The sequence below is a fragment of the Kitasatospora sp. NPDC051984 genome, from assembly GCF_044593455.1.
Classification (GTDB): Bacteria; Actinomycetota; Actinomycetes; order Streptomycetales; family Streptomycetaceae; genus Kitasatospora.
Window position 1 is genome coordinate 606,835 of the sequence record NZ_JBIUCB010000001.1, and the last position, 56,593, is coordinate 663,427.

Sequence of the window (56,593 nt, forward strand, 5' to 3'; positions counted from 1 at the left end):
CTCGCTGGGCTCATAACCCAGAGGTCGCAGGTTCAAATCCTGTCCCCGCTACTCAGTAGCGAAAGGCCCGGAGGCATCAGCCTCCGGGCCTTTGCCGTTCCCCGGGTCCTTGGGGCCTTGGGGCCTCGGAACGTGGTCATTGACGCCCCCATGATCGTGCTAGAGTGATCTCACCGACGCGGGGTGGAGCAGCTCGGTAGCTCGCTGGGCTCATAACCCAGAGGTCGCAGGTTCAAATCCTGTCCCCGCTACTCAGTAGCGAAAGGCCCGGAGGCATCAGCCTCCGGGCCTTTGCCATTCCTTGGTGCAGACCCGATTGACACCCCCAGTGGTCCAGTCCAATCTGGGTCGTGCCCATGACGGGCGGCCCCCACCGCCCGCCTCGTGGTGCTGCAACGCGTGCCCGCCACGGGCATCGATCGTGTTCTGCTCCCGTCTGCCGCTCCCCGACCGGGTGTCCGACGGTGTGTTCCTGCATCCCCACGTGACAGGAGAGGCACATCCGCATGCACCGCAACAACCGAAGGGTCTGGGCCGTCACCGCCGCGGCCGCCACCCTGCTCGCCGGGGCGATGTCGCTGCTGGGAGCCCCCGACGCGACCGCCGGACCGGCCAACACCACCGGCGCCCCCGCCACCAGCGGCGGGATGAAGGTCGCCTACTTCGACCAGTGGTCGATCTACCAGAACGCCTACTACCTGAAGAACGTCGACACCAACGGCATGGCCGGGAAGCTCGACTACCTGCTGTACGACTTCGCCAACATCGACCCCACCAACCTGACCTGCTTCGAGGCCAACTCGGCGGCCTCCCAGGACGAGAACAACCCGAACGCCGGCGACGGCGCGGGCGACTACTACGCCGACTACGCGAAGACCTTCGCCAACGGCAACAGCGTCGACAACTCCACCGACACCTGGAACCAGCCGCTGGCCGGCAACTTCCACCAGCTCCAGGAGCTGAAGGCCAAGTACCCGAAGCTCAAGGTGCTGATGTCGATCGGCGGCTGGACCTACTCCAAGTACTTCTCGGACGCGGCCGCCACCGACGCCTCCCGCAAGAAGCTCGTCTCCTCCTGCGTCGACATGTTCATCAAGGGCAACCTGCCCGCCCAGGGCGGCTACGGCGGCCCCGGCACCGGCAAGGGCATCTTCGACGGCTTCGACATCGACTGGGAGTACCCGGGCGGCGGCGGCCACCTCGGCAACCACTCCTCGCCGAACGACAAGCAGAACTTCACCGCGCTGCTCGCCGAGTTCCGCAACCAGCTCAACGCCCAGGGCTCCGCCGACGGCAAGACCTACGCGCTGAGCGCCGCGCTGCCGGCCGGCCAGGACAAGATCCAGAACGTCGAGACCGACAAGATCGCCCAGTACCTGACCTTCGCCGACCCGATGACGTACGACATGCACGGCGGCTGGGAGGCGCAGGGCCCGACCAACCACCAGACGCCGATCTACCAGAACCCCGGTGACCCCTCGAACAACATCCCGCCCGGCAACGCCAAGTACTCCATCGACGAGGCGATCAAGGCGTACACCGTCGGCGACCCCTCGTACAACATCCCCGGCGGCTTCCCGGCCAACAAGCTGAACATGGGCGTCCCGCTGTACTACCGCGGCTGGACGGGCGTGGCGGCCGGCGCCAACCACGGGCTGTTCCAGCCGGCCGGCGGGCCCGCGCAGGGAGCGCCGAACTCCGGCAACGTGGCCGGGGTGCGGATGTACAAGGAACTGCTGGGCGTCGTCGACAACGCCAACGACACCTACTGGGACCCGGCCTCGCAGGCCTCCTACTTCTACGACGGCACCAACTTCTGGTCCGGGGAGAACGCCAGGTCCATCCAGGCCAAGATGGACTACGCGCACTGCAACGGGCTCGGCGGCTCCTTCGTGTTCTCGCTGTACGACGACCCGAACGCGGTGCTGCTGAACCCGCTGATGACGGCGACCTCCGGCTCGGCCGCCAACTGCCCGGCGCCGCCGACCTCGCCGTCGCCGAGCGCGAGCAGCAGCACCAGCGGCAGTCCCTCGCCGTCCAACTCGCCGAGCGGCTCCCCGTCCTCGTCGCCGAGCGGCTCGCCGTCCGGCAGCCCGTCCTCCTCGCCGAGCGGCCCCGGCGGCGGCGGGATCGTCGCCAACCCCGGCCTGGAGTCCGGCGCGCTCAGCCCGTGGACCTGCGCGGGCAGCGGCGGCAGCGTGGTCAGCGGCGGCCACACCGGCTCGTACGCGCTGCAGGGCAACGCCAGTGCGGGTGACACCGCGCAGTGCCAACAGACCGTCACGGTCAAGCCGAACACCACGTACACGCTGTCCGCGTGGGTGAAGGGCAACTACACCTACCTGGGCGTCACCGGCTCCGGGGCGGACAGCTCGACCTGGACCCCCGGTGGGAGCGCGTGGACGCAACTGTCCACCAAGTTCACCACCGGCGCCTCGGTCACCTCGGTGACCATCTGGGTGCACGGCTGGTACGGCCAGGGCGCCTACCAGGCAGACGACTTCAGCGTCAGCTGACACAGCGTCATCGGCTCCGCCGCGAAGGCCCGGAGGGGATCGCCCCTCCGGGCCTTCGCCCTTGTGTGCATCGAGTGTTGATCGACTCCGGTACGATGCGTGGCCGGGGTTTGTGGGGCTCAGTGTCGGGAAATCGACAAAGCGCTGAAGCAATCTCGCCGGGCTTCGGCCCCGCTTCGCCAAAACGGACGGAGCAGGTGTACGAGGGTTGCGGGTGATGCGACGATGGACCACGAGGGGGACGCGGCACGGCCGTTGACAGGCCGTCCGATCCGGCGTGACCCCTGGGGGACCAGTCCCGGGCCGACGGCCGGGGGCGAATGCCGCGACACTCGGGGGGAGCTGGAGTCGGCATGAAACTCATCGGCAGGAACGGAACAGGAGAACGACTGGCGGCCAGCAGCACCACGGACAGTGACACCGGTGCCCGACGCGCTTGCCAGCCCGGCGGCAGCCTGCCCGGACAGCGCAGCACCGCCGGCCGCCTCGCCGCGTCCGGCTACGGCCCCGACAGTCTCGTCCACCTGACCGCAGACCAGGTCGTCGCCACCGCCTCCGCACGCGACCTGCTGGAGAGCGACGACGGCACCGACAGCTTCGAAACCGCCCTCGCCGCCCGCGAACAGGCCGCTCTCGAAGCCCGGCACCGCGGCTCCGCCGACGCCGGCGACCCCGGCGCCGCCAGCCAGCTCGGCGCACTCCTGCTGCGCCGCGGCGACCTCCAGGACGCCGAACCCTACCTGCGCACCGCCGCCGCCGCAGGTCTGCGCGCCGCCGCCAACAACCTCGGCGTCCTGCTCCACCAGCAGGGCCAACGCGCCGAAGCCGGCCAGTGGTGGCGACAGGCCGCCGTCGCCGGCTCGGCACCCGCCGCGCACGCCCTCGGCCTGCAACTGCGCGACCAGGGCGAAGAAGAAGCCGCCGAATACTGGCTGCACTTCGCCGCCGAACAGGGCCACCCGCTCGGCGCCTACGCCCTCGGCGACCTGATGGAACACCGCCGCGACGTCCGCGCCGAACGCTGGTTCAAGGCCGCCGCCGACTCCGGCCACCGCGAAGCCGCCTACCGCCTCGCCCGGATGCGCGAAGCCGCCGGAGACAAGGACACCGCCGAAACCTGGTACCGCACCGCCGCCGCCCGCAGCCACGCCCGCGCCGCGCTGCGCCTCGGCGTGCTGCTCGAAGCCCGCGGCGACCTCGACGAAGCCGCCCGCTGGTACCGGCAGTCCGCGCAGAACGGCGAAGCCCGCGCCGCCTGCGCGCTCGGCTTCCTGCTCCGCGACGCCGGCGACCCCACCGCCGCCGCCGAATGGTGGCAGGAGGCCGCCGAAGCCGGCGACGGCACCGCCGCCAACGCGCTCGGCGCCCTGCACGCCGGCCGCGGCGAGAACGCCGTCGCCGAACGCTGGTACCGCGCCGCGCTCGACGCCGGCGACCACAACGGCGCCTTCAACCTCGGCCTGCTGTGCGCCGGCGCCGGCCGCGACACCCAGGCCGAACAGTGGTACCGCCGCGCCGCGTACGCCGGCCACCGCGAAGCCTGCAACGCGCTCGCCGTCATGCTGCTCCAGCGCGGCGACGAATCCGGCGCCGAACCCTGGTTCTCCAAGGCCGCCGAAGCAGGTTCCGTCGACGGCGCGTTCAACCTCGGCGTGCTGCACGCCGGCCGAGGCGAGACCCGGCAGGCCCAGGAGTGGTACGCCCGCGCCGCCGCCGAGGGGCACGGCGGAGCCGCGCTCCAACTCGCCGTCGTCCAGGAACAGCGCGGCAACCTCACCGGCGCGCTCGACCGCTACCGGCAGGCCGCAGAAGGCGGCTCCGCGGAGGGCGCGTTCCGGCTCGCCTCCCTGCTCGACCGGCGCGGGGACGCCGACGCGGACGCCGAACACTGGTACGCGGTCGCGGCGGACGCCGGACACCTGCGGGCCCAGGTCCGGATGGGCGTCCGGGCGGCGGAACGCGGCGCGCTGGAGATCGCCGAGAGCTGGTACCGCCGCGCCGCGGAGGGCGGCAGCCGCAGCGCGGCCTTCAACCTCGGCCTGCTGCTGGCCCGCCAGGACTCCGAGGCCGAGGCGATGCTCTGGTACACCCGCGCCGCGGACGCCGGCCACGGCCGGGCCGCGCTCAGGCTCGCGCTGCTCGCGCTGCGGCGGGGGGAGACGGTGCAGGCCGAGAACTGGTGCAAGCGGGCGATGGAGTACGGGCCTGCGGAGGTCGCGGAGCGGGCGGGGCGATTGCTGGGGGCCCTGAACGCGGAGCTCAGCGCGTAATCGGGTGCGAACGCAGGTGGGCGCGAAACCGGGGGCGCGGGGAACTGCGCGACAAGCGCAGGCCACGTCCGCAAGGTCGCGATCAAGTGCAGGTCATTGTCCTGCGTTGCGATCTTGCGGTTGGGTGCGTTCCCCTTCGCGCAGTTCCGCCCCCTCGGCTTCGCCTGGGGGTACCCCCAGCGCCCCTGGTTGCTCGCTCTCTAAATGCTCAGCGAGCGCAGAGTCGCTTCGTGGAGGATGCCGTTGGTGGCGACTGCGTCCGCGCCGGAGGGGCCGTCGATGCCGTCGAGGCCGGTGAAGCGGCCGCCGGCCTCCTGGACGACGATGCAGGGGGCGGCCATGTCCCAGAGGGAGAGTTCGGGTTCGGCGGCGATGTCGACGGCGCCCTCGGCCACCATCATGTAGGACCAGAAGTCGCCGTAGGCGCGGGTGCGCCAGCACATGCGGGTGAGGTCGAGGAAGGCGTCGAGGCGGGCGCGTTCCTCCCAGCCGCTGAGGGAGGAGAAGGAGAGCGAGGCGTCGGCGAGGCGGGAGACCTTGGAGACGTGGATGCGCTGGGCCTTGGAGAGGCTGCGGCCGGCGTACGCGCCGAGTCCCTTGGCGGCCCACCAGCGGCGGCTGAGGGCGGGGGCGGAGACGATGCCGACCACGGGGGCGTACTCGCCGTCGGGCTGTTCCTCGAGCAGGGCGACCAGGGTGGCCCAGACGGGGACGCCGCGGACGTAGTTCTTGGTGCCGTCGATGGGGTCGATCACCCAGCGGCGGGGGCCGGAGCCCTGCAGGCCGTACTCCTCGCCCATGACCGCGTCGCGGGGACGGGCTCGTTGCAGGACGGAGCGGACGAGTTCCTCGGCGGCCTTGTCGGCGTCGCTGACCGGCGTCAGGTCGGGCTTGGTCTCGACCTTGAGGTCGAGCGCCTTGAAGCGCTCCATGGTGACCGAGTCGGCCGAGTCGGCGAGGACGTGGGCGAGTCGGAGATCGTCGTGGTAGTCGGCCATGCCCCGAACCCTAGCGGACTCAGTGTCCCGAGCCGCTGAGCTGAAGTCCGATCACACCTGCGATGACCAGGCTCACCGAGACCAGCTTGAGGGTGGAGGAGGACTCCCCGAGGTAGATGATTCCGTACAGCGCGGTGCCGGCGGCGCCGATGCCGGTCCAGACCGCGTAGGCGCTGCCCACCGGGAGGGTTTTCAGGGAGAGGGTGAGCAGGCCGAAGGAGCCGAGGGCGAAGAGGCAGAAGCTGACGGTGGGCCAGAGCTTGGTGAAGCCGTGGCTGAGCTTGAGGTTGACCGCGAATCCCGTTTCCAGCAGACCGGCGAGGATCACCATGGCCCATGCCATCGGGTTGACTCCCTGTCGGATAGGAGGGTGTGACCTTCCTATCGTTACCCAGTGGACAGGGCCGGGCGACTCGTCGGCTGCGGGACTCTCAGTCCCCCTCGTGGGCCTCCTTGGTGGCGAGCAGGCGGCGCAGCGAGTAGAGCCGGGCCGGGTCGGCGTGGCCGTCGGCGACCCAGGCGTCCAGTGCGCAGTCCGGTTCGTCGTGCGAGCAGGCGCGCGGGCAGTCCTCGGTGCCGGGCTCCAGGTCGGGGAAGGCGTGGATGACCCGGGACGGGTCGATGTGGGACAGGCCGAAGGACCGGAAGCCGGGGGTGTCGATCACCCAGCCCGGGTCGAGGGCCTTGCGGGAGCCGGGCTTCACGCCGGGCGGCGGGGGCAGCCGCAGGGCGAGCGCGGAGACGGTGGTGTGCCGGCCGCGGCCGGTGACGGCGTTGACGTGGCCGGTGCTCCGCTGCTGCTCCGGGACGAGCGCGTTGACCAGGGTGGTCTTGCCGACGCCGGAGTGCCCGATGAACACGGTGGTCTTCCCGCGCAGGTACTCCCGGACGGCCTCCGCGCCGGCGGTGGCCAGCTCGTCGTGCCGGGTCACCACGTAGTCGATGCCGAGCGACGCGTACGACTCCAGCAGTTCCTCGGCGGGCGCCAGGTCGGACTTGGTGAGCACCAGCAGCGGCTCCATCCCGGCGTCGTACGCGGCGACCAGGCAGCGGTCGATCAGCCGGGGGCGGGGCTCCGGGTTGGCGAGCGCGGTGACGATGGCCAGCTGCTCGGCGTTGGCGACCACGATCCGCTCGTACGGGTCGTCGTCGTCCGCGGTGCGGCGCAGCACCGAGGTGCGTTCCTCGACCCGGACGATCCGGGCCAGCGTGTCGGGGGCCCCGGAGAGGTCGCCGACCAGGTTGACGACGTCGCCGACGACCACGCCCTTGCGGCCGAGTTCGCGGGCCTTCATGGCGGTGACCAGGCGTTCTTCCTTGGTTCCGCTGTCGACCAGGCAGGTCATCCGGCCCCGGTCCACGGTGAGGATCATCGCCTCGGCGGCGTCCTCGTGCTTGGGCCGGATGCGGGTGCGGGGGCGGGAGCCCCGGCGGCCCGGGCGGCTGCGGATGTCGTCCTCGTCGGCGTTCTTGTCGTAGCGGCGCATGCTCGTGATCCCCCGTCAGCCCTGGCCGAGGAGGTCGGCCCACATCTGCGGGAAGTCCGGCAGGGTCTTCGCCGTGGTCGCCACGTTCTCCACCAGGACGCCGTTCACCACCAGGCCGAAGACGGCGGCGGCGGTGGCCAGCCGGTGGTCCTCGTAGGTGTGGAAGACGCCGCCGTGCAGCGGGCGGGGGCGGATCCGCAGGCCGTCCTCGGTCTCCGAGACGTCGCCGCCCAGGTCGTTGATCTCCTTGGCGAGCGCGGCGAGCCGGTCGGTCTCGTGCAGCCGCAGGTGGGAGATGCCGTACAGGTGGGACTCGGAGTCGGCGAGGGCCGCGACGGCGGCGATCACCGGGGTCAGCTCGCCGACGTCGTGCAGGTCCACCTCGATGCCGTGGATCTTGCCGGTGCCGGTGAACTCCAGCCCTTCGTCAGTGAATTGGCAGGATCCGCCCATCGCGGTGTAGATCTCGCGGAGCTGGTCGCCGGGCTGGTACGTGTGCTTGGGCCAGTCCCGGACGACGACCCGGCCGCCGGTGGCGAGCGCCGCGGCGAAGAACGGGGCCGCGTTGGACAGGTCCGGCTCGACCACCAGGTCGCGGCCGAGCAGTGCGCCCGGGGTGACCCGCCAGATGTCCTTCTCGCCGCCGTCCTCGGGGGCGTCGACCTGGCCGCCGGCCTTGCGGATCATGTCGACCGTCATCCGGATGTGCGGCAGCGAGGGCACCGTGGCGCCCACGTTGCGGATCTCCACGCCGTTGTTGAACCGGGCGCCGGACAGCAGCAGCGCCGAGATGAACTGCGAGGAGGACGAGGCGTCCACCTCCACCGGGCCGCCGTCCAGCGCGCCCGTGCCGTGCACGGTCAGCGGGAAGCCGCCGCGCCCGCCGTCGTCGATCCGGGCGCCGAGGGTGCGCAGCGCGTCGATCACGCCGTGCTGCGGGCGCTCGTGGCTGCGCGGGTCGCCGTCGAAGTGCACCGGGCCGTCCGCGAGGGTGGCCAGCGGCGGAAGGAAGCGCATCACGGTGCCGGCGTTGCCGACGTCCACCTGCGCCGGGCCGCGCAGGCGCTCGGCCGGGATGACCCGCCAGGCCTCGCCGCCGCCGGTGCCGCCGGACGCCGCGTTCACCGTCTCCTCGACCGTCACGCCCAGCGCCCGCAGGCCGTCCGCCATCAGCTGCGAGTCGCGGCTGCGCAGCGGGCGGCGCACCCAGCCCGGGCCGTCGGCGAGGGCGGCCAGCACCAGCGCGCGGTTGGTCGCGGACTTCGAGCCGGGGATCGTCACAGTCGCGTCCACGGCGGCGGTGGCGACGGGAGCGGGCCACAGGGAGTCGGTCATACCGCCCAGTCTATGAGGCCGCGCCCGGCTACCGGGGCAGCAGCCAGGCCGCCCCGAGCCCCAGGCAGGCCAGCGCCACCACCAGGAACAGCGCCACCCAGGCCGTCGCCGGCACGCCCGTCAGCCGGGCCAGCTGGTCGGCGTCCGAGCCGGCCGCCTCGCCGCGGCGCCGGGTGGAGAACAGCTCGACCAGCGGACGCGCCCCCGCCAGCAGGAGGAACCACACGCCCAGGTGGGCGAACGCGCCCTGCCACTCGGCGTCCCCGTACCAGGACACCGCGACGAACGCGCCGCCGGTGGCCAGCACCGCCAGCACCCCGAACAGGTTGCGCAGGGTGAGCAGCATCGCCGCCAGCAGCGCGATGCCGATCCACAGCAGCGCGGTGATCCGGCCTGTCTCCAGCAGCGCCGCCCCGCCCAGGCCGAGCAGCGACGGCGCCGGGTAGCCGGCCGCGGCGGTCAGCACCATGCCCGGCCCGGTCGGCCGGCCCGAGGAGACCGTCAGCCCGGAGGTGTCCGAGTGCAGCCGGATCCCGGAGAGCCGGCGGCGGGTCAGCAGCGCCATCACCCCGTGCCCGCCCTCGTGCGCGATGGTCACCACGGTGCGGCTCAGCCGCCACACCGGGCGCACCGCCACCGCCAGCAGCGCCGCCGCCGCGGCGGCCCACGCCAGCCAGTGCGGCGGGTCGGGCTGCACGGCCGTCATCCGGTCCCACAGTTGTGCGAAGTCCATTCCGGTGGGCCTCCGATCACCGTCGTTCGGGCGGGCAGCGTTTCACGGAAGGACGGGTGGCCGGTAGCCGCCGGTTCTGCCGGGCTGGCAAGCTGAACGGCATGTGCGGCCGCTTCGCCTCCTCCACCGACCCCGCCGAACTGGTCCGGCACTTCGGGGTCCGGCAGTGGGATCCCACCGAGACACTGGCCCCCAGCTGGAACGTCGCGCCCACCGCGTCCGCCTTCGTCGTACTGGACCGGGCGCCGCGCGGCGGGGGCCGGCCGGTCCGTCAACTGCGGGTGCTGCGCTGGGGGTTGGTGCCGGCCTGGGCGAGCAGCCCGGACACCGCGGTGAAGATGATCAACGCCCGGGCGGAGACCGTCCACGAGAAGCCGGCCTACCGGCAGGCGTTCGCCTCGCGGCGCTGCCTGATCCCCGTCGACGGATACTTCGAGTGGCAGACCGCGCCGACCGACGACGTCTCCCGGCCGCCCCGCCGCCCCTACTTCGTCTCCCGCGCCGACGGCGCCCCGCTGGCACTGGCCGGCCTGTACGAGTTCTGGCGCAACCGTGGCGTCCCCGCCGACCACCCGGACGCCTGGCTGGTCACCTGCACCGTCGTCACCACCGCCGCCGAGCCGCTGCTCGCCCCCGTCCACGAGCGGATGCCGCTGTACCTCGGCCCCGACCGCTGGGACGCCTGGCTCGACCCCCACGCCGAGAGCGCCGACCTCACCCCGCCCCCGCCCGGCGACCTGCGCATCCACCCGGTGCCCGACGGGGTCGGCTCGATCCGCAACAACCACCCCGGCCTGACCAGGCGACTCACCGAGGACGACCTCACCACCCTGTTCTGAGACGTTCTCCTCTATACGCTCGGCGCCATGCCGCAGATCATCGAGACCCCCACCGGCGACGCCCGGCTCCACTGGTTCCGGGCCGACGCCCCGCGCGCCGTCCTGCTGCTCGGCCACGGCGCCGGTGGCGGCATCGAGGCGCCCGACCTGCAGGCGCTCGCCGCGGCCCTCCCCGCCGCGGGGATCACCGTGGTGCTCGCCGAGCAGCCCTGGCGGGTGGCCGGCCGCAAGCTCGCGCCCGCCCCCAAGACGCTCGACACCGGCTGGCCCGCGCAGTACGCCGCCGCGGCCGGGGCGGGCCTGCCGGTGTTCGCGGGCGGCCGCAGCGCCGGCGCCCGGGTCGCCTGCCGCACCGCCGCCGGCCTCGGCGCGGCGGGTGTGCTGGCCCTCGCCTTCCCGCTGCACCCGCCGGGCAAGCCGGAGAAGAGCCGCGCCGAGGAACTGCTCGACACCGGCCTGCCGACCCTGGTGGTGCAGGGCGGCACGGACACCTTCGGCACCCCGGAGGAGTTCCCGGACCTGCCGGACACCCACCGCCTGGTCGAAGTGCCGTACGCCTCGCACGGGTTCAAGGTCCCCAAGAAGGCGCCCCTGGGCCAGGACGAGGCGCTGGCGCTCATCGCCGACGCGGTCGCCGGCTGGCTCTGAATCCCTGTCCGGAGCCCGGGAATGTCTCGTCGCCGCGGGCGGTTGCACGAGTCGTCAGAACACGCCCCGGTGGAAAGGCAGCGTCCATGGTTTCGATCGCGTGCCGCGAACGGCCCGATGAGCGGGCGGCTCAGCCTTCGCTCGTGCCGGACTGGTCGCAGTGGGTTGCCGCGAGCGAGAAGACGGTCAGCCCGATATCCTCGCTTGCGGATCGGCCCGTGGTGGGCCGTGTTCAGCTGATCGAGGAGGTGGGTCCGGTCGTCGGGACCGATGACGCGGCCGCGTCGGGTGCTTCGAGCACCGACCAGGGCCGTCCGGAGGGCGAACAGCTCACCGGCGACGAACTGGCCGAGGTGATCGGCGAGGACACCTTCAGGGTGTCCGAGAGCGAGAGCGAGGAGGCCAGGCGCGAGCGTTTCGAGCGGGACGCCCTCGGTTTCCTGGATCCGATGTACTCGGCGGCGCTGCGGATGACCCGCAACCCGGCCGACGCGGAGGATCTGCTCCAGGAGGCGTTCGCCAAGGCGTACGCGTCGTTCCACCAGTTCCGCGAGGGCACCAACCTCAAGGCCTGGCTGTACCGCATCCTCACCAATACGTTCATCAACTCGTACCGCAAGAAGCAGCGCGAACCCCAGCGCACCGCGGCCGAGGAGATCGAGGACTGGCAGCTGGCGCGCGCCGAGTCGCACATGTCGACGGGGCTCCGCTCCGCCGAGGCGCAGGCGCTCGACCACCTGCCGGACAGCGATGTGAAGGACGCCCTGCAGGCCATTCCGGAGGAATTCCGGATCGCGGTGTATCTCGCGGACGTCGAGGGCTTTGCGTACAAGGAGATCGCGGACATCATGGGTACACCCATCGGTACGGTGATGTCCCGACTGCACCGTGGTCGCCGCCAACTGCGCGGCATGCTTGAGGATTACGCCCGCGAGCGGGGGCTGGTCCCGGCCGGTACCGGTGCAGGGCACGAAGCGAAGGGCGCTGGCTCATGAGCTGCGGCGATCCGCACGAGACCGAGTGCGGAGAGGTGCTCGACCACCTCTACGAATTTCTCGACAACGAGATGCCCGAGGGCGACTGCGCCAAGCTGCGGGTGCACTTCGACGAGTGCTCGCCGTGCCTGGAGAAGTACGGACTCGAGCAGGCCATCAAGGCGCTGATCAAGCGCTCGTGCGGCTGCGACGACACTCCCACCGACCTCCGGGCGAAGGTGCTGGCCCGGATCGACTCGATCCGGCAGGGCCAGGGCCCGGGCGGCGGTTCGGTGGTCGAGGTGAGCTCGGTCAGCATGGAGATGACGGTCGAGGGTGCGACCGGTCACGGCTCCGCCGTCGCCACCGCGGAGTGATTACTCACTCGATCGGGTGAGCTGTCGCTGCTCCGGCTGCGGCAATCCGCGATCGTGCGTCCCGTCCGGGTGGCCGGGCCCTATTCTCTGACGAGTCCTCACGTCGGAGGGCCCGGTACGGGCTGGGGAGGCCGAGATCGCCAGCGAACGCGAGCGCATCGCCCTGCCGGGGCGGGCCGTGGCCTATCTGGCCGCCGTGCTGACGGCGGCGACGGCCGCGCTGCTGCCGCTGTGGGCGTCCTGGCCGACGCTCGACTGGCCCCGGATCGGGCTGCTGGCCCTGCTGCACCTGTGCCTGGAGTCGCTCGCGCAGGGCGCGCCCACCCCGTGCGCCCGGGTGTGGCGGTGGCTGCGCGGCCGGTCCGGGCCGGAGCCCGCAGCGGACCCGCGCGGCAGCGGCTTCTTCCCGGTGCTGTTCGCCGGCGTGCTGATGCTGCCGCCCGCCGCCGCCGCCCTGGTCGCGCTGCCCGGGGCGCTGCTCGGCCCGGCCCAGCAGCCGCGCAACCTGCGCCGGGTGTGGAACGCCGCCCAGCTGGCGCTGGCCTCGGCGATCTCCGCCGAGGTGTTCCGGCTGCTCGGCGGCTCCCGGCTGCTGCTGGGCACCCGCTTCCCCGGCGCGGCGTTCGGCGCGCTCGCCGCGATCCTGACGTTCTGCCTGGTCAACGGGGCACTGGTGGCCGGCATGGTGCGGCTGACCTGCGGCTCGGCCGGCCACGGCGTGATCCGCAAGCTGCGCCGGGCGGCGCCCGCGGCGCTGCTGCACGGCGCGGGCGGGCTGATGGTCGCGGTGCTGTGGCAGGGCCCGTACGGGGCGTTCGCCGCGGTGCTCGGGCTGCTGCCGCTGACCATCACCGCCTGGCTGTCCGCGCAGGGCCACCGCGAGCGGTCCGCGCACCGGGCCACCGTGCAGGCGCTGGTGCAGGCGGTGGAGATCAAGGACGCCTACACCCGCGGCCACAGCGAACGGGTCGGCCGGGCCTCGGTGCTGATCGCCCGCCAGCTGGGCCTCGCCGAGGACCGGATCCGCACCCTGCACTTCGCCGGCACCCTGCACGACGTCGGCAAGCTCGCGGTGGCCACCGAACTGCTGCGCCGCAACGGGCCGTTGACGGTCGAGGAGCGGCGCGCCGTCGAGGTGCACCCGGTGTTCGGGCACGAGCTGGTGCGGCAGCTGGACTTCCTCGGCGAGGGGCGGGACGGCATCCTGCACCACCACGAGCGGATCGACGGCCGGGGCTACCCGCACGGCCTCGCGGGGGACCGGATCCCCGAGTTCGCCCGGATCATCTCGGTCGCCGATGCCTTCGACTCGATGACCTCCACCCGTTCCTACCGGCGCGGCCGCCCCGTCCAGGAGGCCGTCACCGAACTGGAGCGGTGCGCGGGCAGCCAGTTCGACCCGGTGATGGTGCGGGCCCTGGTCGAGGCCGTCGCCGAACACGGCTGGCAGCCCGAACCGCCGCCGCCCGGCGGCTGGGACGGCGAGGTGCCGGACATTCCGCTCGGCGTGCCCGAACCGGCCCGGATGCCGCAGCAGTCCGGGCAGGGCCAGCCCGCCGGCGGGGCGACGTGACCCTCCGGCGGCCGGGACCGGCCGACCTGCTGCACGGCGTGGCCGCCGCGCTCGGCGGCTGCGCGCTGGTGCACGCGCTCGCCGTCGGCACCAGCCAGCCCGAGGTGGCGCTGGCGTTCACCGCCCTGATCGCGCTCGGCCAGTGCGCCGGGCCCGCGCTGCCCGGCGACCGCGAACCCGCGCCGGTGGCCACCGCCGTCGCCCTCGCGTACGCGCTGCTCGGGCCGCTGCACGGACTGCCCACCGGGCACGGGGTGTCGCAGACCGCCGCCGTCACCGCGGTCGGCACCGCCGCGGGCCTTGCCGCGCAGCTCGCGGGGCGGGCCGCGCTGGCCGCCGTCCGCCGCCGGCCGCGCGGCCCGCTGGGCGGACTGGACGCCGCCGCCCGCCGGGTGGTCACCGTCTCCTTCGCGGCGCTGCTGTTCCAGCCGCTGTACGAGTCCGGCGCCACCGACCGGCTGCCCGGCCCCGCGTACGGGGCGCTGCTGGCGGCCGTCGCCGCGCTGGCCGCGCTCGGCGACGCGGTGCTGGCCGCCGGGCAGCAGCGGGCCCGCACCGGGCTGCGGTACAGCGCCGCGCTCGACGATCAGCTGCACGCGCTGCTCGGCATCGGTTCCGCGCAGGTCGCCACCGGGCTGCTGCTCAGCCTGCTGGCGGGCGAGGCCGGGCTGTGGGCGCTGCCGGTGTTCTGCGTGCCGCTGCTGCTCGCGCAGGCCTCGTTCCGGCGGGCCGTCGAGGTGCGGGCCACCACCGGGCAGACCATCGAGACGCTCGCCCGGGCCACCGAGATCGCCGGCTACACCACCCCCGGGCACGCCCGCCGGGTGGCCGACACCGCGTGCGCGCTGGGGCGCGAACTGGGGCTCGGGAGCCGCGAGTTGACACTGCTGGAATATGCCGCGCTGATGCACGACATCGGTCAGCTGTCGCTGGTCGAGCCGGTCCCGGGCGGGGCGACCGCGCTGCTGGCCGACGACGAGCAGCAGCGGATCGCCCGGCTCGGCAGCGAGGTGATCCGGCGCACCGGCGTGCCCAAGCAGGTGTGGCAGCAGGTCGCCCGGCTCGCCGACCCGTGCCGGCTCGACGACGGCCGGCACGACCCCACCCTGCCGCTGGCCTCCCGGATCATCCGGGTCGCCAACGCGCACGACGACCTGCGCACCGCCGCCGCCGACCGCCCCCGGGCCGGCGTCCTCGATCCGCTCGAGCACCTGAGGCTGGACGGCGGCCGCGGCTACGATCCGGTGGTGCTGGACGCGCTCGCCCGGCTCGGCCGCCGCGGCCACCGCGCGGCCCGCTGCCGGTTCGCGGCCTGAATGGCCGCGCGGGGCGCGCCGCCCACGGCGGGCGTGGTTGGATGCGGTCGTGGCGGGAAGACCCGGAGGCGGGGCGACCCGGTGACGACCGACGGCAAGGGACCAACGTGAGGATCTTCCACCGCGCACGGCACCGTCCGTCGGCGACCTGGCGGCAGACCACCGACCGTGCGTTCACGCTGATCGGCGACGGCCGGTACGAGGACGCCGGGGCGCTGCTGGTGATGGCGGCCGACCTGGAGCCGTCGCTCTCCGACTCCTGGTTCAACCTGGCCCTGCTGCACAAGTTCCGCCGCGACTGGGAGCAGGCCCGCAGCGCCGGCCTGCGCGCCGTCGCGCTGCTGGACCGCCAGCACGGCGCCCCGGACTGGTGGAACCTCGGCATCACCGCCACCGCCCTGCAGGACTGGCCGCTGGCCCGTCGCGCCTGGCAGGCGTACGGCCTGCGGCTGCCCGGCGGGCCGGGCACGGACGGGCCGATCGAGCTCGACCTCGGCACCACCCCGGTGCGGCTGTCCCCGGACGGCGAGTCGGAGGTGGTGTGGGGCCGCCGGCTCGACCCGGCGCGGATCGAGGTGCTGTCCATCCCGCTGCCGTCCTCCGGCCGCCGCTGGGGCGAGGTGGTGCTGCACGACGGCGCCCCGCACGGCGAGCGGGTCGCCGACGGCGTCGCCTACCCGGTGTTCGACGAGATCGAGCTGTGGGCGCCGTCCCCGGTACCGACCTGGGTGGTGCTGCTGCAGGCCGCCACCGCCGCCGACCGGGACGCGCTGGAGAAGACCGTCGCCGACGCCGGGTACGCCGCCGAGGACTGGACGTCCTCGGTGCGGCTGCTGTGCCGTACCTGCTCGGAGTCCCGGATGGCCATCGACGACGGCCACACCGCGCACCACGACCCGCACGACGACGGCGACCCGCTGCACCCCGGCCACCTCAGCCACCTCAGCCAGGGTTCGGCCGGCGGCCCCTGGCAGATCGAACGCGAATGCGGCATCGCCGCGCCCGCCGGGCTGGTCCGCACCCTGCTGGAGCGCTGGGCCGCCGCCTCCCCGGCCACCCGCGCCTACCGGGACCTCGAAGAGGTGTGCTGATCCGCCGCTGACCCGCCCCCGGCCCCAAGGGGGGCTGGGAGGTACCCCCACGCGCCACCGCGCCCCGTACTCTGGATCGGTACACCAGCCGGACGCGGACGGAGCGGAAGCAAGCGATGGCCGAGCACCACGACCACGAGCACGACGACGAGCAGCAGGAGACCGAGGTCCGGCTTGTCGGCGAGCTGCCCGACCCGAACAAGGGCACCGCCCGCCCGATCACCGTGGTCGGCAACCCGGTGCTGCACCGCGAGACGCAGACCGTCACCGCCTTCGACGACGACCTCGCCGCGCTCATCGACGACATGTTCCAGTCGATGTACGCCGCCGAGGGCGTCGGCCTGGCCGCCAACCAGATCGGCGTCGACCTGAAGGTCTTCGTCTACGACTGCCCCGACGACGAGGGTGTCCGCCACATCGGACACGTCGTCAACCCGGTGCTGGAGGAGCTCCCGGCCGGCCGCCGCAGCCTCGACGACGGCCAGGAGGGCTGCCTGTCGGTGCCCACCGCGTACCAGGAGCTCGCCCGCCCCGGCTACGCCGCCGTCAACGGCCAGGACAAGCACGGCAACCCGGTCCGGGTGGAGGGCACCGGCTTCTTCGCCCGCTGCCTCCAGCACGAGACCGACCACCTGTACGGCTACCTGTACATCGACCGGCTCTCCAAGCGCGACCGCAAGGACGCCCTGCGGCAGATGGCCGAGGGCACCCCCAAGTACGCCACCGTGCCGAACGCCTGACGTACTCCCACCTCCGGAAGGGGGGTCGCGCCCACCGGCGCGACCCCCCTTCCGGTATGTCCGGGTTCGGGTAGGTGTGTCGGGCCGGAGCGGCGCGGAAGCGGCGGCTAGTGTCCGCGACCAGACGCGACGGAACTCGGACGAGAGGCTGGCCGATGGGCAGGCTGCGGCGGACGGCGGCACACGCCGGAATGGTCTTACTGGTGGTGGCGGGGACCGGCGGGGGCTGGTCGGCCGGGGCCGGTCAGGAGAAACGTTTTGCCTATGAGGGAGTACCGGTCCGGCCACCCGCCGACCGGCCCCCGCCGCTGCTGGACCAGGCACCCGCCCCCCACGGCTGCCTGCGCCAGGACATCAGCGCGGTCGACCCGGCGGCGCCGGACGGGGACCAGGACTGCCGCACACCACCGGTGCCGGTCCCGGCCCACGGGCTGCTGACCGAACCCGCCCGCCCCGCGCCCGTCCCCCCGTCCCCGCCGTGGCCGGCGCAGGACGCCGTCGCCCCCCATCAGGCCCCCGCGGCGACCGACAGCCAGAACGGCGCCCCGGACAACACCCGCGACGGCGACGAGGACGACGGCCCGCGCACCGACGTCGTCGGCTACGCCTTCGACCGCTGCTCCGCACCACCGGACAGCGCGATGCAGACCTGGGCGGAGTCCTCCCCCTACCGCGCCGTCGGGGTGTACATCGGCGGGCCCTCGCAGGCCTGCGCCTCACCCGACCGCGACTGGGTGGACGCCCGGAACGCCGAAGGCTGGGGCTTCCTGCCGATCTACGTCGGCCACCAGGCCGCCCGCGGCCGCCTGCTGGTCGACGCCGACCAGGAAACCGCCCGCCAACAGGGCTCCGACGCCGCCGACGACGCCGTGCGGAAGGCCGAAGGACTGGGCTTCCAGCCCGGCGCGGTGCTCTACAACGACATGGAGAACTACGAGTCCTCCGTCTACCGCGACCGCGTCCTCGCCTACCTGGCCGGCTGGACCGACCAGCTGCACGCCCACGGCTACCGCTCCGGCGTCTACACCGGCGCCGCCAGCGGCGTGCGGGACCTCGCCGGACGCTGGGACGACGACTCCTACCCGGAGCCCGACGTCCTCTGGGCCGCCGCCTGGAACTCCCACCACGACGTCACCGACGACGGCATGGGCCTGCCCGACGAAGGCCGGTTCACCGGCGGCCGGCGCGCCCACCAGTACCTGGGCGACACCACCGAGGAGTACGGCGGCGTCGGCATGACCATCGACGCCAGCTACCTGGACGTCACCTCGCCCGCCGGCGACGACGGCCGGCTGCGCCCCGGCGAGCGGCTCGCCGCCGGACGCAGCGTCGGCAACAACGCGGTGGAACTGACCATGCAGGACGACGGCGACCTCACCGTCCGGATGCGCGGCGACGGCCGGCTGCTGTGGTCGGCCGGCATCGGCGGCCACCCGGGCGCGTACGCCGTGCAGCAGGACGACGGCAACCTGGTGCTCTACGCCCCCGACGGCGGCCCCGGGGTGGGCGGCGCGCTGTGGGCCACCGGCACCTGGAACTGCCCGGGGGCGTTCGCGACGCTGCAGGACGACGGCAACTTCGTGCTGTACCGGCGCGGAGGCGGCCCGGAGACCGGAGGCGCCGTGTGGGCCACCGCCACCTGGGGATTCTCCCCGCACTGAGCAGGGCCGCCCGACCGAGGGCGGACAAAGGGCCTGGACGAGTGGTCACCTCCATCCACTACAGTCCCTGACGTCACATCAGGTCGGATACGACTCAGGGGTGGGAACCACATGAAGCGTCGTACAGCAGCACGGGCCGCGGCCGTCGTGCTCGCCGTCTCGGGACTGGCCACGGCCGTCCCCAACGCGTGGGGTGCGGACACGGCGGGCGCGGGGGCGGGCACCGGCGGGCAGGCCACCAAGCGGATCGACTACCAGGGCTTCCACGCCCAGGTGCCCGCCGACTGGCCGGTCGTCGACCTCGCCGCCGCGCCCGGCACCTGCGTCCGGCTCGACGTCAGCGCCGTCTACCTGGGCACCCCGAGCGGGGACCAGAACTGCCCGGCGCACCTCGCGCCCGGCCACGCCGACGGCCTGCTGATCCAGCCGGTGGAGAGCGGACGCGTCCAGGGCACCGTGGTGCCCGGGCAGCCGGTCGCGGCGGGCGTGCTGAAGGAGGCCGAGGCCGGCCACCAGATCCAGGCCAAGCTCGGCACCAGCGGGCTGCAGGTGACGGCCAGTTACGCCACCTCGGCCGACCGGGTCCGGCAGATCCTGGAGACCGCGAGCGTCGACGCCGGGGCCCGCGCGACCGCCGCGCCGTCCACCGCCAAGCCCGCCCTGGCCGGCACCGCCCCGCGCACCGACGTCGCCGGGTACGCCTTCGACCGCTGCGCCGCGCCGTCCGACACCACCATGTCGACCTGGGCCGCGAACTCCCCGTACCGGGCCGTCGGCGTGTACATCGGCGGGCCCTCGCAGGCCTGCGCCTCGCCGGTGAAGAGCTGGGTGGACGCCCGGAACGCCGAGGGCTGGGGCTTCCTGCCGATCTACGTCGGCCGCCAGGCCGCCCGCGGCAACCTGCTCGTCGACCCCGATGTGGCCGTCGCCCGCCAGCAGGGCTCCGACGCCGCCGACGACGCGATCGCCAAGGCCAACGGCCTCGGCTTCCAGCCCGGCGCGGTGCTCTACAACGACATGGAGAACTACGACTCCAGCGTCTACCGCGACCGGGTGGTCTCCTTCCTGGCCGGCTGGACGGCGCAGCTGCACAACAAGGGCTACCGCTCCGGCGTCTACGCCAGCGCCTCCAGCGGCGTCAAGGACCTCGCCGCCCGCTACACCGACAGCTCCTACCCCGAGCCCGACGTGCTGTGGGCCGCCGCCTGGAACTCGCACCACGACGTGACCGACGCCGGCATGGGCCTGACCACCCCCGGCCAGTGGATGCCCGGCCGCCGCGCCCACCAGTACGCCGGCGACGTCACCGAGACGTACGGCGGCATCGCCATGGGCATCGACGCCAACTACCTGGACGTCACCTCGCCCGCCTCCGGCAACTCCCTGCAGCCCGGCCAGCGCCTCGCCCCCGGCCAGAGCATCAGCAGCAACGCGGTCACCCTGACCATGCAGACCGACGGCAACCTGGTCGCCAACCTGAACGTCGGCGGCGGCCGCCCGCTGTGGAGCAGCAACACCTACGGCAACGCCGGCGCGTACGCCGTCATGCAGGACGACGGCAACCTGGTCGTCTACCGCAGCAACGGCGGCCCCGGCAACGACGGCGCCCTGTGGGCCACCGGCACCTCCAGCGCCGGCGCGTACGCCATCGTGCAGGACGACGGCAACGTGGTGGTCTACCGCCGCGGCGGCGGTTCGGGCGCCGGCGGCGCGCTGTGGGCCACCGGCACCTCGGCGTTCGCGCCGAAGATCGGCTCCGGGCAGCGCCTGTACGGCAACCAGTGGACCCAGTCGGCGACCGTCCGGCTGGTCATGCAGGACGACGGCAACATGGTGATCTACCGCCGCAGCGACAACGCCGCGATCTGGTCCACCAACACCTGGGGCAACGCCGGCGCGTACCTCTCCATGCAGCCCGACGGCAACATGGTGATCTACAAGGCGGGCAGCACCACCGCCGCCCTGTGGAGCACCAACTCCTACGGCAACACCGGGGCGTACGCCCTGCTCCAGGACGACGCCAACTTCGTGGTCTACACCCAGAACGGCAGCCCGAGCGCCGGCGGCGCGGTCTGGGCCAGCGGCACCTCGGGCCGCGGCTGACCCGCCGAGGTTCCTGAGTACGGCCGAGGGCCGCACCCCGTGGGAACGGGGTGCGGCCCTCGGCCGTACTGGCGTCGATCTAGAAGTCGTCGTCGAAGGAGACCGAGCCCTCGACGGCGACCTGGTACGCGGAGACCCGGCGCTCGAAGAAGTTGGTCAGCTCCTGGACGTTCTGCAGCTCCATGAACCCGAACGGGTTGGTCGAGCCGTAGCGGATCGGCAGGCCGAGGCGGGCCAGGCGCTGGTCGGCGACGGCCTCCAGGTACTGGCGCATCGAGGCGGTGTTCATGCCGGGCAGGCCGTCACCGCACAGGTCCTGGGCGAACTGGAGCTCGGCCTCGACGGCCTCCTCCAGCATCTCGGTGACCTGCTTGGCCATCTCGTCGTCGAAGAGGTCGGGCTCCTCCTCGCGGACGGTGTCGACCACCGAGAACGCGAAGTCCATGTGCATCGACTCGTCGCGGAACACCCAGTTGGTGCCGGTCGCCAGGCCGTGCAGCAGGCCGCGGCTGCGGAACCAGTACACGTAGGCGAACGCGCCGTAGAAGAACAGGCCCTCGACGCACGCCGCGAAGCAGATCAGGTTCAGCAGGAAGGCCCGCCGGTCGTCCTTGCTCTGCAGCGAGTCGATGTGGTCGACCGCGTTCATGTACTTGAAGCAGAACTGCGCCTTCTGCGCGATGGAGGGGATGTTCTCCACCGCGGCGAAGGCCGCGTTGCGGTCCTCCGGGTCGGGCAGGTAGGTGTCCAGCAGCGTCAAGTAGAACTGGACGTGCACAGCCTCCTCGAACAGCTGCCGCGACAGGTAGAGCCGCGCCTCCGGCGAGTTGATGTGCTTGTAGAGGCTCAGCACCACGTTGTTCGAGACGATCGAGTCACCGGTGGCGAAGAACGCGACCAGCCGGCCGATCATGTGCCGCTCGCCCTCGGAGAGCTTGGCGAGGTCGGCGACGTCGGAGTGCAGGTCCACCTCCTCGACGGTCCAGGTGTTCTTGATCGCGTCCCGGTACCGGTCGTAGAACGACGGGTAGCGCATCGGACGCAGCGTCAGCTCGAAGCCCGGGTCGAGCAGCATCTTCTTCTGGTCTTCGGAGCTCATTACTGGCACGCCTCGCAGGACTCGGGGTTCTCCAGGGAGCAGGCGATGGCGTCCTGCTCGGCCTGGCTGAGGGTCGGGGTCTGCACCGGCACGGGCGCGGCGGTGCGGGCGGTGCCCGACGCGGCCTGGGCGATCCGGGTCGCGGGGCGGGAGCGCAGGTAGTAGGTGGTCTTCAGACCGACCTTCCAGGCGTACGCGTACATCGAGGACAGCTTGCCGATGGTCGGCGCCGCCATGAACAGGTTCAGCGACTGGCTCTGGTCGATGTACGGCTGCCGGGCGGCGGCCAGGTCGATCAGCGCGCGCTGCGGCAGCTCCCACGCGGTGCGGTACAGCGAACGGACGTTCTCCGGCAGCCACTTGAAGTCCTGCACGGAGCCGTTGGCCTCGCGCAGCTCGTCCCGGGTCTGCTGGTCCCAGACGCCGAGCTCCTTCAGCTCGCGCACCAGGTACGGGTTGACCTGGAGGAACTCGCCGGACAGCGTCTCGCGCTTGAACAGGTTGGACACCTGCGGCTCGATGCACTCGTAGACGCCGGCGATGGACGCGATGGTCGCGGTCGGGGCGATCGCCAGCAGCAGCGAGTTGCGCAGGCCGGTCTCGGCGATCCGGGCGCGCAGCGCGTCCCAGCGCTCGGTCCACTGCGGGGTGGCACCACCGCTGTGCTGGTCTTTAAAGAAATGGTCGATGTGCAGCTGGCCGCGGGCCGCGCGGGTCTCGCCGTACGCCTCGTGGCGGCCGAACTGCTCGGCCAGGTCCGCGGAGCGCTCGTACGCGGTGAGCATGATGCGCTCGGAGATCAGCGTGGAGAGCGCCTTCGCCTCGGCGGAGTCGAAGTCCAGCCGGAGCTTGAAGAAGACGTCCTGCAGGCCCATCACGCCCAGGCCGACCGGGCGCCAGCGGGAGTTGGACGTCCCGGCCTCGGTGGTCGGGTAGAAGTTGATGTCGATCACGCGGTCGAGGAAGGTGACCGCGGTGCGCACGGTGGCGTCCAGGCGGTCCCAGTCCATCGCGTTGATCAGGTCGTCCGCCGAGGCGCCCGGGGCGACGTGCGCGCCCAGGTTGACCGAGCCCAGGTTGCAGACCGCGGTCTCGGAGTCGTCGGTGACCTCCAGGATCTCGGTGCACAGGTTCGAGGAGTGCACCGTGCGGCCCGGCAGCGCGGTCTGGTTGGCGGCGCGGTTGGAGGCGTCCTTGAAGGTCATCCAGCCGTTGCCGGTCTGCGCCAGGGTGCGCATCATCCGGGCGTACAGGGTCTGCGCCGGGATGGTGCGGACGGCCTTGCCGGCCAGCTCGGCCTTGCGGTAGGCCTCGTCGAAGTCGGCGCCCCACAGGTCGACCAGCTCGGGGACGTCCGCCGGGGAGAACAGCGACCAGTCCTCGTTGGCGTTCACGCGGCGCATGAACTCGTCCGGGATCCAGTGCGCCAGGTTCAGGTTGTGGGTGCGGCGGGCCTCTTCGCCGGTGTTGTCGCGGAGCTCCAGGAACTCCTCGATGTCGGCGTGCCAGGTCTCCAGGTACACGCAGGCCGCGCCCTTGCGCCGTCCGCCCTGGTTGACCGCCGCCACGGAGGAGTCCAGGGTGCGCAGGAACGGGACGATGCCGTTCGACTTGCCGTTGGTGCCGCGGATCAGCGAGCCGCGGGAGCGGATCCGGGAGTAGGACAGGCCGATGCCGCCGGCGTGCTTGGACAGCCGGGCGATCTGCGCGTAGCGGTTGTAGATCGAGTCCAGGTTGTCCAGCGGCGAGTCCAGCAGGTAGCAGGAGGACATCTGCGGGTGCCGGGTGCCGGAGTTGAACAGCGTCGGGGAGCTGGTCAGGTACTCCAGGCGGCTCATCAGCTTGTAGAGCTCGGCCACCTCCAGCACCGACTGCTCGGAGTTGCCCGCCCGTCGCCCGCCACCACCCTTGTTCGAGTCGCTTCGCTCCGCCCCCAGGTCTGCCAGGCCCGCAGCCACGCGCAGCAGGAAGTGCTGCGGGGTCTCGACCACCTTGCGGGTGATCGGGTGGCGCAGCAGGTAGCGGGACTGCACGGTGCGCAGGCCGAAGTACTCGAAGCGGTCGTCGCCGGCGGCGTCGATCAGCGAGTCGAACAGCGCGGTGTGGGCGGCGACGAACTCGGCGGTCGCGTCGCCGATCAGGCCCTCGGCGTGGCCGACGGCGATCGAGGCGGAGAACGAGGTGACGCCCTGGGTGGCGGCCTCGTCGGCGATCTCCATCGCCAGCAGGCGGGCGGCCAGCTTCGAGTACTGCGGGTCCTCGGCGATCATCGACGCGGCGGCCTCCACGGCCAGCCCGCGCAGCTCGGCGAAGTCCGAGCCGGCGTGGCGGCCGCGCAGCGCGGCGGCGGCGACGTGGCCGGGGTCCACCTGGGGGAGGTCGGTGCTGCGGTCGGTGAGCAGCCGAAGCAGCGCCGCACCGGGGTCGGTGAAGGCGTCGGCGGAAGCCTGGGACGGCAGGGTGACTGAGGCGGCGACGGTCAAGGCGCACTCTCTCCTGTGGCGGCGGCGGACGTGGCTCAAGGTGTCCGGTGGCGCGCGTGCGGCAGGGGAGGACGGCACGCCGAAAACGCTCGATCGGCGCGCGAAAGACCCACCCCCGGCCCGCCCGCGAGGCCGGACGGCAAAACAGTGCTGCATGGCGTCTGCGGGGATGCCGTGTCGCACACCGTCGGTCAGGTCCTCGGACTGCGCGGGCGTTGCTACAGCCCGCTCACCGTTGCGGGGCAGTCCCGGATTCGCACCGGGTTCCCCTGCTTCGACAGCGAGGTCGAGCATACATGTTGTGGCGGCTGGAGCTGGCGGCACCAGATGTAGTAGCGCGTGTCGCGTTGGAGGTGCCGCGCGTAGACAACGGAAACCGCGCCGGAGCCGCCTCGGAACGGCCGCAGAACCGTCGCAGAACCGCCTCAGAACCGCATCGTGTAGACCATCAGGTCCACGCCCGGGGCCGCCTCCCAATCCCGTTCGGGGGTGCGGAGGAAGCCCAGAGCATCGTAGATCCGGTGCGCCGCGGTCATCTCCGGCCGGGTGGAGAACGCCATCCCGGCCAGTCCGAGTTCCCGGCTGCGGTCCATCGCCGCGCGGACCAGCGCCCGTCCGACGCCGCGCCCGCGGGCGGCCGCGCCGACCGCCAGCATCCGGATCTCGCCCTCGTCCGGGAGCGCGACGTCCGCCCAGGGGGTGCCGCCTGCGGCGAACGTCACGCAGCCGAGGACCGCCCCGTCGCCGTCGACGGCGACCAGCAGCTCGGCCTCCCGGTTGCGGCGTGCGGTGTCCCTCAGCAGTTCGACGTAGCCGGACGCGGGGTCGGTGTAGCCATCGCCGACGAAGGCTTCGATGCTGACCTCCCCGGCTCCGGCGAGGTCGTGGTCGAGGGCGCGGCGGACGATCGGGGAGTGCATCCGGACAGTGTGCCGGACCGCGCCCGGCGCGGGTCGGCCAGGTCCGGGTCGAAGGGGTAGCCGGTCGGGCGGTGCCGTTCGGGCCGGCCCGGGCGGCCGTTGCGGTTCAGGTCCCGGCCGACCAGAACGCCGAGGAGTCCGAAGCTGCCGATGAGGCCCAGCAGGGCGAGCGCGGAGGTCATGGCTCCACTCTCCGTGCCGCCGCACCCCGTCACGAGTGGCAGGAACGCAGCATTGCCACGAAATCCTGCCACTGCCATGCTGGACGGATGCTGAGGAACGTCGCGGTGATCGTGCTGGAGGAGATCCACCCCTTCGAACTGGGCGTGGCCTGCGAGGTGTTCGGCCTGGACCGCAGCGACACCGGCCTGCCGGTGTACGAGTTCGGCCTGGTCGGCGACCGGCCCGGCCCGATGCGCACCCACGCCGGCTTCGACGTCCACGTGCCGTACGGCCCGGAGCGGCTCGCCGAGGCGGACCTGGTGATCGCCACCGCCACCGGCATCCGCGACCACTACCCCGAGGCGCTCTGCGATGCCCTGCGGGCCGCCCACGCACGCGGCGCCCATACGCTGTCGATCTGCTCCGGCAGCTTCCTGCTCGGCGCCGCCGGCCTGCTCGACGGCCGCCGCAGCACCACCCACTGGCGGTACGCCGACGTGCTGGCCGAGCGCTTCCCGCTGACCACCGTCGAACCCGACGTGCTGTACGTGGACGACGACCCGGTGATCACCTCGGCCGGCACCGCCGCCGGCATCGACGCCTGCCTGCACCTGGTGCGCAAGGTGCAGGGCGCCGAGGTGGCCCGGGAGATCGCCCGCCGGATGGTGGTCGCCCCGCACCGCGACGGCGGGCAGGCGCAGTTCGTCACCCGCCCGCTGCCCGAGGGCGACGGCGAGTCACTGGCCGGGACGCTGGAGTGGATGCGCCACCGCCTCGACCGGGAGACCAGCGTGGACGACCTCGCCCGGCACGCCCACATGTCCCCGCGCACCTTCGCCCGGCGCTTCCAGCAGGAGACCGGCACCACCCCGCACCGCTGGCTGACCGGCCAGCGGGTGCTGTTCGCGCAGCGCCTGCTGGAGTCCACCGACGAGAGCGTGGACGCGGTCGCCGCTCGCTGCGGCTTCGGCAACGCCGCCACCCTGCGGCACCACTTCGGCCGCCGCCTCGGCACCACCCCGCAGGCCTACCGGCGGGCCTTCGGTGGGCCCGGCGGGCTCGGGCGGGCTGCCGAGCGGCAGCCCGCCTGACGGCCGCTCAGGACAGGTGCGAGGTCTGGTTCCAGCCGGACGGCCGCAGCCGGCCCTCACGGGCCCGCCACAGGCTGGTCGAGCAGTTGCCCACCGGCGGCAGCGCCAGCAGCTCCTCCTCGCCCAGCCGGTCCAGCACGTGACGCAGCATCAGCACCGTGCAGTCGTGGGCGACCAGCAGCACCGGCCGGCCGGCCTCCTCCTCGTTCAGGTCGCGCAGCAGGCCGCGCACCCGCAGCGCCACGTCCAGCCAGGACTCGCCGCCGGGCGGCCGGTAGTACAGCTCGCCCATCCGCCGTCGGCGCTCCGCCTCGGCGGGGTGGTCGCGTTCGATGGCGGCCTTGGTGAGCATCTCCAGCACGCCCAGCTCGCGGTCGCGCAGCCGCTCGTCGTAGCGGACCGCCAGGCCCACCGGGACGGCGCCCAGCCCGGACGCCTGGGCGAGGGCGATTCTCGCGGTCTCCGCGGTGCGCACGTACGGGGAGCACCACACCGAGCGGGGCCGGTCGGCGGGCGGCAGGGCGGCCCACCAGCGGCCCAGGTCGTGGGCCTGGGCCTGGCCGCGCATGGAGAGCGGGATGTCGGCGTCGCGGCAGGTGATCGGGACGGTCAGGGCACCGGTGGAGTCCGCGTGCCGGAACTCCACGTTGGCGGTGGACTCGCCGTGCCGGGTGGCGATCAGGACCGACGGCAGCCGCCGTCCGCCGTCGGCCTGGGTGCGGTGCCCGTTGCGTACCGTGGTGAGGTCGGTCATGGCGGTGGCTCCCCGTTGTCGGTGCTGCCTCGGTGGTGCTCGTCTCTCCCGTGTCTCTCCCGAAAAGGGCGGTCATAACAGATGATCGCGCCGTCACCCCAGTGTCGATCGAGGCAACGGCGCGACCCAAGGGCGCAAACGGGGGCGGGTTGCGCCCCCGCACGCGTCAGTGCGCCAGCGTGGGCTGCGGGGCACGCTCCACAGCCTCGTCACCGGCCTCCGCGGAGTAGTCGGCCTTCGTGGTCTCGTCGGCGCCCTCCGGGGCCTTCAGGGCCCGCAGCACCAGCGTCAGCACCACCGCGACGAGCAGGTTCAGCACGAACCCGGTCAGGCCGATGTAGCCGATCTCGCCGATCACCGGGATCTTCGCGGCCGACCCGCCGAAGTGCTTGGTGGCCGGCGAGGACACCCCGTACGCCCGCCAGGTGCCGTAGATCATGCCGGTCGCCCAGCCCGCCAGCAGCGCCCACCGGTGGAACCACCGGGTGAACAGGCCCGCCACCAGCGCCACGGCGGTCTGCAGGATCCACACGCCGCCCAGCAGCTGCATGTTGATCGCCGCCTGCTTGTCCATCACCAGCACGAACGCCAGCGCGCCGACCTTCACCAGCAGCGAGGCGATCTTCGCCACCCGGGTCTCGTCGGCCGGCGTCGCGTCCGGCTTCAGGAACTCCTTGTAGACGTTGCGGGTGAACAGGTTCGCCGCCGCGATCGACATGATCGCGGCGGGCACCAGCGCGCCCACCCCGATCGCCGCGAACGCCACCCCGGTGAACCAGCTCGGGAACATGTCCGCGAACAGCTGCGGAACGGCCAGCTGGGCGTTGAAGTGCTTGTCGCCCTTGCTCACCCCCGCGGCGATCGCCATGAAGCCCAGCAGCGCCAGCAGACCCAGCATCAGCGAGTACGTCGGCAGGATCGCCATGTTGCGGCGCACCGTGTTGCGGGACTTCGCCGCCAGCACGCCCGTCACCGAGTGCGGGTACATGAACAGCGCCAGCGCCGACCCGAACGCCAGCGTCGCGTACGACCACTGCCCGGCCGGCCCGACGAGCATCGACCCCGGGGCCTTGCCGGTCACCGGATCGGGCTGGAACTTGTGCGCCGCCGCGTCGAAGATGTGCCCGTAGCCGCCCAGCCGCATCGGAATGTAGATCACCGCGACCAGGATCACCACGTACACCAGGGTGTCCTTGACGAAGGCGATCAGCGCCGGCGCCCGCAGACCCGACGAGTACGTGTACGCCGCCAGCACGCCGAACGCCAGGAACAGCGGAAGGTCCTTCAGGAACCAGTTCCCGGTGCCGCCCACGCCCAGCACGTCCAGTACGGCCTGGATGCCCACCAGTTGCAGCGCCACGTACGGCATGGTCGCCAGGATGCCGGTCAGCGCCACCGCCGCCGACAGCCCGCGCGACCCGTATCGTCCGCGCACGAAGTCCGCCGGCGTCACGTAGCCGTGCACCCGCGACACCGACCACAGCCGGGGCAGGATCAGGAACACCAGCGGGTACGCGATGATCGTGTACGGCACCGCGAAGAAGCCCGCCGCGCCCGCGCTGTAGACCAGGGCCGGCACCGCGATGAACGTGTACGCGGTGTACAGGTCGCCGCCCAGCAGGAACCAGGTGATCCAGGTGCCGAAACTGCGGCCGCCCAGACCCCACTCGTGCAGGTGCTCCGCGTTGTCCGCCCGGCGCCAGCGCGCGGCCAGGAAGCCCATCACGGTGACCGCGGCGAAGAACAGCAGGAAGACCGTCATCGCGGTCCAGTCCACGTGCTTCACAGCTGCTCACCCCCGTCCGGCTGGGCGGGCACGGGGAGCGGCCCGGCCGAGGCGGCGGCCTTGCGGGCCGCCTCGTCACGGCGCAGCAGCAGGTACGCGGAGGTGGTGAACACCGCCGACAGCGGCACCCACATCAGCTGGTACCAGTAGAAGAACGGCATACCGCCGAGCGCCGGGTCGGTCTTGCTGTACGACGGCACCCACAGCACCACCACGATCGGCACCAGCAGGCACAGGCCGGCCAGCACCCGGGCGGGGGAGAGCGCGGGCAGTGCGCCCGCGGATGGCGTTTGAGACGACACGAGCGGCTCCCGGATGACGAGGAGTCACCTCACTGGCACCGCACCGCACATTGCTGTACGTCCGCCGAGCAGCACCTTCGGTGATCGAAAGGTCTCCGCGAGAGTAGGGCAGGGGAGTGACTTGTGTCACTACCCTGTCAACTTCGTGTTACGCCGCGCCTATGCGGGCCGCCGCAGCCTGGTCGTGAACTTGTACCGGTCCCCGCGGTAGATCGACCGCACCCACTCCACCGGCGCGCCGTCCGCGTCGAAGGAGTGCCGGGACAGCTGGAGCATCGGCAGGCCCAGGTCGGAGCCGAGCAGGCCGGCCTCGCGCGGGTTGGCGAGGGTGGTCTCGATGGTCTCCTCGGCCTCGGCGACCGTCACCCCGTAGACCTCGCGCAGCGCGGTGTAGAGCGAGTTGTGCTTGGCGAGGTTGCGTCGGAGCGCGGGGAAGCGCTTGGCCGACAGGTGCGCCACCTCGATCGCCATCGGGTCGCCGTTCGCGAGCCGGAGGCGCTCGATCCGCAGGACGCGCCCGCCGGGCTTGATGTCCAGCAGCGGGGCGAGCCGCTCGTCCGCGGAGATGTACGCGACCTCGACCAGGCGGGAGGTCGGCTCCATGCCCTGGGCGCGCATGTCCTCGGTGTAGGAGGTCAGTTGCAGCGCCTGCGCGACCTTCGGCTTGGCGACGAAGGTGCCCTTGCCCTGGATGCGCTCCAGCCGGCCCTCGACCACGAGTTCCTGCAGTGCCTGCCGGACGGTGGTGCGGGAGGTGTCGAACTGGGCGGCCAGTGCCCGCTCCGGGGGCACCGGGGTGCCGGCCGGCTGGGTCTCGGTCAGCTGCAGCAGGTGCCGCTTCAGGCCGTAGTACTTCGGTACCCGGGCCGTGGTGGTGGCAGGGCCGGTCTGGATCGGCACCGTGGAGCCCTCGGCGAGCGCCGAATCCCTGTCGCCACTCATGGCAGCTCTCACTCCTCGTTGGAGACGGGTCCTTAAGGGACCCCTAAGTCCTATGTAACAGCACATGTTTGCACGCACGGGTGAGCAAGCGGGAGCACCTGCGGGCAAACCGGCATGCGACGGGCCCGGAACGGAGCGACTGGCGTCCGGCCCGGGCCCGTACCCGAGTGTCTCAGCCCGCGGTCGCCGCGGTCGCCGCGAGTCCGGCCAGCGCCTCGGCCGCGGCTGTCCCGCCGACCCGCGAACCGCCGTACGTGGCAAGGGTGGTGACGCCGAGCGGGGCGAACAGCCCGGACAGCCCGTGGGCGGTGCCGATCTCCACCACGACCGCGTCGGGGCGGTGCTCCACCAGGGCGAGCGCGGCCCGGCGCATCCAGGAGTGGCGGTGCACGTCGCGCACCACCAGCACCAGCGGACGGCCGGTCGCGGCGCCGAGCAGCGGAGCGGTGTCGATCTCGGCGTCCTCGGCGGCGACCGCCACGTGCAGCAGGCCGGAGCCCTCGGTGACGGTGGCCGGCGGGGAGACCCGGCTGGAGGTGGTGCCGGGGATCAGCTCGGTCAGCGGGCCGGCCACGCCCCACGGGGTGTCCTCGCCGGCCGCGATGTTCGCGCCGGGGGAGAACTCGACCACGTGCGGCACGCCGTTCAGCGGGCGGAGTTCGCCGGTGATCCGCAGTGCCCGGCGGGCGGCGGCCAGGCCGACGCCGGCCTCGCCCCGCTGTCCGAGCTGCGAGGCCCGCAGGGCGGCGGACCAGCGGGCCACCGAGCGGTTGCGCTCGGCGGCCTCGTGCAGCCGCTCGGCCGGCAGCCGGCCCTCGCGGACCGCCCACACCAGCGCGTCGCGCAGGTACACGAAGGCGTCCTCGTCGTGCAGGCCGCCGCCGACGCAGATGGTGTCGGCGCCGGCCGCGACGGCCCGCACCGAGCCGGCCGCGACGCCGTGGGTGCCGGAGATGGCGCCCATCTCGATGCCGTCGGTGACGATCAGTCCGTCGAAGCCCAGCTCCTCGCGGAGCAGCCCGGTGAGGATGCGCTGCGACATGGTGGCGGGCAGCTGGGCGTCGTAGGCGTCGAACAGGATGTGCGCGGTCATGATGCTCTTCACGCCGGCCGCGATGGCGGCCTTGAAGGGCAGCAGGTGCTGGCCGAACTGCTCGGCGGCCAGGTCGATCCGGGGCAGCCCGAGGTGCGAGTCGCCGGCCGTGTCGCCGTGGCCGGGGAAGTGCTTGGCGCAGGCCGCGACGCCGGCGGACTGCAGGCCGCGGACGTACGCGGCGGTGTGACGGGCCGCCAGTTCGCCGTCGCCGCCGAAGGACCGGACGCCGATGACCGGGTTGTCCGGGTTGGAGTTGACGTCCGCGTCGGGCGCGTAGTTGAGGTTGACGCCGACGCCGGCCAGGTCGAACCCGATGGAGCGGGCGACCCGCTCGGTGAGGTCGGTGTCGTCGACCTCACCGAGCGCCAGGTTGCCGGGGTAGGAGGACCCGCTGGTCACTTCGAGGCGGGTGACGTCGCCGCCCTCCTCGTCGGTGGCGATCAGCAGGTCGCCGTTGAGCGCGTACATCTCACCGGTCAGCGCGGCGACCTGCTGCGGGGTGCGGATGTTGCGGCCGAACAGGGCGACGCCGCCGAGTTCGCCGTCGCCCAGTCTGCGGCGCAGCCACTCGGGTGCGGTCAGACCGGCGAAGCCGGGCTGCAGGACCGCTCCGGCGTCGCGCAGGAGTTCGGCGCTTTCCGTACCGGGCATCGCCATGGTTCCTTCCCTGGGGGTGGAGGTGCTTCAGGTGCGATTGAGGGTGAGGAAGGGACCTTAGCCCTTGACCGCACCGGCGGTGAGACCCGCCGACACCTTCTTCTGGAAGAACACGAACAGGATGATGACGGGCAGCGAGACCAGCAGACCGCCGGCCATCTGCGCGCCGTAGTCCGCACCCCGGGTGGGGGTGGTGGAGTAGAAGGTCAGCCACATCATCGAGGTGTGAGCCTTGCTGCTGCCCAGCAGCACGTTGGCGACGATGAACTCGTTCCACGCCTGGATCCAGCTGTAGACACCGGTGGTGATCAGGCCGGGCAGGGTGAGCGGCAGGATGATGCGGAAGAACGCGCCCCACTGGGTGCAGCCGTCGACCATGGCGGCCTCGTCCAGCTCCGCCGGGATGTTCACGATGAACGAGCGCAGCGTCCAGACCACGTACGGCACGGTGAAGACCAGGTACGCGATGATCACACCGAACAGGGCGTTGGTCAGCCCGGCGTTGTTCATCACCACGAACAGCGGAATGATGATCGCCAGCAGCGGCACCATCTGGACGACCAGCATGGTGATGATGAAGAAGTTGCGGCCGCGGAAGTTGAACCGGGCCACGGCGACGGCGGCGAGGAAGCCGACCACCACGCCGAGCGCCACCGCGCCGAGCGTGAGGATCAGGGTGTTCTGCAGCGACGGCAGGAACTCGGGGTCGTCGAAGATCGTCTTGTAGCTCTCGAACGAGAAGGTCGAGGGCCAGAAGGTCGGGTCCTGGGCGATCAGGTCCTTGTTCGTCTTGAACGTGGTGATGATCATCCAGTAGATCGGGAAGGCCATCACCACGGCGACGCCGATGGCGAGGATGTTCCAGAACCAGGTCATCACCGGGCTGCGGCCGACGGTGCGGGCCTTGACCTTCTTCTTCGGCTTGGCGGCCTCGGGCGCCAGCGGCGGCCCGGACGGGTGCGTCGTCGTCGCGGTCATCGCTCGTTGGCTCCGATCTTGAGCATCTGGCGGATGTAGAACACGAGTACCGCCAGCATCATGACGATCATGATGATCGAGATCACCGAGCTCTCGCTGTAGCGCGAGCGGACGATGCCGTTCATGTACAGGTAGATGCCGATGGTCCAGTAGCCGGGCTCGGGCGAGGAGTTGCGCAGCGCGAAGATCTGCGCGAAGACCTGGAAGTCCCAGATGAAGCTGAGCGCGGCGGAGATCATCAGGAACGGCTTGATGACCGGGAGGGTCACGTGCCGGAAGACCTGGAGGTTGTTGGCGCCGTCCAGCCGGGCGGCCTCGGTCAGCTCCGGCGGCACCTGGGTGAGCGCGGCGTACAGGCCGAGGACCAGGAACGGCAGCGCGCCCCAGATGATGACCGCGGCGCCGACCACGAACAGGCCGACGGTCGGGTCGGCGAACCAGTCGTAGTGCTTCCAGGACTCGTCACCGGTGACCAGGAAGGCCAGGTAGTCGACCACACCGCCGTTGGCGGAGAACAGCCAGCGGAACACCTGGCCGTTGACCAGCGCCGGGATCGCCCAGACGAACATCATCACGGTGATGACGGTGACCCGGACCCAGTTGGACACCCGGTTCAGGAGCAGCGCGATCGCCATGCCCAGCACCAGCGAGAGGATGACCAGCTCGGCGGTGAAGTAGATCGAGCGGAGCACGACCTCCCAGAACTGGTCGTCCCCGAGGATCTTGCTGAAGCCCTCGAAGCCGATGTACTTCGCCATCTCGGGGTGCGCCAGCAGCGCGTACCGGTTGACGTTCTGGAACGACAGGTCGAACAGTCTGAACAGCGGATACGCCAGAACGCCCACCAGTACGACGACGGCGGGCAGCAGAAGCGTGTAGGGGATGTACTGGCCGGCCGCGAAGAATCCGCGGCGCTGCGGCTTCCCCGCCGGGGCAGGCCCCGACTTTTCGGACCGGGTCACGGTCTCGTTGGTGGTCACACTCATCAGGGTCCTTCCCGGGCCCGCGGGTTCTGGTCGGTCCTGGCGCACGGGTGGGCAGCCCGCGTGATCGCGGACTGCCCACCCCCTGGGCCTGTCCGGCCTTCTGGCGCTCAGTGCGGTGGTCCGCCCGGGAGCGGACTCCCGGGCCGACCGCGGATCAGCTGGGTCAGCCGTTCAGGTCCTTGACGATGACGTCCTGGGCCTTCTTGAGCTCGGTGGCCGGGTCGCCACCGGCGGCGATCGCGCTGAACGCGGTCTTCAGCGCGGTCTCGTCGGCGCCGGACCACAGCGGCGAGTTCGGGATGAACCAGGTCGCGCCCTCGGCCGCCTCACCGGTGGCCTTGTTCGCCGGGTCGGCCTGCTTGTAGGCGGCGACCAGGTTCTTGGCGTTCGGGATGGCGTGCTTGGCGAGCAGGGTCTGCTGCGCGGTGTTGGTGTAGATCTGCAGGAAGGTCGCGCCCAGGCCCGGGTTGGCGGCCTTGGACGGGACGGCCAGGTCGGAGCCGCCGAGGAACGCCGGGGTCGGGGTGCCGGCCGCGGTGCCCGGGAGGGCGATGGTGGCGAGCTTGTCCTTCAGGGTCGGGTCGCCGATCTTCGGGTCGGCGACCGAGCCGACCTCCCAGCTGTTGCCGATGATGGCGGCGATGTTGCCCTTGGCCATCATCGCGTCCTGGGTGGCCTCGTCATTGGTGGTGCCGCCGACCGAGAAGTCCTTCTGCAGGTCGCCCCAGGTCTTGACGCCCTCGAGGAACTTCGGGTCGGTCAGGTTGCCGGCCCACTTGTCGCCGTCCTTCTTGGCGATGACACCCTTGACACCGAACTGACCGGCGCCGAAGGCGACCGCGGAGTACCAGTTCTGGCCCGGCATGTAGAGGGCCGAGAAGTTGGCGGTGCCGGCGTTGGCGGCCTTGACCTTGGTCAGGGCGGCCTTCAGCTCGTCGATCGTGGTCGGGGCCTGGGTGACACCGGCGGCGTCGAACAGGTCCTTGCGGTAGATCAGGACGCGGGCACCGGCGTAGTACGGGACGGCGTAGGTCTTGGTGCCGTCGGCCGACTGGCCGGAGGCGGCGACCGAGTCCAGCCACTTGTCCGAGTTGTCGAACTGGCTCTTGACCCCGGTCAGGTCGACGAAGGAGCCGGCCTCGATGTACTTGGCGGCCTGGGTGTTACCGACCTCCAGCGCGTCCGGCGCGTTGCCGGAGAGCAGGGCGGTGTCGAGCTTGGTGGTGTAGTTGTTCCAGGTCTGCCACTGAACGTCGACCTCGGCGCCGGTCTGCTCGGTGAACTCCTTCTTCGCCGCGTCGACGACCTCGGGCCAGCCCTTCTGGGCGTCCTGCATCAGCCAGACGGTGATCTTCTTGCCCTTGCCGTCCTTGCTCAGGGTGGCCTTGTCACCGCCGGAGCTGGACGAAGACGAGGAGCAAGCCGAGGCGACGAGCACGGTGGCGACAGCGGCCACGGCTGCGATCTTGCGGTTCAAACCATCCTCCAGGGATGAGCAAGGTGGGGCACCGGGCCGCCGGGCTATGGGCCCTGAAGCTGCGTCGTGCCGTAAGGGGGAACGTCACCGGGTGACACGGACACGAACTGCCGGGGCAGGCGGGCCGATCCGTGAGGTGGAGTAGACCATTGGTTTAGACCAACGCCTGGAGATTGGCATGGACCAATGACGAGCGTCAAGGGATCGAAGAGCGTCTGCACAAGCCGTTATCAACGCTTGACTAGGTCGTGTTGGACTGGACCAAGTCGGGGGGCGGATCCGGATATGACGGGACGAATCGGCCACATCGGAACGCTCGCCTCCGGTTACTCAATGTGGCCTGAAGTGAACCTTAAGTGAGCCTTAAGAGGCATACCCACCCCGGTATTGACGTGAGCGGGGCGAAATCAGCAACGGATCGACAACAAGCGGGACTTGTAATCATCACGCGCGTTGACGCTGCAAATGGTCTGGGCCAGTATCCGGAAAGCTGGTCTGTACCACTCGCGCAGACCTCCCCCACCTGATTCGGAGGATTTGCGTGAAGCGTCAGGTTCTGGCCACGCTCGGCACCGCCGTTCTGCTGGCCACCGCCGTCGGCTGCTCGTCCGGCGGCTCGGCCGCGTCGCCGGGCGGCGCCGACCCGAAGGACGCGACCGGCAGCGTCACGGTGTGGCTGATGGACGACGCCCAGAAGAGCTGGCCGGAACTGGTGCAGCAGGTCAACGACCAGTTCGCCGCGAAGTACCCCAAGGTGGAGCTGAAGCTCAGCTACCACTCCTGGAAGGACAAGATCGCCGAGCTGGACGCCGCGATCGCCACCAACCAGGCGCCCGACGTCGTCGAACTCGGCAACACCGAGACCACCAAGTACATGGTGAACGGCACGCTGGCCGGACTCGACCGGACCGGATTCGACAACTCCGACAACTGGATCAAGGGTCTCGCCGACACCTGTACGTACAACCAGAAGCTTTACTGCGTTCCTTATTACGCGGGCGCCCGGGTCGGCGTCTACAACGCGAAGATGTTCCAGGACGCCACCGGTTCCGCCGATCTCCCGCAGACCGAGGAAGAACTCACCGCCGCCCTCGACAAGGTGGCCCTGCGCAACAAGGGCACCGCCGGATTCTCCGCGTTCTACCTGCCCGGCCCGTACTGGTACGCCGCGATGTCCTACGTCACCGCGTACGGCGGCTCGATCGCCAAGTTCGACTCCAGCGGGGTCTGGCACGGCACCCTGCACGATCCCAAGTCGCAGGCCGGCCTCCAGCACTTCGTCAACCTGGTGAAGACCTACAACAAGGGCGATCTGAAGGTCAACGAGGCCAAGCAGGCGGGCGTGCTCGGCCACGAGAAGGCCGCGCTGATCTACGCCAACGGCTGGGAGCTGAGCGACGCGGTCGCCCCGATCACCGGCACCCCGGCGCTCAAGAACTCGCTGAAGATCGTCACCATGCCCGGCCCGAACGGCAAGCCGCTGCCCTCCTTCATCGGCGGCTCCGACCTCGCCGTCACCGCCAAGTCGCAGAACGCCGCGATCGCCACCGACTGGGTGCGGATGTTCACCAGCACCAAGTCCGAGCAGGTGCTCGCCGACAAGGACACCCTGCCGAACAACCTGACCCAGCTGGCGCCGCTGAAGAACAAGCCCGCCACCGCCGCGGCCGCCAACGCCGTCCAGGACGCCTGGTTCACCCCGGCCGCCCCCGGCTGGGGCGCGGTCGAGAAGCAGAACGTCCTGGTGAACATGCTGGACTCGATCTTCAAGGGCAAGAGTGTCGACGACGCCACCAAGGAAGCCGACGCGCAGATCGACCAGCTGATCAACAACCCGAGCTGATTCTCGCGGACCGGACGCCGACGCACCGTCACGACGTGTGCAGCGGCGCCCGGTCCACGTAGGATCGGCACAGCACAGTTCCACGCAGCGAGGGTGCGGACTCGCCGCCGTTCCAGAGGTCCCCGTCGGGCATCCCGCCCCACGGGGTAGAACCATCTCTCCACGGAGGCACCCCCGATGTCCGACCCGCAGACTGTTTCCGTACCCGGCAGGATCATGTCGGCGGAGATGGCCGAGCAGCCGGCCGTCCTGCAGCGCATCCTCGACGAGGGTGCGCCCGCGATCCGTGAGATCGCCAAGCAGATCGCCGCCCGCAACCCGCGGTTCGTCCTGCTCACCGCCCGCGGCACCTCCGACAACGCCGCGCTGTACGCCAAGTACCTGATCGAGGTGCTGCTCGGCAAGCCCGCCGGCCTCACCTCGATGTCCACCACCACCGCGTACGGCGCCAAGCCGGACCTCACCGACTGCCTGGTCATCACCGTCAGCCAGTCCGGTGGCTCGCCCGACCTGGTCGCCTCCACCAAGGCGGCCCGCGAGGCCGGCGCGATCACCCTGGCGGTCACCAACAACGCCGGCTCGCCGCTCGCCGAGGTCTCCGAGTTCCACATCGACGTGCTGGCCGGGCCGGAGAAGGCGCTGCCCGCCACCAAGACCTACACCGCCGAACTGCTCGCGCTTTACCTCTTCATCGAGGGCCTGCGCGGCAACGACGGCGACGCGGCGAAGGTCCTGCCGGAGCTGGCCGCCGGGATCCTGGCCCGCCAGGCCGAGGTCAAGGCGCTCGCCGAGCGGTACCGGTTCGCCCAGCGCCTGGTCATCACCTCGCGCGGCTACGGCTACCCGACCGCCCGCGAGGCGGCGCTGAAGCTGATGGAGACCACCTACATCCCGGCCTCCCCGTTCTCCGGCGCCGACCTGCTGCACGGCCCGCTGGCCATGGTCGACAACGTCTCGCCGGTCATCGCGATCGTCCCCGACGGCCGCGCCGGCGAGGCCCTGCAGCCCGTCCTGGACCGCCTGCGCGGCCGGGGCGCCGACCTGGTCGTCATCGGCCAGCAGGACCAGGTCGACGCCGCCAGCGCCGGCTTCGCCCTGCCGGGCGGGGTGCCGGAGGAGGTCCAGCCGATCCTGGAGATCCTCCCGCTCCAGCTCCTCGCGTACGAGGTCACCATCGCCCGCGGCCAGGACCCGGACGCGCCGCGCGCTCTCGCGAAGGTCACCGAGACTCACTGACGTCGGTCGACACGAAAGGCCGCCCCCACCAGAAGTTCAGTGGGGGCGGCCTTTCGTGGGTGCGAAACCAGGACGTGCACCACCAGGGGCGCGGGGAACTGCGCGACAAGCGCAGACGCAACGGTCAGGTCGCGATCAACGGCAAGTCATTGCCCGCGTTGCGATCCTGCTGTGAGGGCGTTCCCCTTCGCGCAGTTCCCCGCGCCCCTGGTTTCGCACCCGTCTGCTGGCGCGGAGAAACACTACGGGCCACGGCGCCGACACAGGACCCTCAACCTGTGCGGCACCGTAGCCCGGAGCTGTATGTCGGAGGCGGGGACCGTCCGAGAGTTGTGCGGGACCCTCGAACGACGCCTCCGACCGAGGAGCGGCCTCGCGCGGTCAGGGCAGTTGCGCGGGGGGCCTCTCCTTGGTGCACCTTCATTGTGGACTAGACCAATCTGCGTTGTCCAGGGGCACGGGTCGATTGGTCTGGACAACGTGCCCCGGAGTGGTCGGAGATACCCTCACGGTGTGCCCTCGCTGAACGAACTCGTCCGCCGCCACACCACCCTCACCGGTGCCGACGTGGAGTGGCTGCATCTGCTGGTCTCGGAGTGGCAGCTGCTCTCCGACCTGTCCTTCGCCGACCTGGTGCTGTGGATCCCCACCTGGGACGGCATCCGCTACGTCTCGGTGGCCCAGATGCGGCCCAACACCGGACCGACCTCGTACCAGGACGACATGGTCGGCCACCTGGTGCCCCGGGGCCGCCGGCCGTTGCTGGACGCGGCGTACGACGAGGGGCGGATCGTCCGGGAGGGCGACCCGGAGTGGCGGGAGGAGGTGCCGGTGCGGGTGGAGTCCATCCCGGTGCGACGGGACGGCAAGGTGCTGGGCGTGATCGCCCGGAACACCAACCTGCTGACGGTGCGCACCCCGAGCCGGCTGGAGCTGACCTACCTGCAGAGCGCCAGCGATCTGGCGCAGATGATCGCCGCCGGCACGTTCCCGTTCCCGGGCGCCGAGCAGGCCGACATGGACGCCGCGCCGCGGGTCGGCGACGGCCTGATCCGGCTGGACGCGGAGGGCGTGGTGACGTACGCCAGCCCGAACGCGCTGTCGGCGTACCACCGGCTGGGCCTGACCACCGACCTGGTCGGCAGTCATCTCGGCCAGGCCACCGCCGAGTTGGTGCCGCCGAGCCGCGGCAAGGTGCACGAGGCGATGGTGAAGATGGCCAGCGGCTGGGCGCCCCGGCAGACCGAGGTGGAGGCGCAGGGCGGCGTGGTGACCCTGCGGACCATCCCGCTGAAGCCCAAGGGGACGCCCACCGGTTCGCTGGTGCTCTGCCGCGACGTCACCGAACTCCGGCGCCGCGACCGCGAGTTGATGACCAAGGACGCCACCATCCGGGAGATCCACCACCGGGTGAAGAACAATCTGCAGACGGTCGCGGCGCTGCTGCGACTGCAGTCCCGCCGGATGGACTCGGATGCCGGCCGGGCCGCGCTGGACGAGGCGGTGCGCCGGGTCGGTTCGATCGCCATCGTGCACGAGACGCTGTCGCAGGCGCTGGACGAGCAGGTGGCGTTCGACGAGATCGCCGACCGGGTGCTGGCGATGGTGATGGAGCTGTCCCAGGACGGCCGGGTGGCGACCCGCCGCAGCGGCTCGTTCGGCATCCTGTCGGCCGAGGTGGCCACTCCGCTGGCGATGATCCTCACCGAGCTGACCCAGAACGCGCTGGAGCACGCGTTCGGCCCGTCCGCCTCCGGGAAGGTCGAGGTGAGTGCGCTGCGCGGCCGCGCGCCGGTGTCCGGCAAGGGCTGGTCGGACAGCTGGAACAGCGGGGCCCGGCCGGAGGAGTACCTGCTGATCACCGTGCAGGACGACGGCCGCGGCATGCCCGAGGGCTTCGACCCGCAGCAGGCCGGCAACCTCGGCCTGCAGATCGTCCGCACCCTGGCCACCGGTGAGCTCGGCGGCACCTTCGACATGGTGGCCGTGCCGGGCGGCGGCACCAAGGTGGTGCTGGAGATCCCGGTCCGCTGACCGGCGCACCCGGGCAACGGGAACAGCCCGGGGAAACAGAAACGAGGCCCTGCCGACCGGGGGGGGGTGGGTCGGCAGGGCCTCTCAACCCGGTCCGGCCGTCGGGGGGAGTCGGCCGGAACGGGGGCTCTGGGGTGGCGCGACGCTCGCCTCGTGTGTTGCACACGGTGAGCGCCACAGGTCCACGATATTGCTCTAAGTGAACAGTATCAAGTGCCTGGGCGGCTCGCGTCGTCGGCCCCGCAGTTGGAGCGGGGCCCGTGCGGGAAGGCTCGGCCGGCCGAATGCGGCCGAACCCTTGATCGTGGGTTGATCCGTACTGCTTCTGATGCCGCGTCAGGCGGTGCGGGCGCGGTTGCGGGCGGCGCGGCGCTTCATCGCGCGACGCTCGTCCTCGCTCATGCCGCCCCAGACGCCGGCGTCCTGGCCGGTCTCGAGCGCCCACTGCAGGCACTGCTCCATGACGGGGCAACGGCGGCACACGGCCTTGGCTTCCTCGATCTGCAGCAGAGCAGGACCGGTGTTCCCGATCGGGAAGAACAGCTCCGGGTCCTCTTCGCGGCAGACAGCGCGGTGGCGCCAGTCCATGGTCGTCCAACTCCTCCGGTCACGGACGGTGCCCGCGACTCACTCGTATGGCTTGTGAATGTGAACGCTTTCACGAATCCCGTAACAGCAAAAGGGACCAAAGGCCCACCGGGCCCGGGAGGTCTTTGCTGGAAGGGGTTCGGCGATTCGAGGGACTCTGCCGCGATGTCGTCTGCGGTGTGTCCCGATCGCCATGTAGAGGTTCGCAAACCTCGAAGCCGGATACAACCCCCTTCGGCAAGAAATTTTTGATTCTTCGGTGTCGCCTACCTCACAGGCGGTACTTCTATGGGGTGAAGGGGCTCGAACGTTCGAGTGCAAGGTGAAGACCCCCTTCTGGTCACACAATCACACGCAGTGCCCGTCGTACGCCTGTGAAACTGACGCGACTCCTGTCTCCAAGGTGGTCCCCGTCGACCTGAAACGGCACCGGTTCCTGTGAAACCAAGGTGAAGTGTCTGACGTCGTGATAGGAGACGAGATGCTTTCCGGTCGGGCCGGCAGGGCGTGCGCCGTCCTCTGCCGAGGGCTGCGGGCGCAGGATCTGACGGACCGTCCGGGCGGTGCGGAACGCCGTCATTCGAGTGATGCCGAAGATGTCCAGATCGGTTTCGAACGATGCCGAGGGGGACGGAAAGACCGGACGGGAGCCCAGATAGGTCCACGGAGAGGTGTTGGAGACTATGGCCATCACCATGCCCGGCACCGGTTCCCGGCCGTTGATCTCCAGGGAGATCGGGCCCGAACGGCGGCGCTCACGCTCGGTCACGTAGTGCCGCAGCGCCTCCATGACATAGAGCGCGTGAGTGGATTTGCGCCCCGCGCGGCGCTGACGCTCCACCCGGCCGACTACGCCCGCGTCGAACCCCAGTCCGGCGGTGAAGGTGAACCAGCGGTCCGGCTCGCCGGCGCTCAGCGCCTTGCCCAGACCGATCGCGCGCTCCCGCCGGTGCTCCAACGCGTCCAGGAGTGCGCCGGTGGCCTCCACCGGATCGTTGGGGAGCCCCAGCGCGCGGGCGAACACATTGGTCGACCCGCCCGGCACCACCGCCAGCCGCGGCACCCGCTCGCCCGGACCGTGCGCCAGCAGGCCGTTCACGACCTCGTTCACCGTGCCGTCGCCGCCCAGCGCCACCACCAGGTCCACCGAGCCGTCCTCGGCCGCGTGCCGGGCCAGATCGCCCGCGTGCCCCCGGTACTGGGTCTCCGCGACATCCAGCTTCAGATCGCTGCGCAGGGCATGGATCAGGACGTCCCGGGTCCGGCCACTGGTGGTGGTCGCCTTCGGGTTCACGACCAGGAGAGCGCGCATGGCGATCAGCCTACGACCCGTCCGACGTAAGACGACCGTTACCCTGGCCCGGTGACCGCTGAATCCGCTCCCGCCACCACCACCGCCCCCGACCGGCCCGTCCCGCTGCTCGTCGGCGCGGGCATCACCGCGCTGGAGGGCGCGGCGATGGCGGGTTGGGGAATCTATGACCTGATCTCCGGCTTCCTCGGTTCGGACGCCGCCTTCGGCCGCGCCGAGATGGGCGGCGCCGTGCTCGTGCTGATGGGCCTGCTGCCGCTGCTGGCCGGCCGCGCGCTGCTGCGCGGGCAGAAGTGGGGTCGCAGCCCCGCCGTGCTCACCAACTCGATCTGCCTGCCGGTCGCGTACTACATGTGGCAGTCCGGCGGCGGCATGGTCGCCGTCGGCGCCGCGGTCGCGCTGATCGGCCTGGCCGGCATCGTCGCGCTGCTCAACCCGCGGGTCACCGCGGTGCTCTACGGCGAGCAGTAGCCGCCCCTACGCACGGCGCAGGGCCCGTCCCCGGGATCGGGTGCGGGCCCTGCGGCGTACGTGCGAGGGGTGGTTACTCCTCGACCAGCAGCTTTTCGCGTAGCTGCGCCAGGGTGCGGGCCAGCAGCCGGGAGACGTGCATCTGGGAGATGCCGACCTCGGCCGCGATCTGCGACTGCGTCATGTTCCGGAAGAACCTCAGCACCAGGATCTTCTGCTCCCGGGGCGGGAGTTGGGCCAGCAGCGGCTTCAGCGACTCGCGGTACTCGACGCCCTCCAGGGCCTCGTCCGTGGCGCCCAGGGTGTCCGCGACGGCCGGCGACTCGTCGTCGCTGTCCGGCACGTCCAGGGACAGCGTGGAGTACGCGTTGGCGGACTCCAGGCCCTCCAGCACGTCCTCCTCGGAGATGCCCAGGTGCTCGGCCAGCTCGTGCACCGTGGGGGAGCGGCCGTGCCGCTGGGACAGCTCGCTGGTCGCCGTGGTCAGCGACAGCCGCAGCTCCTGCAGCCGGCGCGGCACCCGCACCGCCCAGCCCTTGTCGCGGAAGTGGCGCTTGATCTCGCCGACGATGGTGGGCGTCGCGTAGGTGGAGAACTCGACGCCGCGCTCGTGGTCGAAGCGGTCCACCGACTTGATCAGGCCGATGGTGGCGACCTGGGTCAGGTCGTCCAGCGGCTCGCCGCGATTGCGGAACCGGCGGGCCAGGTGCTCGACCAGCGGGATGTGCATCCGGACCAGCTGGTTGCGGATCTCCACCCGCTCCGCCGACCCCTCCGGCAGCTCGGACAGCCGCACGAACAGGGCCCGGGCCGCCTCGCGGTCGGGCGCGCCGCTGCGGTGCCCCTGTGCCGGGACGGTCGAGCGGACGGCCTCGGCGGCGGCCGCCGGGCCGCCCTCCTCGGGCTCGGCCGCGGGCCGCTCGGGCTTCGGGTCGGTCGGCTGGCTCATCCGGCTGGGGTCCTTCGGGAGGGCTTCGTCAGGGGTGGCGGTGCGGGCAACGCTGGCCTGCGGAGGTACGACGGCAACTGTGCGGTCCAGATCACTCACGGCGATCACCCGTTCCGTTCCGAGAACACGTCACTACCTACGGCTGGCCCGGCGACCCGCCGCGCTTCTTGTGCAGGCTGATGGAGACGGTGTTGTCCGCGGCCACCGTGGAGTCCACCTCGCCGGCCAGTGCGGAGAGCACCGTCCAGGCGAAGGTGTCCCGTTCCGGGGCCCGCCCGTCGGTGGTCGGGGCGGACACGGTGACCCGCAACGCGTCCCCGACCAGGCGGAACTCGCAGCTCAGGATCGAGCCCGGAACGGCCTGTTGGAGCAGGATCGCGCAGGCCTCGTCCACTGCGATGCGGAGATCCTCGATCTCGTCCAGGGTGAAGTCCAGCCGTGCCGCGAGGCCGGCCGTGGCCGTCCGCAGCACCGAGAGGTAGGCGCCCGCCGCAGGCAGGCGGACCTCAACGAAGTCCTTCACTCCGGGCTCGCTGTCGATCTGGGACACCCTCACCTCCTGGGTGGCGCTCGGTGCTTGGGGGGCCGGAGGCCCCGGCACCACCATTGGCATCGGTTCAACTGCCTTGTGCCCCGAGACGTTACCGCGCCCGGGGCCGGTCTGTCGTGATCTCCGTCCACCGTCACGGGAACGAGGGACCGGTGTTCGAAATGCGCTGCCCTCAGCGGGGCGTGGAACCCAGCTCGGTGAGCGCGTCGTCGGTGAGCCGGAAGACCGTCCACTCGTCCATCGGGACGGCGCCCAGCGACTTGTAGAAGCCGATCGACGGCTCGTTCCAGTCCAGCACCGACCACTCCAGCCGGTGATAGCCGCGGTCCACGCAGATCCGGGCCAATTCGGTGAGCAGCGCCTTGCCGTGGCCCCCACCGCGCTTGTCGGGGGAGACGTACAGGTCTTCCAGATAAATGCCATGAGTGCCGCGCCAGGTCGAGAAGTTGCGGAACCACAGCGCGAAACCGGCCGGCACGCCCGACTCGTCCTCGGCGATCAGGCCGAACAGGGCGGGGTGCTCGCCGAACAGCGCGTCGTGCAGCTGCTCCTCGGTGGCCCGGGCCTCGTGCAGGGCCTTCTCGTAGTCGGCGAGCTCGCGGATCATGGCGTGGATGACGGGAACGTCGGCGGGAGTCGCGGTGCGGATCATACGATCGAGCGTACTCATCTCCCCCCTCCTTCCGGAAAGCCCCAGAGGCCGGGAAATTGCTGTATGCCCGGGAGAAACCTGGGAAAACCCCGGGCCGGGCCGGGCCGGGCCGGGGCAGGGTCGGGGCCCGGAAATGCGGAACCCGACCGCCGGGGCCCCGGGGCGGGGGCGGTGGCGGCCGGGTTCCGGCAGACGCAACTGGCGTGGCGTCAGGCCTTCTTGGTCTCCCAGAAGATCCCGTCGATCTCGGCGATCAGGTCCAGCAGGGCCTGGCCGGTCGCCGGGTCGGTGGACGCCTTGGCGGCCGAAGCGGCCTTGCCGGCACGGTTGAACAGGTCGTGCAGGCCCGGGTAGGCCTCGAAGTGCGGGGCCTTGAAGTAGTCGGTGTGCAGCACCGAGAGGTGGTGCTTGACCAGCTCGGCGCGCTCCTCCTTGATGACGATCGCACGAGCGCGGAACTCGGCGTCCTCGTTGGCCTGGTACTTCTCCTGAGTGGCCTTCACCGACTCGGCCTCGATGCGGGCCTGGGCGGGGTCGTACACGCCGCAGGGCAGGTCACAGTGCGCGTGGGCGGTGACCCGCGGAGCAAACAGACGAGAGAACATGGGGGTCCTTCCTTAGATCGTCTTCCCGGGCCCGACATTACCCTCACGGCGAGCCGAATTCGCCGTCGCCCCGGGGGCCTAGGGCAAAAGAAGGAGTCATAAATCGTGCGATATGGGACACCGCTCGGCGTGGCCGACATCGCCGGACCGTCGATGCGCCGGCTGCTGTCCGACGGGGACCGGGTGCTGGTGCGCTACGGCGCCCCGCTGCGGCCGGGCGCGATCGCGCTGTTCAGGCACCCACTGCAGCAGAATCTGCTGGTGGTGAAGCGGGCCGCGGGCCGCCGGCCGGGCGGCTGGTGGATGCTCTCCGACAACCCGCTGGTGCACACCGACAGCCGCGAATACGGCGCGGTGCCGGACGAGTTGGTGCTCGGCCGGGTACTGCTGCGGCTGGCGCCCCGGCCGGCCTGGCTGGCGCCGGGGCGCGGCCTGGAGCGCGCGCTGCGCGGCCGCCCGGCGTGGCTGGCCGAGCGGCTGGGCGTCAGCGCGCCGGTGGAGACGGAGCTCTGATGTTGTCTCAGGCTTGGGCGGCGGCCAGTGCGCGCTGCGCCTCCTGGCGCTTGCGGGCCCGGTAGGCGGCCACGTTGGCGCGGGTGGCGCAGCGGTCCGAGCAGTAGCGGCGGGAGCGGTTGGTGGAGGTGTCCAGGTAGGCGTTGCGGCAGGGCGAGGCCTGGCAGATGCCGAGCCGGTCGACGCCGAGCTCGGTGAGGTGGATGGCCAGCCCCATGCAGGCGACGGCGGCGTAGTTGGCGGCCGCGGTGGGCGCGTTGTCGGCCAGGTGCAGGTGCCAGTTGGGGCGGCCGGTGTCGTCCAGGTCGTCGTGGCCGGAGACCAGCGGGCTGACGGGGTACTCCACCATCAGGCTGTTCAGCAGGTTGACGGCGCGGACGTCCTCGCCCTCGGCGGCGGCCTCGAAGACGCCGCGCAGCCGGGTGCGGACGCCGCGCAGCCTGGGGAGGTCGGACTCGTCGGCGAGCGCGGAGGCCCGGGCGGAGGTGCTGCCGAACAGGGCCCGGACGGCGTCCACCGAGGTGAGGCCGTCGGTGCCGCGGCCCGGCTCCTCGCTGTTGACCAGCCGGACGGCGAAGTCGGCGTACGAGGCGAGATCCACGGGGGTCCTTCCGAGGCGGGATGTAACGGGTCTACTGCCTCCAGGGTATTACAGGCCGGTGGGCGGACATGCCGGTGCCCGCCGCATGTGGGGCGTGCGGCGGGCACCGGGGGAGTGCAGCGGGTCAGAGCACCTTGGACAGGAACGCCCGGGTGCGCTCGTGCTGCGGGTTGGTGAGCACCTCGCGCGGGTGGCCGGACTCGACCACCACACCGCCGTCCATGAACACCAGGGCGTCGCCGACCTCGCGGGCGAAGCCCATCTCGTGGGTGACCACGATCATCGTCATGCCCTCCTCGGCCAGGCCGCGCATGACGTCCAGCACCTCGCCGACCAGTTCGGGGTCGAGCGCCGAGGTGGGCTCGTCGAACAGCATCAGCTTGGGCTGCATGGCCAGCGCCCGGGCGATCGCCACCCGCTGCTGCTGACCGCCGGAGAGCTGGGTGGGGTAGTTGCCGGCCTTACTGGCCAGCCCGACCCGCTCCAGCAGGACCATGGCCCGCTCCTTGGCGGCCGCCCGGTTCTCCTTCTTGACCTGCACCGGCGCCTCTATGACGTTCTCCAGCGCGGTCATGTGCGGGAACAGGTTGAACCGCTGGAACACCATGCCGATGTCCTGGCGCTTCAGCGCGACCTCGCGGTCCTTCAGCTCGTACAGCCGGTCGCCGCGCTGCCGGTAGCCGACCAGTTCGCCGTCGACGTACAGCCGGCCGGCGTTGATCTGCTCCAGGTGGTTGATGCAGCGCAGGAAGGTGGACTTGCCGGAGCCGGACGGGCCGACCAGGCAGAACACCTCGTTCTGCTTCACCTCCAGGTCGATGCCCTTGAGCACCTCGACCTGGCCGTACGACTTGTGCACGCCCTCGGCCTTGACCATCGGCTGGTCGGTGGCCTGCGGCTTGGTCAGGTCGGTCATGCGTGGCTCCCTCCGCCCGGCACCTCGGTGTCCGCGGGGGCGGCCTTCGGGGCGGACTTGCCCGCGAACATGGCCTGCACGCGCTGGATCGGGGTGGGCGGCAGCGTCCGGTTGGCGCCCCGGGCGTAGTGCCGCTCGATGTAGTACTGGATGACCGTCAGGATCGAGGTCATCAGCAGGTAGTACATGGAGACGGCGATCAGCACCGGGATGGTCTGGAAGGTGCGGGCGTAGATGTCGTGGCCGGCGGTGAACAGCTCGACCAGCGCGATCACCTGGACCAGCGAGGTGGTCTTCAGCATCGAGATGGTCTCGTTGCCGGTCGGCGGGATGATCACCCGCATCGCCTGCGGCAGCACGATCCGGCGCATGGTGGCCAGCTTGGACATGCCGAGCGCGTGCGCCGCCTCGGTCTGTCCCTCGTCCACCGACTGGATGCCGGCCCGGACGATCTCCGCCATGTACGCGGCCTCGTTCAGGCCGAGGCCGAGCAGCGCGGCGGTGAACACCGGGATCAGGGTGTTGGAGCTCTCGGACCAGAACGACGGGCCGAACGGGATGCCGATCGACAGCGTCGGCCAGAGCGCGCCGATGCTGTTCCAGAACACCAGCTGCACCAGCACCGGAGTGCCGCGGAAGATCCAGATGTACACCCAGGCGGTCCCGGAGAGCACCGGGTTCGAGGAGAGCCGCATGACGGCCAGCAGCACACCGCCGACCACGCCCATCAGCATGGACAGGACGGTCAGCTCCAGGGTCACCCAGATGCCGTGGACGACGGTGGGATCAGTGAGGGTCGCGCGGACGATGTCCCACTTGATCGCCTCGTTGGTGAGGAGGGCGTGGAGCAGCATGGCCGCGAGAACGGCGATGACGGCTACTCCGACCCAGCGTCCGGGGTGGCGGACCGGGACGGCCTTGATGGCCTGGTGCTGTCCCGATGTCACCGACCCCTGGTCGGTCTTGTTCACGTGTACCTCGTCAGGGGTTCGGGCGGGCGGAGGGTCAGCTCTTCGCGGCGTTGATCTCGGAGGTGGTGACGGCGCCGGCGGCGACACCCCACTTGTCGAGGACGGCCTTGTAGGTGCCGTCGGCGATGAGCGCGGTGATCGCGCCCTGGACGGCCTTGGTCAGCTCGGTGCCCTTGTTGACGATCACGCCGTACGGCGCGGAGTCGTAGGTGTCGCCGACCTTCTCCAGCTGGCCGCCGGTCTGCTTCAGCGCGTAGTCGACGACCGGGGAGTCGGCCAGCATGACCTGGTCGCGGCCGGCCATCAGGGACTGGGTGACGTCCGTCTGGAGGACGAACTTGTCGCCGTCGTTCGGGATGGCGGGCTTGCCGGCCTTGGCGCACGCCGGGTTCAGGGTGTCCTTGACCTCGTCGGCCTGGGTGGTGCCGGTCTGCACGGCGACCTTCTTGCCGCACAGGTCCTTCGGGTCGATCTTGTTCGGGTTGCCCTTCTTCACGGCGGCGGCGGAGCCGGCGGTGAAGTAGGTGACCATGTCGACGGTCTTCTCGCGCTCCTTCGTGTCGGTGAAGGAGCTCATGCCGAGCTGGTACTTGTTCGAGGAGATGCCCGGGATGATCGCGGTGAACTCGGCGTTCTGGACGTCCGCGGTCAGGCCGAGCTTCTGGGCGATGGCGACCCCGAGGTCGATGTCCATGCCGACGATGTTGCCCTTGTCGTCCTTGAACTCGTTGGGCGCGTAGGAGGCGTCCGCGGCGATCACGAGCTTGCCGGAGGCCTTGACGTCGGCCGGGAGGAGGGCGGCCAGCGCCGGGTCGGCGGAGGCGGCCGGGATGACCTGGGTCGGTATGGCCGCGGCGCCCGCGCCACCGCCGGAGCCGGAGTTGCTGGTGGTGCTCCCGCAGGCGGTGAGGAGCAGGGAACCGGTGGCGAGGACGGCGGCCGCGGCGATCAGCCGGGTGCGCGGGGTACGGGTCATGAGGGGATCCTCCTGGGGAGTCGGACGGGGTCAGCGCCGCTTGGGGGGAACGGTGCGGGGATACAGCGGGGTCGGTGCTCGCCACCCTCCGCCGAGGTGACACGTGGATCCGATGTGTGGGAATCCTGCCACCGTGAAGGCCTGATCAGGCGCCGGATCAGATCAAAATCGGATAACAGGACCACCATGTGTCCGCTATTCGGACTATTCGCCTGGCCATGTCACATTGTGCATAAGTATGCACCCATGGGCTGTCGGGGCCCAGGACCGCCACCGGCCCCGGGCCCCGTCCCACACGCGGCCCTAGAAGCCGCCGTTCACCACCGCGTTCTGCGCCGCACCCGCGGTCAGACCCCACTTCGAAAGGATCTTTTCGTACTCACCACTGCGGATCACCCGGTCGAGTGCCTTCGCCAAGGTGTCCCGCAGCGCGGTGTCCTCCTTGGACAGCACGATCCCGTACGGACCCGGCTGCATCTGCTCGCCCACCACCTGGAACTGCGCACCCGCGCGCCCCTGCTGCGCCGCGTACGCCGCCGCGGGCGTGTCACTCAGGTCGGCGACCGCCTTGCCCTGCGCCACCAGCGCGAGCGCCTGGTCGTCGGTGTCGGTCTGCTGCACCGTCAGCTTCTTGCGGGTCTTCTCGCACACCGGGACCTGACGCTCGGCCAGCGCCGCCTGCACAGTGCTGCGCTGGAGAGCCACCGTCCGCCCGCACAGGTCGTCCAGGGTGGCGATCTTCTGCGGATTGCCCTTGGCCACCACGATCGAGGTGCCGGTGACGAAGTAGTCGATGAAGTCCACGCCGGAGTTCATCTTCATGCCCTTGGCGTCGGTGCCGTCCCGGCGCTGCAGGTTGTCGGTCATCCCCGACATCACCACGTCGAACTCGCGGCCCTGCAGCCCCAGGAACAGCCGGTCGAACGGCACCTGGTTGAACTCCACCCGCACGCCCAGCGCGCGGCCCAGCGCGTTCGCCAGATCGACGTCCAGGCCGTCCGGCTTGCCCTCGGCGTTCTTGAACCCGATCGGCGCGTAGCCCAGGTCGGTGCCGACCCGCAGCACCCCCGCACTGCGCACCGGGTCGGGCAGCTGCCCGTGCAGGTCGGGGGCCGCGGAATCCCCCGAGGAGGACGTGCTGGTGCAGGCCGCCAGCAGCAGTGAACCGGCCACCGCGGCGAGGCCGAGCCGCTGACCTGCACGCGGTCTTGCATGCGGTCCTTCCTGCGGTCTCGCCGAGGGAGCGGAGGGGTGGGTGGCGAACGACATGAGGGATCCTCCTGTGGAGAGGTGGCGCGGGCCGGCGCCGGTGCGCGGGTGTGCGCGACCGGGCGCGGGCGGGCCTCCGGACGCGGAGCGGAAAGGCGTGGGAACGTCCGGACAACGGTGGTCGAACTCCGGATACTGCCATCCCACCCGGACGATCCCGGTGGCGGGTGTGTCAGAATCTGCTATCGGGTGACCCCCGACGCAGAACTCAGACCGCCGGTTCGCCACAGGGCCGGGGGTGCGCAGGAACGGAAGCCGTCACCGGCTCCGTATCCGAAGCACCAGCTCCCTTGCGTGTCTGCGTTCACTCCTGCGAGTGCCTGCGGACCCCTCGCTATCGGGGGCCACGCGGAACAAGACGGACCCGGTACATGTTGCGAAGCCGGTGTCCCGACGAAAGCGCAGAACACCGAAAACCCTCACCCGAGGGCGCCCGCCCGACGGCAGCGCCCCGACCCGGCCACGGGTACGCCACCGACGGCGTGCCCGTCTTCGCGCATCGGCGCGCGAACGGGTCGAAGTCCGTCGGAAGCGCGCCTTCGCTGATATGACGAAGAGGTCATTGTGGCAGCGGAGATCATCACCGATACCCAGAGCACGGCCGACCCGGTCGACGCCGTCTTCGCGCTGCACCGCGGCGGCAAGATGGAGATCCGGGCCACCGTCCCGGTGCGCGACGCGGACGATCTGTCCCTCGCCTACACCCCCGGCGTCGCCCGCGTCTGCACCGCGATCGCGGAGAAGCCCGAGCTGGTCAACGACTACACCTGGAAGGCCAACACCGTCGCCGTCGTCACCGACGGTACCGCGGTGCTCGGCCTCGGCGACATCGGCCCCGAGGCCTCGCTGCCCGTCATGGAGGGCAAGGCCATCCTGTTCAAGCAGTTCGCCGGCGTCGACGCGGTGCCGATCGCGCTCGCCTGCACCGAGGTCGACGAGATCGTCGAGACCGTGGTCCGGATGGCCCCGTCCTTCGGCGGCATCAACCTGGAGGACATCTCCGCCCCCCGCTGCTTCGAGATCGAGAAGCAGCTCCAGGAGCGGCTCGACATCCCGGTCTTTCACGACGACCAGCACGGCACCGCGATCGTCAGCACCGCCGCCCTGTGGAACGCCGCCAAGGTCACCGGCCGCGAGATCGGCGACCTGCGGGCCGTCATCTCCGGCGCCGGCGCCGCCGGCATCGCGATCGCCAAGATGCTGGTCGCCGCCGGCATCGGCGACGTCGCCGTCTGCGACCGCCGCGGCGTGGTCCACGAGGGCCGCGGCGACCTGACCGACGCCAAGGCGGAGATCGCCGCGCTCACCAACCGCACCGGCCTGAAGGGCAGCCTCGTGGACGCCCTGAACGGCGCGGACGTCTTCATCGGCGTCTCCGGCGGCACCGTCCCCGAGGAGGCCGTCGCCTCCATGGCGCCCGGCTGCTTCATCTTCGCGATGGCCAACCCCACCCCGGAGATCCACCCCGAGGTCGCGCACCGCTACGCGGCGGTCGTCGCCACCGGGCGCTCCGACTTCCCGAACCAGATCAACAACGTGCTTGCCTTCCCCGGCATCTTCGCCGGCGCGCTGTCGGTCCGGGCCAGCCGGATCTCCGAGGGCATGAAGCTCGCCGCCGCGAAGGCCCTGGCGGGCGTCGTCGCCGACGAGCTGACCCCGCAGAAGGTCATCCCGTCCCCCTTCGACGAGCGAGTCGCCCCGGCGGTCACCCGCGCGGTCGCTGACGCGGCGAAGGCGGAGGGTCTCGCGCGCATCTAGTACCACGAGGGCGTGGGGAGACCTGCGCGAGCGGATGGGCGCGAAATCAGGGGCGCGGGGAACTGCGCGACAAGCGCACGTCACGTCCGCAAGGTCGCGATCAAGTGCAAGCCATTGCCCTGCGTCGCGACCTTGCGGACGTGGTGCGTTCCCCTCCGCGCAGTTCCCCGCGCCCCTGGCGGTGCTCACCCTGGTTTCGCACCCTTTGGGCCTGTATGGTCCGGGCCATGTTTGCTGCCTATGCCGCCCGTATCAGTCCTGACGATCCGTTGAGCGCGCTGGAGCTGGGGGAGTTGCCCGAGCCCGAGGTGCGGCCGGGGTGGAGCGTGGTGACGGTGAAGGCCGCCACGTTGAACCACCATGACCTGTGGTCGTTGCGGGGGGTGGGGCTGCCGGCCGAGCGACTGCCGATGGTGCTCGGGTGCGACGCCTCGGGCGTCGATGAGCACGGCAACGAGGTGGTGATCCACTCGGTGATCGGACAGAGCGGTCACGGGGTGGGGCCGGACGAGCCGCGGTCGATTCTCACCGAGCGGTACCAGGGGACGTTCGCGCAGCGCGTCGCGGTGCCGACGTGGAACCTGCTGCCGAAGCCGAAGGAGCTGAGCTTCGAGCAGGCGGCGTGCCTGCCGACGGCGTGGCTGACGGCGTACCGGATGCTGTTCACCAATGCGGGCGTGAAGCCGGGTGACACGGTGCTGGTGCAGGGGGCCGGTGGCGGGGTGTCGACGGCGCTGGTGGTGCTGGCGAAGGCGGCGGGGCTGCGGGTCTGGGTGACCGGGCGGGACGAGGCCAAGCGGGCCCGGGCGGTCGAGTTGGGCGCGGATGCCGCGTTCGAGAGCGGTGCCCGGCTGCCGGAGCGGGTGGACGCGGTGATGGAGACGGTGGGCGCGGCGACCTGGTCGCACTCGGTGAAGTCGTTGCGTCCGGGCGGCACCATCGTGATCTCGGGGGCGACCAGCGGGCCGAGCCCGAAGGCGGCCGAGCTGAACCGGATCTTCTTCCTGGAGCTGAAGGTGGTCGGTTCGACCATGGGGTCCAAGGAGGAGCTGGCCGGCCTGCTGGCGCTGTGCGCGAACTCCGGGGTGCGTCCGGTGATCGACTCGGTGCGGCCGTTGGCGGAGGCCCGGGAGGCGTTCGAGCAGCTGGAGCGCGGGCAGGTGTTCGGCAAGCTGGTGCTGACCCCCTGACCCCCTGACCGCCTGACCCCCTGAGCAGGCGAAGAGCCCCTGACCTTCCTCTTCAGGTCAGGGGCTCTTCGGGCTCATCGGCGCTCGTGCAGGGCACAGGCCGCGGCGGCCAGGGCCTGTTGGGCGCGGGCCAGGCCAGCGGCGTCCACACCGCGGTCGCGGGCGGTGTCGCGGACGTGGTCGCGGAAGCGGTCGAGCAGGCGCTCCAGTTCGCGGGCCGGGTCGCCGGCCGGGTCGGTGCGGGCCCAGTCCGGCAGCTCGGTGTCGGACTTGTCGAGGTCGATCCGGACGGGCTCTTCCGGGGCCGGCGTCTCGGTGGCCGGTGTCTCGTGGGAGCCCCAGCGGGCGGCGTCGGCGAGTGAGCCGAGGCCGCGGGTGAGTTCGGCGAGGCCCTCGGCGAGGCCGGTGGACCAGTCGCCGTGCGAGGTGTGCTCGCGGACCTGTTCCTCGATCCGGCGCTTGAGCCGCAGCGCTTCCTGCTGGGCGGCGGTGCGGGCGGCCTTGGACTGCTCGCGCAGCCGCTTGGCCTCGGCCTCGGCGGCCTTGGCCTGCTGCCGGGCCGCCTTCTCCTGCTCCTTGGCGCGCCGGGCCTGTTCCTTGGCCTCGGCCTTGAGCTGGGCGAACTGTTCCTTGGCGCGCTGCCAGGACTCCTTGTCCCGCCAGGGTGCGGCGAACGGGTCGCCGCCGGCGGCGGGGGTCTGTTCGGCCTGCTGCCAGAGTTCGGCGCGCAGGTCCTTGGCGCTGTCCCGGACGTCCTGCCGGATGGCGCCGGCCAGCTGGCCGACGGAGTCGTGGATCTCGGCCTCCAGGGACGTCAACTCGTCCTGGCGGGAGGCGAGTTCGGTGCGCCCGGTGTCCGTCAGCCGGTAGACCTTGCGGCCGCCCTCGGTGGTGTGGCTGACCAGTCCCTCGGCCTCCAGCTTGGCGAGCCGGGGGTAGACGGTGCCCGCGGAGGGCGCGTACAGGCCGTGGAAGCGCTCCTCCAGCAGGCGGATCACCTCGTACCCGTGCCGGGGGCTCTCGTCGAGCAGCTTCAGCAGGTACAGGCGAAGCCGGCCGTGGCCGAACACCGGGGTCATTTCAGGCCTCCTTGGTCAGGTCGAGCGGGCCGGAGGTCAGTTCCTTGGCCGGCCGGTCCTCCTCGGCGTCGGGACGGCGCTGGACGGTGACCGCGCCGGTGACGGTGGTCACCTGGAGGCGGCCGGCGCCGGAGCCGAGCTGGCCGGAGAGCTTCTTGGATCCCCAGCCGCCGCCGACGGCGAGCTCGGCGAAGGCGCTGGAGAGGGTGCCGCTGGTGGTGCCGGCCTCGACCTTGGCGTCGGCGAACGAGGGCAGCCGGACGCCGACCGCGCCGGAGACGGTGGTCACGCCGATGTCGGTGGGGGTGGCGGCGTCCAGGTCGAGGGTGACCGCGCCGGACACCGAGTGCGCGCGGATCCGGGTGGCGCTGCCAGCCACCAGGGTGACCGCGCCGGAGACCGTGTTGACCTTCAGCTCGCCGGACAGGCCCTCGGCGTCCACGTCGCCGGAGACGGTGTTGGCGGAGACCGGGCCGGTCAGCCCGGCCAGCGTGGTGTCGCCGCTGGCGCCGTTCACCGCGACCTCGCCGGTGATGCCGGAGACGGTGGCGTGCGCGGAGACCGTGCCGACCTTGACCGCGGCGGCGGCCGGGACGGCCACCGTGATCTCGGCCCGGCGCTTGCGGCGCAGGCCGGAGAAGTACGACTTGACGGTCTCCACGGACTTCACGGCCACGCCGACCTCGGCCCAGCTGAGGTCCTTGTAGCTGACGGTGAGTACGCCGTCGATCAGGGTCACCTCGAGCGGTTCGCCCTCCAGGGCGGCGACTTCGAGGCGGGCCGGTCCCTCGGTGGGGACCACGTTCACGGTGCCGTCGACGATCCGGACGTGCAGGATGTGCGCGGCCTCGTCGAAGGTGATGGTCTCGGTGCTGTCTACCGTCTGCTGGAACATGTCCGGCTCCCCGTCCTCCCATACGCGATGTATCGCGTTCTCTTTGATATTTACGATATATCGCGTCGGGCGGAAGTCAAGGAGATCCGACCCCGATCCGGACCCGGAGCGCACCCCGGCCGACCCCGACCCCACCCTGAAGGGCGACCCCGGGACCGCCCGAAAAAGCCGGCGGCCCGGGAGGCGAGAACGCCTGCCGGGCCGCGCTGCTGAGGGCTTGTCAGTCCTCGTCGTCCTCGTCGTCCAGCCGGGCCAGCCAGGTGGCCAGCCGCTCCACCGGCACCTCGAAGTCCGGGTTCAGGTCGACGAACTCGCGCAGGCGCTCGGCCAGCCACTCGAAAGTGACCTCCTCCTCGCCACGCCGGCTGTCCAGCTCCTCGATGCCGCGGTCGGTGAAGTACACGGTTACTCGCTCCGGTGGGTGGTTCTGGTACGCCGCCGCCCAGGATAGTGCGCCGCCCGGTAACGGATGCGGCCCCCGCCCCCGGAGACCGGGGACGGGGGCCGACAGGGCCGGGCGGGCGTCAGCGCGTCAGAGCGCGAACACCTCGTCGACCAGGGCCGCCTGCTCGGCGGCGTGCCGCTTGGCCGAGCCGACCGCGGGGGCCGAGGAGGCCGTGCGGGCGACGCGGCGCAGGCGGGCGCCACCGTTGGCGGAGCGGCCGATGACGACCTGCAGGTGGTCGACCAGGTTCATCGCGATGAACGGCCAGGCACCCTGGTTGGCCGGCTCCTCCTGCGCCCAGACGAACTGGACACCCTCGCCGTAGCGGGCCAGCTCCTCCTGGAGC

At 71.4% G+C, this 56,593-nt stretch carries 51 protein-coding genes, 2 tRNA genes and 1 riboswitch (2 of these 54 running past the window's edge); of the genes, 22 read left to right on the forward strand and 31 right to left on the reverse strand.

Annotation, left to right across the window (positions count from 1 at the left end; genetic code table 11):
* From ACIHEI_RS02785 to ACIHEI_RS02800, 4 genes are all read left to right on the forward strand, one after another.
* Positions 1-51, forward strand: a tRNA-Met gene (locus tag ACIHEI_RS02785) (it extends 123 nt beyond the left edge of the window).
* Between the two features lie 126 nt (positions 52-177).
* Positions 178-251: transfer RNA gene (locus ACIHEI_RS02790), tRNA-Met, on the forward strand.
* Between the two features lie 255 nt (positions 252-506).
* Positions 507-2,516: a glycosyl hydrolase family 18 protein gene (locus ACIHEI_RS02795; protein ID WP_396605361.1), complete on the forward strand. Its 2,010-nt coding sequence runs from the start codon at positions 507-509 to the stop codon at positions 2,514-2,516.
* A 353-nt stretch (positions 2,517-2,869) separates the two neighbouring features.
* Complete coding sequence (locus ACIHEI_RS02800) at positions 2,870-4,786, forward strand: tetratricopeptide repeat protein (RefSeq protein ID WP_396605362.1); 1,917 nt, start codon at positions 2,870-2,872, stop codon at positions 4,784-4,786.
* 200 nt (positions 4,787-4,986) lie between these two features.
* Here the strand turns inward: ACIHEI_RS02800 and hisN are convergent, their stop codons facing one another.
* The 5 genes from hisN to ACIHEI_RS02825 form a co-directional block, all read right to left on the reverse strand.
* Complete coding sequence (hisN, locus tag ACIHEI_RS02805) at positions 4,987-5,784, reverse strand: histidinol-phosphatase (RefSeq protein ID WP_387865561.1); 798 nt, start codon at positions 5,782-5,784, stop codon at positions 4,987-4,989.
* Positions 5,785-5,803: 19 nt separating this feature from the next.
* Positions 5,804-6,127 (reverse strand): DMT family transporter, encoded by a 324-nt coding sequence (locus ACIHEI_RS02810; protein ID WP_387637492.1) that lies wholly within the window; start codon positions 6,125-6,127, stop codon positions 5,804-5,806.
* A gap of 88 nt (positions 6,128-6,215) precedes the next feature.
* A complete protein-coding gene (gene rsgA / locus ACIHEI_RS02815) occupies positions 6,216-7,271 on the reverse strand; it encodes a ribosome small subunit-dependent GTPase A (protein WP_392954039.1) in 1,056 nt (351 codons plus the stop codon).
* Between the two features lie 15 nt (positions 7,272-7,286).
* A complete protein-coding gene (gene aroA, locus ACIHEI_RS02820) occupies positions 7,287-8,606 on the reverse strand; it encodes a 3-phosphoshikimate 1-carboxyvinyltransferase (RefSeq protein ID WP_396605363.1) in 1,320 nt (439 codons plus the stop codon).
* Positions 8,607-8,634: 28 nt separating this feature from the next.
* The gene (locus ACIHEI_RS02825) at positions 8,635-9,339 is read right to left on the reverse strand and encodes a M50 family metallopeptidase (protein ID WP_396605364.1); all 705 of its coding nucleotides are present in this window, start codon (positions 9,337-9,339) and stop codon (positions 8,635-8,637) included.
* Between the two features lie 101 nt (positions 9,340-9,440).
* Between ACIHEI_RS02825 and ACIHEI_RS02830 the strand changes: the two genes are divergently transcribed.
* The 10 genes from ACIHEI_RS02830 to ACIHEI_RS02875 all read left to right on the forward strand — a co-directional run bounded on the left by ACIHEI_RS02830 (position 9,441) and on the right by ACIHEI_RS02875 (position 20,661).
* Positions 9,441-10,178 (forward strand): SOS response-associated peptidase, encoded by a 738-nt coding sequence (locus ACIHEI_RS02830; protein WP_396605491.1) that lies wholly within the window; start codon positions 9,441-9,443, stop codon positions 10,176-10,178.
* Positions 10,179-10,205: 27 nt separating this feature from the next.
* Positions 10,206-10,826, forward strand: a complete 621-nt coding sequence (locus tag ACIHEI_RS02835; protein WP_396605365.1) for an alpha/beta family hydrolase — start codon at positions 10,206-10,208, stop codon at positions 10,824-10,826.
* Between the two features lie 344 nt (positions 10,827-11,170).
* Positions 11,171-11,821, forward strand: coding sequence for a sigma-70 family RNA polymerase sigma factor (locus ACIHEI_RS02840; RefSeq protein ID WP_387865675.1), 651 nt, complete (start codon positions 11,171-11,173; stop codon positions 11,819-11,821).
* Positions 11,818-12,177, forward strand: a complete 360-nt coding sequence (rsrA, locus tag ACIHEI_RS02845) for a mycothiol system anti-sigma-R factor (protein ID WP_387637477.1) — start codon at positions 11,818-11,820, stop codon at positions 12,175-12,177. The genes ACIHEI_RS02840 and rsrA overlap by 4 nt, the downstream gene beginning before the upstream one ends.
* A 178-nt stretch (positions 12,178-12,355) precedes the next feature.
* A complete protein-coding gene (locus ACIHEI_RS02850) occupies positions 12,356-13,750 on the forward strand; it encodes an HD-GYP domain-containing protein (protein WP_396605366.1) in 1,395 nt (464 codons plus the stop codon).
* Positions 13,747-15,066 carry an HD-GYP domain-containing protein gene (locus ACIHEI_RS02855; RefSeq protein ID WP_387637471.1) on the forward strand — a complete coding sequence of 440 codons (1,320 nt, stop codon included), beginning with the start codon at positions 13,747-13,749 and terminating at the stop codon, positions 15,064-15,066. Before ACIHEI_RS02850 ends, ACIHEI_RS02855 begins: the two co-directional genes overlap by 4 nt.
* A gap of 107 nt (positions 15,067-15,173) precedes the next feature.
* Positions 15,174-16,157, forward strand: coding sequence for a tetratricopeptide repeat protein (locus tag ACIHEI_RS02860; RefSeq protein WP_380487310.1), 984 nt, complete (start codon positions 15,174-15,176; stop codon positions 16,155-16,157).
* Positions 16,158-16,273: 116 nt separating this feature from the next.
* Entirely contained in the window at positions 16,274-16,897 is a 624-nt protein-coding gene (gene def / locus ACIHEI_RS02865; RefSeq protein ID WP_387637465.1) for a peptide deformylase, read from the forward strand.
* Between the two features lie 203 nt (positions 16,898-17,100).
* On the forward strand, positions 17,101-18,558 hold the full coding sequence (locus ACIHEI_RS02870; protein ID WP_396605367.1) for a glycoside hydrolase domain-containing protein: 1,458 nt from the start codon (positions 17,101-17,103) through the stop codon (positions 18,556-18,558).
* A 111-nt stretch (positions 18,559-18,669) separates the two neighbouring features.
* Positions 18,670-20,661: a glycoside hydrolase domain-containing protein gene (locus tag ACIHEI_RS02875; protein ID WP_396605368.1), complete on the forward strand. Its 1,992-nt coding sequence runs from the start codon at positions 18,670-18,672 to the stop codon at positions 20,659-20,661.
* A 79-nt stretch (positions 20,662-20,740) separates the two neighbouring features.
* Here the strand turns inward: ACIHEI_RS02875 and ACIHEI_RS02880 are convergent, their stop codons facing one another.
* The 3 genes from ACIHEI_RS02880 to ACIHEI_RS02890 form a co-directional block, all read right to left on the reverse strand.
* A complete protein-coding gene (locus tag ACIHEI_RS02880; protein WP_387637459.1) occupies positions 20,741-21,760 on the reverse strand; it encodes a ribonucleotide-diphosphate reductase subunit beta in 1,020 nt (339 codons plus the stop codon).
* Positions 21,760-24,243, reverse strand: a complete 2,484-nt coding sequence (locus ACIHEI_RS02885; protein ID WP_396605369.1) for a ribonucleoside-diphosphate reductase subunit alpha — start codon at positions 24,241-24,243, stop codon at positions 21,760-21,762. Before ACIHEI_RS02885 ends, ACIHEI_RS02880 begins: the two co-directional genes overlap by 1 nt.
* A 172-nt stretch (positions 24,244-24,415) precedes the next feature.
* A riboswitch (cobalamin riboswitch) is annotated at positions 24,416-24,548 on the reverse strand.
* Between the two features lie 120 nt (positions 24,549-24,668).
* The gene (locus ACIHEI_RS02890) at positions 24,669-25,163 is read right to left on the reverse strand and encodes a GNAT family N-acetyltransferase (RefSeq protein WP_396605370.1); all 495 of its coding nucleotides are present in this window, start codon (positions 25,161-25,163) and stop codon (positions 24,669-24,671) included.
* Positions 25,164-25,432: 269 nt separating this feature from the next.
* On the opposite strand from ACIHEI_RS02890, the gene ACIHEI_RS02895 reads away from it, so the two are divergent.
* Positions 25,433-26,416 carry a helix-turn-helix domain-containing protein gene (locus ACIHEI_RS02895; protein WP_396605371.1) on the forward strand — a complete coding sequence of 328 codons (984 nt, stop codon included), beginning with the start codon at positions 25,433-25,435 and terminating at the stop codon, positions 26,414-26,416.
* A gap of 7 nt (positions 26,417-26,423) precedes the next feature.
* Here the strand turns inward: ACIHEI_RS02895 and ACIHEI_RS02900 are convergent, their stop codons facing one another.
* The 8 genes from ACIHEI_RS02900 to ACIHEI_RS02935 all read right to left on the reverse strand — a co-directional run bounded on the left by ACIHEI_RS02900 (position 26,424) and on the right by ACIHEI_RS02935 (position 35,394).
* A complete protein-coding gene (locus ACIHEI_RS02900; RefSeq protein WP_396605372.1) occupies positions 26,424-27,170 on the reverse strand; it encodes a histidine phosphatase family protein in 747 nt (248 codons plus the stop codon).
* Between the two features lie 166 nt (positions 27,171-27,336).
* Entirely contained in the window at positions 27,337-28,932 is a 1,596-nt protein-coding gene (gene mctP, locus ACIHEI_RS02905; RefSeq protein ID WP_396605492.1) for a monocarboxylate uptake permease MctP, read from the reverse strand.
* Between the two features lie 20 nt (positions 28,933-28,952).
* A complete protein-coding gene (locus ACIHEI_RS02910) occupies positions 28,953-29,258 on the reverse strand; it encodes a DUF3311 domain-containing protein (RefSeq protein WP_396605373.1) in 306 nt (101 codons plus the stop codon).
* Between the two features lie 159 nt (positions 29,259-29,417).
* Positions 29,418-30,200 (reverse strand): GntR family transcriptional regulator, encoded by a 783-nt coding sequence (locus tag ACIHEI_RS02915; RefSeq protein ID WP_392950587.1) that lies wholly within the window; start codon positions 30,198-30,200, stop codon positions 29,418-29,420.
* A gap of 172 nt (positions 30,201-30,372) precedes the next feature.
* Entirely contained in the window at positions 30,373-31,947 is a 1,575-nt protein-coding gene (locus ACIHEI_RS02920) for a glycoside hydrolase family 3 protein (protein WP_396605374.1), read from the reverse strand.
* A 63-nt stretch (positions 31,948-32,010) separates the two neighbouring features.
* Positions 32,011-32,931, reverse strand: a complete 921-nt coding sequence (locus ACIHEI_RS02925) for a carbohydrate ABC transporter permease (protein ID WP_387637438.1) — start codon at positions 32,929-32,931, stop codon at positions 32,011-32,013.
* Positions 32,928-33,917: a carbohydrate ABC transporter permease gene (locus ACIHEI_RS02930; protein WP_387637432.1), complete on the reverse strand. Its 990-nt coding sequence runs from the start codon at positions 33,915-33,917 to the stop codon at positions 32,928-32,930. Before ACIHEI_RS02930 ends, ACIHEI_RS02925 begins: the two co-directional genes overlap by 4 nt.
* Before the next feature lie 163 nt (positions 33,918-34,080).
* Positions 34,081-35,394 carry an extracellular solute-binding protein gene (locus ACIHEI_RS02935; RefSeq protein WP_387865537.1) on the reverse strand — a complete coding sequence of 438 codons (1,314 nt, stop codon included), beginning with the start codon at positions 35,392-35,394 and terminating at the stop codon, positions 34,081-34,083.
* Positions 35,395-35,935: 541 nt separating this feature from the next.
* Between ACIHEI_RS02935 and ACIHEI_RS02940 the strand changes: the two genes are divergently transcribed.
* The 3 genes from ACIHEI_RS02940 to ACIHEI_RS02950 all read left to right on the forward strand — a co-directional run bounded on the left by ACIHEI_RS02940 (position 35,936) and on the right by ACIHEI_RS02950 (position 40,507).
* Positions 35,936-37,237 carry a sugar transporter gene (locus ACIHEI_RS02940; protein ID WP_396605375.1) on the forward strand — a complete coding sequence of 434 codons (1,302 nt, stop codon included), beginning with the start codon at positions 35,936-35,938 and terminating at the stop codon, positions 37,235-37,237.
* A 177-nt stretch (positions 37,238-37,414) separates the two neighbouring features.
* Complete coding sequence (locus ACIHEI_RS02945; RefSeq protein ID WP_392950597.1) at positions 37,415-38,473, forward strand: SIS domain-containing protein; 1,059 nt, start codon at positions 37,415-37,417, stop codon at positions 38,471-38,473.
* Positions 38,474-38,986: 513 nt separating this feature from the next.
* On the forward strand, positions 38,987-40,507 hold the full coding sequence (locus ACIHEI_RS02950; RefSeq protein ID WP_392950600.1) for a sensor histidine kinase: 1,521 nt from the start codon (positions 38,987-38,989) through the stop codon (positions 40,505-40,507).
* 336 nt (positions 40,508-40,843) lie between these two features.
* Here the strand turns inward: ACIHEI_RS02950 and ACIHEI_RS02955 are convergent, their stop codons facing one another.
* Both ACIHEI_RS02955 and ACIHEI_RS02960 read right to left on the reverse strand, forming a co-directional pair.
* Positions 40,844-41,095 carry a WhiB family transcriptional regulator gene (locus ACIHEI_RS02955; RefSeq protein ID WP_014138019.1) on the reverse strand — a complete coding sequence of 84 codons (252 nt, stop codon included), beginning with the start codon at positions 41,093-41,095 and terminating at the stop codon, positions 40,844-40,846.
* A 340-nt stretch (positions 41,096-41,435) separates the two neighbouring features.
* Positions 41,436-42,407, reverse strand: coding sequence for a diacylglycerol/lipid kinase family protein (locus ACIHEI_RS02960; RefSeq protein ID WP_392950603.1), 972 nt, complete (start codon positions 42,405-42,407; stop codon positions 41,436-41,438).
* A gap of 51 nt (positions 42,408-42,458) precedes the next feature.
* Between ACIHEI_RS02960 and ACIHEI_RS02965 the strand changes: the two genes are divergently transcribed.
* On the forward strand, positions 42,459-42,878 hold the full coding sequence (locus ACIHEI_RS02965) for a hypothetical protein (protein WP_396605376.1): 420 nt from the start codon (positions 42,459-42,461) through the stop codon (positions 42,876-42,878).
* Between the two features lie 73 nt (positions 42,879-42,951).
* On the opposite strand, the gene ACIHEI_RS02970 is transcribed toward ACIHEI_RS02965, so the two are convergent.
* From ACIHEI_RS02970 to sodN, 4 genes are all read right to left on the reverse strand, one after another.
* Entirely contained in the window at positions 42,952-43,926 is a 975-nt protein-coding gene (locus ACIHEI_RS02970; RefSeq protein WP_387637411.1) for an RNA polymerase sigma factor SigF, read from the reverse strand.
* Between the two features lie 37 nt (positions 43,927-43,963).
* Entirely contained in the window at positions 43,964-44,377 is a 414-nt protein-coding gene (locus tag ACIHEI_RS02975; RefSeq protein ID WP_387637409.1) for an anti-sigma regulatory factor, read from the reverse strand.
* 172 nt (positions 44,378-44,549) lie between these two features.
* Positions 44,550-45,029 carry a GNAT family N-acetyltransferase gene (locus tag ACIHEI_RS02980; RefSeq protein WP_396605493.1) on the reverse strand — a complete coding sequence of 160 codons (480 nt, stop codon included), beginning with the start codon at positions 45,027-45,029 and terminating at the stop codon, positions 44,550-44,552.
* A 209-nt stretch (positions 45,030-45,238) separates the two neighbouring features.
* Positions 45,239-45,634 (reverse strand): superoxide dismutase, Ni, encoded by a 396-nt coding sequence (gene sodN, locus ACIHEI_RS02985; protein WP_073814350.1) that lies wholly within the window; start codon positions 45,632-45,634, stop codon positions 45,239-45,241.
* A gap of 105 nt (positions 45,635-45,739) precedes the next feature.
* Here sodN and sodX point away from each other — a divergent pair, with 105 nt between their 5' ends.
* Positions 45,740-46,147 carry a nickel-type superoxide dismutase maturation protease gene (gene sodX, locus ACIHEI_RS02990; RefSeq protein WP_396605377.1) on the forward strand — a complete coding sequence of 136 codons (408 nt, stop codon included), beginning with the start codon at positions 45,740-45,742 and terminating at the stop codon, positions 46,145-46,147.
* A gap of 7 nt (positions 46,148-46,154) precedes the next feature.
* Here the strand turns inward: sodX and ACIHEI_RS02995 are convergent, their stop codons facing one another.
* The 5 genes from ACIHEI_RS02995 to ACIHEI_RS03015 form a co-directional block, all read right to left on the reverse strand.
* On the reverse strand, positions 46,155-46,748 hold the full coding sequence (locus ACIHEI_RS02995) for a CGNR zinc finger domain-containing protein (RefSeq protein ID WP_396605378.1): 594 nt from the start codon (positions 46,746-46,748) through the stop codon (positions 46,155-46,157).
* A 124-nt stretch (positions 46,749-46,872) separates the two neighbouring features.
* Positions 46,873-47,625 (reverse strand): amino acid ABC transporter ATP-binding protein, encoded by a 753-nt coding sequence (locus tag ACIHEI_RS03000; RefSeq protein ID WP_387865668.1) that lies wholly within the window; start codon positions 47,623-47,625, stop codon positions 46,873-46,875.
* A gap of 35 nt (positions 47,626-47,660) precedes the next feature.
* Positions 47,661-48,635: an amino acid ABC transporter permease gene (locus tag ACIHEI_RS03005; RefSeq protein ID WP_387637401.1), complete on the reverse strand. Its 975-nt coding sequence runs from the start codon at positions 48,633-48,635 to the stop codon at positions 47,661-47,663.
* A 34-nt stretch (positions 48,636-48,669) separates the two neighbouring features.
* On the reverse strand, positions 48,670-49,611 hold the full coding sequence (locus tag ACIHEI_RS03010; RefSeq protein WP_387637399.1) for an ABC transporter substrate-binding protein: 942 nt from the start codon (positions 49,609-49,611) through the stop codon (positions 48,670-48,672).
* 303 nt (positions 49,612-49,914) lie between these two features.
* Positions 49,915-50,784 carry an ABC transporter substrate-binding protein gene (locus ACIHEI_RS03015; protein ID WP_396605379.1) on the reverse strand — a complete coding sequence of 290 codons (870 nt, stop codon included), beginning with the start codon at positions 50,782-50,784 and terminating at the stop codon, positions 49,915-49,917.
* Between the two features lie 660 nt (positions 50,785-51,444).
* Between ACIHEI_RS03015 and ACIHEI_RS03020 the strand changes: the two genes are divergently transcribed.
* Entirely contained in the window at positions 51,445-52,638 is a 1,194-nt protein-coding gene (locus ACIHEI_RS03020; RefSeq protein ID WP_396605380.1) for an NADP-dependent malic enzyme, read from the forward strand.
* A gap of 227 nt (positions 52,639-52,865) precedes the next feature.
* Complete coding sequence (locus tag ACIHEI_RS03025; protein WP_396605381.1) at positions 52,866-53,828, forward strand: zinc-binding dehydrogenase; 963 nt, start codon at positions 52,866-52,868, stop codon at positions 53,826-53,828.
* 74 nt (positions 53,829-53,902) lie between these two features.
* Here the strand turns inward: ACIHEI_RS03025 and ACIHEI_RS03030 are convergent, their stop codons facing one another.
* The 4 genes from ACIHEI_RS03030 to ACIHEI_RS03045 form a co-directional block, all read right to left on the reverse strand.
* Entirely contained in the window at positions 53,903-54,907 is a 1,005-nt protein-coding gene (locus ACIHEI_RS03030) for a PadR family transcriptional regulator (protein WP_396605382.1), read from the reverse strand.
* 1 nt (position 54,908) lies between these two features.
* Positions 54,909-55,802 (reverse strand): DUF4097 domain-containing protein, encoded by an 894-nt coding sequence (locus ACIHEI_RS03035; RefSeq protein WP_387865513.1) that lies wholly within the window; start codon positions 55,800-55,802, stop codon positions 54,909-54,911.
* A 220-nt stretch (positions 55,803-56,022) separates the two neighbouring features.
* The gene (locus tag ACIHEI_RS03040) at positions 56,023-56,205 is read right to left on the reverse strand and encodes a DUF6104 family protein (protein WP_387637385.1); all 183 of its coding nucleotides are present in this window, start codon (positions 56,203-56,205) and stop codon (positions 56,023-56,025) included.
* Between the two features lie 129 nt (positions 56,206-56,334).
* Positions 56,335-56,593, reverse strand: the 3' portion of a protein-coding gene (locus tag ACIHEI_RS03045; protein ID WP_396605383.1) for a multifunctional oxoglutarate decarboxylase/oxoglutarate dehydrogenase thiamine pyrophosphate-binding subunit/dihydrolipoyllysine-residue succinyltransferase subunit. The gene runs 3,497 nt beyond the window's last position; the window shows 259 of its 3,756 coding nt (coding positions 3,498-3,756); its start codon lies off the right edge, out of view — the gene reads right to left on this strand; it ends in the stop codon at positions 56,335-56,337.

Bases quoted from the DNA above. Each gene is read 5' to 3' on its own strand.
- ACIHEI_RS02800 (WP_396605362.1), top strand. From the start codon at position 2,870: ATGAAACTCATCGGCAGGAACGGAACAGGAGAACGACTGGCGGCCAGC.
- ACIHEI_RS03010 (WP_387637399.1), bottom strand. From the start codon at position 49,611: ATGACCCGTACCCCGCGCACCCGGCTGATCGCCGCGGCCGCCGTCCTC.
- ACIHEI_RS02835 (WP_396605365.1), top strand. From the start codon at position 10,206: ATGCCGCAGATCATCGAGACCCCCACCGGCGACGCCCGGCTCCACTGG.
- ACIHEI_RS03025 (WP_396605381.1), top strand. From the start codon at position 52,866: ATGTTTGCTGCCTATGCCGCCCGTATCAGTCCTGACGATCCGTTGAGC.
- rsgA (WP_392954039.1), bottom strand. From the start codon at position 7,271: ATGCGCCGCTACGACAAGAACGCCGACGAGGACGACATCCGCAGCCGC.
- ACIHEI_RS02810 (WP_387637492.1), bottom strand. From the start codon at position 6,127: ATGGCATGGGCCATGGTGATCCTCGCCGGTCTGCTGGAAACGGGATTC.
- ACIHEI_RS03035 (WP_387865513.1), bottom strand. From the start codon at position 55,802: ATGTTCCAGCAGACGGTAGACAGCACCGAGACCATCACCTTCGACGAG.
- ACIHEI_RS02890 (WP_396605370.1), bottom strand. From the start codon at position 25,163: ATGCACTCCCCGATCGTCCGCCGCGCCCTCGACCACGACCTCGCCGGA.
- ACIHEI_RS02875 (WP_396605368.1), top strand. From the start codon at position 18,670: ATGAAGCGTCGTACAGCAGCACGGGCCGCGGCCGTCGTGCTCGCCGTC.
- ACIHEI_RS02930 (WP_387637432.1), bottom strand. From the start codon at position 33,917: ATGAGTGTGACCACCAACGAGACCGTGACCCGGTCCGAAAAGTCGGGG.
- mctP (WP_396605492.1), bottom strand. From the start codon at position 28,932: ATGACGGTCTTCCTGCTGTTCTTCGCCGCGGTCACCGTGATGGGCTTC.
- ACIHEI_RS02920 (WP_396605374.1), bottom strand. From the start codon at position 31,947: ATGCCCGGTACGGAAAGCGCCGAACTCCTGCGCGACGCCGGAGCGGTC.
- ACIHEI_RS02960 (WP_392950603.1), bottom strand. From the start codon at position 42,407: ATGCGCGCTCTCCTGGTCGTGAACCCGAAGGCGACCACCACCAGTGGC.
- rsrA (WP_387637477.1), top strand. From the start codon at position 11,818: ATGAGCTGCGGCGATCCGCACGAGACCGAGTGCGGAGAGGTGCTCGAC.
- ACIHEI_RS03000 (WP_387865668.1), bottom strand. From the start codon at position 47,625: ATGGTCAAGGCCGAGGGCGTGCACAAGTCGTACGGCCAGGTCGAGGTG.
- ACIHEI_RS02900 (WP_396605372.1), bottom strand. From the start codon at position 27,170: ATGACCGACCTCACCACGGTACGCAACGGGCACCGCACCCAGGCCGAC.
- ACIHEI_RS02980 (WP_396605493.1), bottom strand. From the start codon at position 45,029: ATGATCCGCACCGCGACTCCCGCCGACGTTCCCGTCATCCACGCCATG.
- ACIHEI_RS02915 (WP_392950587.1), bottom strand. From the start codon at position 30,200: ATGAGTGGCGACAGGGATTCGGCGCTCGCCGAGGGCTCCACGGTGCCG.
- ACIHEI_RS02955 (WP_014138019.1), bottom strand. From the start codon at position 41,095: ATGGACTGGCGCCACCGCGCTGTCTGCCGCGAAGAGGACCCGGAGCTG.
- ACIHEI_RS02880 (WP_387637459.1), bottom strand. From the start codon at position 21,760: ATGAGCTCCGAAGACCAGAAGAAGATGCTGCTCGACCCGGGCTTCGAG.
- ACIHEI_RS02925 (WP_387637438.1), bottom strand. From the start codon at position 32,931: ATGACCGCGACGACGACGCACCCGTCCGGGCCGCCGCTGGCGCCCGAG.
- ACIHEI_RS02945 (WP_392950597.1), top strand. From the start codon at position 37,415: ATGTCCGACCCGCAGACTGTTTCCGTACCCGGCAGGATCATGTCGGCG.
- ACIHEI_RS02895 (WP_396605371.1), top strand. From the start codon at position 25,433: ATGCTGAGGAACGTCGCGGTGATCGTGCTGGAGGAGATCCACCCCTTC.
- ACIHEI_RS03030 (WP_396605382.1), bottom strand. From the start codon at position 54,907: ATGACCCCGGTGTTCGGCCACGGCCGGCTTCGCCTGTACCTGCTGAAG.
- aroA (WP_396605363.1), bottom strand. From the start codon at position 8,606: ATGACCGACTCCCTGTGGCCCGCTCCCGTCGCCACCGCCGCCGTGGAC.
- def (WP_387637465.1), top strand. From the start codon at position 16,274: ATGGCCGAGCACCACGACCACGAGCACGACGACGAGCAGCAGGAGACC.
- ACIHEI_RS02825 (WP_396605364.1), bottom strand. From the start codon at position 9,339: ATGGACTTCGCACAACTGTGGGACCGGATGACGGCCGTGCAGCCCGAC.
- ACIHEI_RS02795 (WP_396605361.1), top strand. From the start codon at position 507: ATGCACCGCAACAACCGAAGGGTCTGGGCCGTCACCGCCGCGGCCGCC.
- sodN (WP_073814350.1), bottom strand. From the start codon at position 45,634: ATGTTCTCTCGTCTGTTTGCTCCGCGGGTCACCGCCCACGCGCACTGT.
- hisN (WP_387865561.1), bottom strand. From the start codon at position 5,784: ATGGCCGACTACCACGACGATCTCCGACTCGCCCACGTCCTCGCCGAC.
- ACIHEI_RS02830 (WP_396605491.1), top strand. From the start codon at position 9,441: ATGTGCGGCCGCTTCGCCTCCTCCACCGACCCCGCCGAACTGGTCCGG.